This is a genomic window from Halomonas sp., assembly GCF_052095695.1.
In the GTDB taxonomy this organism is placed as follows: domain Bacteria; phylum Pseudomonadota; class Gammaproteobacteria; order Pseudomonadales; family Halomonadaceae; genus Vreelandella.
This window is the reverse complement of sequence record NZ_JBQDLQ010000003.1, coordinates 1-56,856: the sequence shown is the minus strand read 5'-3', so window position 1 is coordinate 56,856 and position 56,856 is coordinate 1. Positions and strand designations below refer to the sequence as shown.

51 protein-coding genes and 4 pseudogenes are annotated in these 56,856 nt (G+C 53.7%); 38 read left to right on the top strand and 17 right to left on the bottom strand.

Annotated features, from left to right (window positions below):
* The first annotated feature begins 164 nt into the window (after positions 1–164).
* Positions 165–1,097, top strand: coding sequence for a LysR family transcriptional regulator (locus tag ACTH5D_RS01250; protein WP_441667843.1), 933 nt, complete (start codon positions 165–167; stop codon positions 1,095–1,097).
* Between the two features lie 62 nt (positions 1,098–1,159).
* On the opposite strand, the gene ACTH5D_RS01245 is transcribed toward ACTH5D_RS01250, so the two are convergent.
* The 3 genes from ACTH5D_RS01245 to ACTH5D_RS01235 form a co-directional block, all read right to left on the bottom strand.
* Positions 1,160–2,629: a tripartite tricarboxylate transporter permease gene (locus ACTH5D_RS01245; RefSeq protein ID WP_441667842.1), complete on the bottom strand. Its 1,470-nt coding sequence runs from the start codon at positions 2,627–2,629 to the stop codon at positions 1,160–1,162.
* Positions 2,630–2,639: 10 nt separating this feature from the next.
* Complete coding sequence (locus ACTH5D_RS01240) at positions 2,640–3,128, bottom strand: tripartite tricarboxylate transporter TctB family protein (RefSeq protein WP_441667841.1); 489 nt, start codon at positions 3,126–3,128, stop codon at positions 2,640–2,642.
* A gap of 103 nt (positions 3,129–3,231) precedes the next feature.
* Entirely contained in the window at positions 3,232–4,227 is a 996-nt protein-coding gene (locus ACTH5D_RS01235) for a tripartite tricarboxylate transporter substrate binding protein (protein WP_441667840.1), read from the bottom strand.
* Positions 4,228–4,598: 371 nt separating this feature from the next.
* Between ACTH5D_RS01235 and ACTH5D_RS01230 the strand changes: the two genes are divergently transcribed.
* The 13 genes from ACTH5D_RS01230 (at position 4,599) to ACTH5D_RS01170 (ending at position 21,022) form a co-directional block, all read left to right on the top strand.
* Positions 4,599–5,171, top strand: a complete 573-nt coding sequence (locus tag ACTH5D_RS01230; protein ID WP_441667839.1) for a carboxymuconolactone decarboxylase family protein — start codon at positions 4,599–4,601, stop codon at positions 5,169–5,171.
* A gap of 50 nt (positions 5,172–5,221) precedes the next feature.
* Positions 5,222–6,025, top strand: coding sequence for an SDR family NAD(P)-dependent oxidoreductase (locus ACTH5D_RS01225; protein WP_441667838.1), 804 nt, complete (start codon positions 5,222–5,224; stop codon positions 6,023–6,025).
* Positions 6,026–6,251: 226 nt separating this feature from the next.
* Entirely contained in the window at positions 6,252–7,496 is a 1,245-nt protein-coding gene (locus ACTH5D_RS01220) for a CaiB/BaiF CoA transferase family protein (RefSeq protein WP_441667837.1), read from the top strand.
* Positions 7,493–8,857, top strand: a complete 1,365-nt coding sequence (locus ACTH5D_RS01215; RefSeq protein ID WP_441667836.1) for an MmgE/PrpD family protein — start codon at positions 7,493–7,495, stop codon at positions 8,855–8,857. The genes ACTH5D_RS01220 and ACTH5D_RS01215 overlap by 4 nt, the downstream gene beginning before the upstream one ends.
* A gap of 106 nt (positions 8,858–8,963) precedes the next feature.
* The gene (locus ACTH5D_RS01210; RefSeq protein WP_441667835.1) at positions 8,964–9,959 is read left to right on the top strand and encodes a Bug family tripartite tricarboxylate transporter substrate binding protein; all 996 of its coding nucleotides are present in this window, start codon (positions 8,964–8,966) and stop codon (positions 9,957–9,959) included.
* A 131-nt stretch (positions 9,960–10,090) separates the two neighbouring features.
* The gene (locus tag ACTH5D_RS01205; protein ID WP_441667834.1) at positions 10,091–11,080 is read left to right on the top strand and encodes a tripartite tricarboxylate transporter substrate binding protein; all 990 of its coding nucleotides are present in this window, start codon (positions 10,091–10,093) and stop codon (positions 11,078–11,080) included.
* A gap of 222 nt (positions 11,081–11,302) precedes the next feature.
* Complete coding sequence (locus ACTH5D_RS01200; protein ID WP_441667833.1) at positions 11,303–12,100, top strand: enoyl-CoA hydratase/isomerase family protein; 798 nt, start codon at positions 11,303–11,305, stop codon at positions 12,098–12,100.
* Positions 12,097–14,211, top strand: a complete 2,115-nt coding sequence (locus ACTH5D_RS01195) for an acetate--CoA ligase family protein (RefSeq protein ID WP_441667832.1) — start codon at positions 12,097–12,099, stop codon at positions 14,209–14,211. The genes ACTH5D_RS01200 and ACTH5D_RS01195 overlap by 4 nt, the downstream gene beginning before the upstream one ends.
* Complete coding sequence (locus tag ACTH5D_RS01190; RefSeq protein WP_441667831.1) at positions 14,204–16,288, top strand: 3-hydroxyacyl-CoA dehydrogenase NAD-binding domain-containing protein; 2,085 nt, start codon at positions 14,204–14,206, stop codon at positions 16,286–16,288. Before ACTH5D_RS01195 ends, ACTH5D_RS01190 begins: the two co-directional genes overlap by 8 nt.
* Complete coding sequence (pcaF, locus tag ACTH5D_RS01185) at positions 16,285–17,490, top strand: 3-oxoadipyl-CoA thiolase (RefSeq protein WP_441667830.1); 1,206 nt, start codon at positions 16,285–16,287, stop codon at positions 17,488–17,490. Before ACTH5D_RS01190 ends, pcaF begins: the two co-directional genes overlap by 4 nt.
* A 286-nt stretch (positions 17,491–17,776) precedes the next feature.
* Positions 17,777–18,271, top strand: a complete 495-nt coding sequence (locus tag ACTH5D_RS01180) for a tripartite tricarboxylate transporter TctB family protein (RefSeq protein WP_441667857.1) — start codon at positions 17,777–17,779, stop codon at positions 18,269–18,271.
* A 9-nt stretch (positions 18,272–18,280) separates the two neighbouring features.
* A complete protein-coding gene (locus ACTH5D_RS01175) occupies positions 18,281–19,774 on the top strand; it encodes a tripartite tricarboxylate transporter permease (RefSeq protein WP_441667829.1) in 1,494 nt (497 codons plus the stop codon).
* Between the two features lie 78 nt (positions 19,775–19,852).
* Entirely contained in the window at positions 19,853–21,022 is a 1,170-nt protein-coding gene (locus ACTH5D_RS01170; RefSeq protein ID WP_441667828.1) for an MFS transporter, read from the top strand.
* A gap of 7 nt (positions 21,023–21,029) precedes the next feature.
* Here the strand turns inward: ACTH5D_RS01170 and ACTH5D_RS01165 are convergent, their stop codons facing one another.
* The 8 genes from ACTH5D_RS01165 to ACTH5D_RS01130 all read right to left on the bottom strand — a co-directional run bounded on the left by ACTH5D_RS01165 (position 21,030) and on the right by ACTH5D_RS01130 (position 27,897).
* Positions 21,030–21,929 (bottom strand): LysR substrate-binding domain-containing protein, encoded by a 900-nt coding sequence (locus ACTH5D_RS01165; RefSeq protein WP_441667827.1) that lies wholly within the window; start codon positions 21,927–21,929, stop codon positions 21,030–21,032.
* Positions 21,930–22,057: 128 nt separating this feature from the next.
* Complete coding sequence (locus ACTH5D_RS01160) at positions 22,058–23,341, bottom strand: MSMEG_0569 family flavin-dependent oxidoreductase (protein WP_441667826.1); 1,284 nt, start codon at positions 23,339–23,341, stop codon at positions 22,058–22,060.
* Between the two features lie 41 nt (positions 23,342–23,382).
* Complete coding sequence (locus ACTH5D_RS01155) at positions 23,383–23,667, bottom strand: MSMEG_0570 family nitrogen starvation response protein (RefSeq protein WP_441667825.1); 285 nt, start codon at positions 23,665–23,667, stop codon at positions 23,383–23,385.
* Between the two features lie 2 nt (positions 23,668–23,669).
* Entirely contained in the window at positions 23,670–24,689 is a 1,020-nt protein-coding gene (locus ACTH5D_RS01150) for a sll0787 family AIR synthase-like protein (RefSeq protein ID WP_441667824.1), read from the bottom strand.
* Complete coding sequence (locus ACTH5D_RS01145; RefSeq protein WP_441667823.1) at positions 24,686–25,291, bottom strand: MSMEG_0567/Sll0786 family nitrogen starvation N-acetyltransferase; 606 nt, start codon at positions 25,289–25,291, stop codon at positions 24,686–24,688. The genes ACTH5D_RS01150 and ACTH5D_RS01145 overlap by 4 nt, the downstream gene beginning before the upstream one ends.
* A gap of 29 nt (positions 25,292–25,320) precedes the next feature.
* Positions 25,321–26,415, bottom strand: coding sequence for an MSMEG_0568 family radical SAM protein (locus ACTH5D_RS01140; RefSeq protein WP_441667822.1), 1,095 nt, complete (start codon positions 26,413–26,415; stop codon positions 25,321–25,323).
* Positions 26,408–27,400 (bottom strand): Nit6803 family nitrilase, encoded by a 993-nt coding sequence (locus tag ACTH5D_RS01135; RefSeq protein ID WP_441667821.1) that lies wholly within the window; start codon positions 27,398–27,400, stop codon positions 26,408–26,410. Before ACTH5D_RS01135 ends, ACTH5D_RS01140 begins: the two co-directional genes overlap by 8 nt.
* A 14-nt stretch (positions 27,401–27,414) precedes the next feature.
* A complete protein-coding gene (locus ACTH5D_RS01130; protein ID WP_022521498.1) occupies positions 27,415–27,897 on the bottom strand; it encodes an MSMEG_0572/Sll0783 family nitrogen starvation response protein in 483 nt (160 codons plus the stop codon).
* Positions 27,898–28,252: 355 nt separating this feature from the next.
* On the opposite strand from ACTH5D_RS01130, the gene ACTH5D_RS01125 reads away from it, so the two are divergent.
* A complete protein-coding gene (locus ACTH5D_RS01125; protein WP_441667820.1) occupies positions 28,253–29,650 on the top strand; it encodes an aminotransferase-like domain-containing protein in 1,398 nt (465 codons plus the stop codon).
* 62 nt (positions 29,651–29,712) lie between these two features.
* Here ACTH5D_RS01125 and ACTH5D_RS01120 read toward each other — a convergent pair whose 3' ends face one another.
* On the bottom strand, positions 29,713–30,651 hold the full coding sequence (locus ACTH5D_RS01120) for a carbon-nitrogen hydrolase family protein (protein WP_441667819.1): 939 nt from the start codon (positions 30,649–30,651) through the stop codon (positions 29,713–29,715).
* 72 nt (positions 30,652–30,723) lie between these two features.
* Here ACTH5D_RS01120 and ACTH5D_RS01115 point away from each other — a divergent pair, with 72 nt between their 5' ends.
* The 3 genes from ACTH5D_RS01115 (at position 30,724) to ACTH5D_RS01105 (ending at position 32,247) form a co-directional block, all read left to right on the top strand.
* Positions 30,724–31,131: a LysR family transcriptional regulator gene (locus ACTH5D_RS01115; protein ID WP_441667818.1), complete on the top strand. Its 408-nt coding sequence runs from the start codon at positions 30,724–30,726 to the stop codon at positions 31,129–31,131.
* Between the two features lie 59 nt (positions 31,132–31,190).
* Positions 31,191–31,475, top strand: coding sequence for a hypothetical protein (locus ACTH5D_RS01110; protein WP_441667817.1), 285 nt, complete (start codon positions 31,191–31,193; stop codon positions 31,473–31,475).
* 127 nt (positions 31,476–31,602) lie between these two features.
* A complete protein-coding gene (locus ACTH5D_RS01105; protein ID WP_441667816.1) occupies positions 31,603–32,247 on the top strand; it encodes a hypothetical protein in 645 nt (214 codons plus the stop codon).
* Here ACTH5D_RS01105 and ACTH5D_RS01100 read toward each other — a convergent pair.
* Positions 32,244–32,471: a hypothetical protein gene (locus ACTH5D_RS01100; protein ID WP_441667859.1), complete on the bottom strand. Its 228-nt coding sequence runs from the start codon at positions 32,469–32,471 to the stop codon at positions 32,244–32,246. The two genes, ACTH5D_RS01105 and ACTH5D_RS01100, sit on opposite strands and share 4 nt — an antisense overlap.
* On the opposite strand from ACTH5D_RS01100, the pseudogene ACTH5D_RS01095 reads away from it, so the two are divergent.
* A pseudogene (locus ACTH5D_RS01095) lies at positions 32,401–32,949 on the top strand (GTP cyclohydrolase, FolE2/MptA family); the annotation flags it as partial. The gene ACTH5D_RS01100 and the pseudogene ACTH5D_RS01095 overlap by 71 nt on opposite strands.
* A 27-nt stretch (positions 32,950–32,976) precedes the next feature.
* On the opposite strand, the gene ACTH5D_RS01090 reads toward ACTH5D_RS01095, so the two are convergent.
* Complete coding sequence (locus tag ACTH5D_RS01090) at positions 32,977–33,864, bottom strand: LysR substrate-binding domain-containing protein (RefSeq protein ID WP_441667815.1); 888 nt, start codon at positions 33,862–33,864, stop codon at positions 32,977–32,979.
* A 176-nt stretch (positions 33,865–34,040) separates the two neighbouring features.
* On the opposite strand from ACTH5D_RS01090, the gene ACTH5D_RS01085 reads away from it, so the two are divergent.
* The 8 genes and pseudogenes from ACTH5D_RS01085 to ACTH5D_RS01050 form a co-directional block, all read left to right on the top strand.
* Positions 34,041–34,841 carry a citryl-CoA lyase gene (locus ACTH5D_RS01085; protein ID WP_441667814.1) on the top strand — a complete coding sequence of 267 codons (801 nt, stop codon included), beginning with the start codon at positions 34,041–34,043 and terminating at the stop codon, positions 34,839–34,841.
* Between the two features lie 29 nt (positions 34,842–34,870).
* Positions 34,871–36,013: a CaiB/BaiF CoA transferase family protein gene (locus ACTH5D_RS01080; protein ID WP_441667813.1), complete on the top strand. Its 1,143-nt coding sequence runs from the start codon at positions 34,871–34,873 to the stop codon at positions 36,011–36,013.
* 92 nt (positions 36,014–36,105) lie between these two features.
* Positions 36,106–37,047, top strand: a complete 942-nt coding sequence (locus tag ACTH5D_RS01075; RefSeq protein WP_441667812.1) for a dioxygenase family protein — start codon at positions 36,106–36,108, stop codon at positions 37,045–37,047.
* Positions 37,048–37,127: 80 nt separating this feature from the next.
* The gene (locus ACTH5D_RS01070) at positions 37,128–38,237 is read left to right on the top strand and encodes a C4-dicarboxylate TRAP transporter substrate-binding protein (RefSeq protein WP_441667811.1); all 1,110 of its coding nucleotides are present in this window, start codon (positions 37,128–37,130) and stop codon (positions 38,235–38,237) included.
* A 97-nt stretch (positions 38,238–38,334) separates the two neighbouring features.
* A complete protein-coding gene (locus tag ACTH5D_RS01065; RefSeq protein WP_441667810.1) occupies positions 38,335–38,916 on the top strand; it encodes a TRAP transporter small permease subunit in 582 nt (193 codons plus the stop codon).
* Entirely contained in the window at positions 38,913–40,241 is a 1,329-nt protein-coding gene (locus tag ACTH5D_RS01060) for a TRAP transporter large permease (RefSeq protein WP_441667809.1), read from the top strand. Before ACTH5D_RS01065 ends, ACTH5D_RS01060 begins: the two co-directional genes overlap by 4 nt.
* Before the next feature lie 18 nt (positions 40,242–40,259).
* The gene (locus ACTH5D_RS01055) at positions 40,260–40,871 is read left to right on the top strand and encodes a malonic semialdehyde reductase (RefSeq protein ID WP_441667808.1); all 612 of its coding nucleotides are present in this window, start codon (positions 40,260–40,262) and stop codon (positions 40,869–40,871) included.
* 284 nt (positions 40,872–41,155) lie between these two features.
* Positions 41,156–41,293: pseudogene (locus tag ACTH5D_RS01050) on the top strand (PLP-dependent transferase); the annotation flags it as partial.
* A 145-nt stretch (positions 41,294–41,438) separates the two neighbouring features.
* Here the strand turns inward: ACTH5D_RS01050 and ACTH5D_RS01045 are convergent.
* Positions 41,439–41,564, bottom strand: a pseudogene (locus tag ACTH5D_RS01045) (arginase family protein); the annotation flags it as partial.
* On the opposite strand from ACTH5D_RS01045, the gene ACTH5D_RS01040 reads away from it, so the two are divergent.
* The 3 genes from ACTH5D_RS01040 to ACTH5D_RS01030 all read left to right on the top strand — a co-directional run bounded on the left by ACTH5D_RS01040 (position 41,517) and on the right by ACTH5D_RS01030 (position 44,988).
* Positions 41,517–41,801 (top strand): hypothetical protein, encoded by a 285-nt coding sequence (locus ACTH5D_RS01040; protein ID WP_441667807.1) that lies wholly within the window; start codon positions 41,517–41,519, stop codon positions 41,799–41,801. The pseudogene ACTH5D_RS01045 and the gene ACTH5D_RS01040 sit on opposite strands and share 48 nt — an antisense overlap.
* Positions 41,802–41,957: 156 nt before the next feature.
* Positions 41,958–43,529, top strand: coding sequence for a Re/Si-specific NAD(P)(+) transhydrogenase subunit alpha (locus tag ACTH5D_RS01035; RefSeq protein WP_441667806.1), 1,572 nt, complete (start codon positions 41,958–41,960; stop codon positions 43,527–43,529).
* Between the two features lie 16 nt (positions 43,530–43,545).
* Positions 43,546–44,988, top strand: coding sequence for an NAD(P)(+) transhydrogenase (Re/Si-specific) subunit beta (locus ACTH5D_RS01030; protein WP_441667805.1), 1,443 nt, complete (start codon positions 43,546–43,548; stop codon positions 44,986–44,988).
* Between the two features lie 212 nt (positions 44,989–45,200).
* On the opposite strand, the gene ACTH5D_RS01025 is transcribed toward ACTH5D_RS01030, so the two are convergent.
* Positions 45,201–46,697 carry a sensor histidine kinase gene (locus tag ACTH5D_RS01025; RefSeq protein WP_441667804.1) on the bottom strand — a complete coding sequence of 499 codons (1,497 nt, stop codon included), beginning with the start codon at positions 46,695–46,697 and terminating at the stop codon, positions 45,201–45,203.
* A complete protein-coding gene (locus tag ACTH5D_RS01020) occupies positions 46,694–47,416 on the bottom strand; it encodes a winged helix-turn-helix domain-containing protein (RefSeq protein WP_441667803.1) in 723 nt (240 codons plus the stop codon). Before ACTH5D_RS01020 ends, ACTH5D_RS01025 begins: the two co-directional genes overlap by 4 nt.
* Positions 47,417–47,590: 174 nt before the next feature.
* On the opposite strand from ACTH5D_RS01020, the gene ACTH5D_RS01015 reads away from it, so the two are divergent.
* The 8 genes and pseudogenes from ACTH5D_RS01015 (at position 47,591) to katG (ending at position 56,661) form a co-directional block, all read left to right on the top strand.
* Positions 47,591–47,875, top strand: a complete 285-nt coding sequence (locus ACTH5D_RS01015; protein ID WP_441667802.1) for a pentapeptide MXKDX repeat protein — start codon at positions 47,591–47,593, stop codon at positions 47,873–47,875.
* A 66-nt stretch (positions 47,876–47,941) separates the two neighbouring features.
* On the top strand, positions 47,942–48,832 hold the full coding sequence (locus ACTH5D_RS01010; RefSeq protein WP_441667801.1) for a cytochrome b/b6 domain-containing protein: 891 nt from the start codon (positions 47,942–47,944) through the stop codon (positions 48,830–48,832).
* Positions 48,825–49,622 (top strand): molybdopterin-binding protein, encoded by a 798-nt coding sequence (locus ACTH5D_RS01005; protein WP_441667800.1) that lies wholly within the window; start codon positions 48,825–48,827, stop codon positions 49,620–49,622. The genes ACTH5D_RS01010 and ACTH5D_RS01005 overlap by 8 nt, the downstream gene beginning before the upstream one ends.
* A gap of 157 nt (positions 49,623–49,779) precedes the next feature.
* Entirely contained in the window at positions 49,780–51,534 is a 1,755-nt protein-coding gene (locus ACTH5D_RS01000; RefSeq protein ID WP_441667799.1) for an ABC transporter transmembrane domain-containing protein, read from the top strand.
* Between the two features lie 91 nt (positions 51,535–51,625).
* On the top strand, positions 51,626–52,567 hold the full coding sequence (locus ACTH5D_RS00995) for a cobyrinic acid a,c-diamide synthase (protein ID WP_441667798.1): 942 nt from the start codon (positions 51,626–51,628) through the stop codon (positions 52,565–52,567).
* 118 nt (positions 52,568–52,685) lie between these two features.
* Positions 52,686–53,195 (top strand): annotated as a pseudogene (locus ACTH5D_RS00990) (toxic anion resistance protein); the annotation flags it as partial.
* Positions 53,196–53,272: 77 nt separating this feature from the next.
* A complete protein-coding gene (locus ACTH5D_RS00985) occupies positions 53,273–54,277 on the top strand; it encodes an aldo/keto reductase (protein WP_441667797.1) in 1,005 nt (334 codons plus the stop codon).
* Between the two features lie 230 nt (positions 54,278–54,507).
* The gene (gene katG, locus ACTH5D_RS00980) at positions 54,508–56,661 is read left to right on the top strand and encodes a catalase/peroxidase HPI (RefSeq protein WP_441667796.1); all 2,154 of its coding nucleotides are present in this window, start codon (positions 54,508–54,510) and stop codon (positions 56,659–56,661) included.
* Positions 56,662–56,856: the final 195 nt, after the last annotated feature.

Here is a 56,856-nt window from a genome sequence, read left to right as displayed (position 1 = left end):
AATTTGCAATGTACCGTCGCCTCGCCGCTGTATATCAAAAGGTGTGTTATTTTAGCGTTAGTGATAAGTGTCGCTAGTGGTAGTGGAGCCTTTTGAGGTAAAAAAGCTGACCCAATAACTGCTTTACCCTAGTGTGTCGAGCGAAGCTTGAGCAGGGTGATGTTATGAAAAAAAGGGTAAGAGAGTGGCAGCCAGAGCTACGCACATTGAGGTATTTTGTCTGTGTGGCCGAAGAGAAAAGCATCACCCGGGCCGCAGAGAGGCTGATGGTGGCCCAGCCTGCTCTTAGCCGTCAAATCGCGAAACTGGAACATGACCTAGGCTTATCTGTTTTCGCCAGAACGTCTAGAGGGGTTGAACTAACGGAAGAAGGCGGAATTCTGCTTATCCGTTGTTACGCTATCCTAGAGCAAATCAGCCAAGCCCATCACGATGTCACTGCGCATGTTGAGGAGCCTCGCGGTGTTGTTGTGTTGGGAATACCACCTACGCCAGGTGAGTTTATTGCCCCTCTATTGCTCACCTACGTGAAAGCACAATATCCTGAAATCGAACTGCGATTTATAGAAGGGTTTAGTCGAGAGTTGGAGGGTAAGCTTGCTCGTGGGGAAATTGGCATTGCTGTTATGCATAACCCACCCGAAAAAGAGGAAATCGTATCTAAGCCTTTACTGACGGATCGGCTTTATTTGATTTCGCCGCCTGAAACTCACCTTCGGGAAAGCATACAGCTAAGCGAAGCCGCGTCTTTGCCTTTGGTTATGCCAAGCCGACAGAATTTTCTGCGCACGTTAGTTGACCGCCATGTTAGTGATATGAAAATGCATTTGAATGTTACCCAACAGGTTGATGGTCTTTGGCACCTAAAGTCGTTGGTGCGCCACGGCCATGGTCACTCTATTTTAACCTATGGCGCGGTGATATCTGAAGTACAGCAAGGAACACTGACCGCTGTGCCGATCACGAACCCTGTTGTTAACTGGCCGCTTGCCATCGCTACAAAAGCTGATCAGCAGAAGAAAAGAGCGATACAAGTAGTTGAAGCTGCTATACAAGAGATTACTAGCAACCTTGTGTCAGAAGGTATATGGAAGTAACGCTTAACAAAGAGCCATCTAAGCCGATGGCTTTTTTTTGAATTATTTTTTATACCTTTACTTTATTTTTTGATTCGTTTAAGCAGCGGCGTAAAGAATATTAAAAGAGAAAGAGTGAGTAGTGATAAAGAGATGGGCTTGAATAAAAAGACAGTCCAATCCCCCTGGAAGGCGACTAATGCTCTGCGCAAGTTATTCTCCATCAGCTCGCCAAGCACAAGCGCGAGTATGATGGGTGAGGTAGGGAAATTAGCCTTCCGCATTAGGTAGCCTAAAATACCGAATACCACAGTGATATAAACGGGGAAGAAGGAATTAGATGTTGCATAAGCGCCGATCAAGGCCAGACCAGCCACCGATGCGGCAATGATTTCTTGTCGAATATTAGCAACACGCGTCCATAGTTTTGAACCCAGAAGGCCCATCATTACCATGATGGGGATGCCAACCCAGAGCGATACAAAAATCGTATAGGGTATTTCAGGGTGATTGTTAAAAAGGAGGGGCCCAGGCTGAACACCTTGAATCATCAGTGCCCCTATCAAAACAGCCGTTGTTGCTGAGCCAGGAATACCGAGTGCCAACAGGGGCGCAAGCGACCCAGAGACGGCTGCGTTGTTGGCTGTCTCAGAAGCGGCTATCCCTTCAGGACTGCCATTACCAAACAAAGCGGGGTTTTTTGAGGAGCGCTTGGCTTCTCCATAGGAAAGGAAAGAGGCGATGGAAGCCCCAGCACCGGGTATTACGCCAGTAGCGTAACCAATGAGTGCGCTTTTAAGGATCAGCCACTTCATGCTTATATAAAGTGAAATAGGCACTTCTAAAATCCCTTTCACTATTGAGCTTTGAGGTTTTTTATTGCGTGGACTCTCGACCATAATGAGTGCTTCTGATAAGGCGAAGAGACCTAAGAGCACGGGGACTAATGGTATTCCTTCATAAAAGCTTGGGGAAAAGGTGAATCTTGGTACGCCCGTTTGAGGATCAAGCCCTACAAAGGCAATCATTAAACCAAGTCCCATGGCCACTGCACCTTTAAGGGGATGATCGGAGCTAAGCCCAGCCACTAAGCTTAAGCCGAACACAGAGATAGCAAAGTACTCAGCAGGCCCAAATTTTAACGCAAGGTTCGACAAAGGCACCGCTGTCATCATTAACATTATCGAACTAATAAATATACCGAAGCCGGATGCTATTATTGAGATGTTAAGTGCTTGGCCCGCTTTCCCTTGTTTATTCATGGGATACCCATCCCATGATGTGGCGACAGCTGCGGCTGTGCCTGGTGTGTTAATGATAATGGCTGTGATTGCTCCCCCATACTCAGCCGCAACATAAATAGCGACCAAGAGTACAATTGCAGGAAGCGGATCCATCCCATAAGTAAAAGGGATAAGCAGTGCAACTCCTAACGTAGGGCCAAGTCCGGGTATGGCGCCTATAATATAGCCAATCACGGCACCTGAAAACAAAGCTATCCAAAGCGAAAAGGTGCCATAAGCAGAGATGCCAAGAAGTATATGGTCTAACATAATAGGTGCCTTATTGAAGAGGGATTGAAAGTGCTAAATCAAACAGCAAATATGTCATCAACAAGAAAGCAGAAGCCGTTGCAAGTGGTATCCACCATTTGTGTGTGCCTGCAATAAAGACTAACCCTGCAACAAGCAGCCAAAGCGATATATAGATACCCATTGTAGAGAAGCCAATTGAAGTAAAGGAGATTAAGACGATGGCAAGCAAAGGCTTGGAGAAGTTTGCATTGCTTTTTTCGTCAATTTTTTTTCTTTTCCCTATGATCTTCAAGGATGAAAAAATTAACCCTAAGCAAGATAGTGATAGTGTGAGTGTCGATATTATTAAGGGTAGCCTTCCAGCGCCAATGTCATTAGGTGTATAGGGGGCTGGCATTTCTAAAGATTCATAAATAAAATAAGATGATATCATAAGGAAAAAGAGGTAAAGAAATAGAGAGAAAAGTAGCTTTTCCAGAGATTCTTTTTTAGTAAGTGAAGCCGATTCATTGTTCATTTTATTCGTCTTCTATAAGTTGTAGATATGGCTTGAAGATCAATAAAGAGGCTCTTGTCTCAGTATCTGGATAGAGCCAATATGGTATTTTAATTGAGATTTTTTATTTTATACCTGCTTGTGTAAGCGCTTTGTCTGCAAGTTCTAGTTTTTCAGAAATACTTATTACGTAATCCTTTGGGCCGAGTAGGCTGCTATCTAATCCTGCTTGTGCCTGGTATTTTAAAAAGTCGTCAGTTTGCATAGCTTCAGTGAATATTTCGGCAATGCGTACTTGAACATCTTCTGGGATGCCTGCAGGGCCATAGATGCCTCGAATTTGTTGCCAATTAGTATTGGCCTCAGCATAACCAGCTTCTGCAAAGGTCGGTACTTCTGGTAACAATGCATTTCGCTCATTGGAAAGAACGCCAAGCGCTCTTGCTCTACCAGCCTCGATAAACTGTACTGCTTGTCCAGGGTTGGTCACCACTGCGATGACATGCTCGCCCAGCATTGAAGAAATCGCATCTGTCGAGCTACCGTAGGCTATCCAGTCAAACGTTATATCTGCAGCATCTGCTACCATCTGCATGGCAATGTTTTGGGTAGACCCTGCAGATCCATACCCTCCTATAGTAAGCGAAATATCACCTGAGCTCGCGTCTGCAATTAATTCATCTAGAGAAGTATACGGACTGTCGTCTTTTACGATAAGAGCGTGAGAGTCAGTTTGGCTTTCGAATACCCAAGAAAAATCATCTTGTGAAAATACACCTGATAGATTAGTTAACATCGCTGTTAAATGGGTTAGCGTATTGGTACCCAGTGTGTATCCATCCGGATCAGCGCTTGTTAAAATAGCCATTTGGGCAGCGCCACCACCGCCAGGGCGATTCTCAACGACGATAGGCTGTCCGGCAATAGGTTCTGCAGCTCTTGCGAGCGTTCTTGCAAAAACATCAGCAGCCCCACCGGGGCCTACATGAGCAACAAGTTTAATCGGCTTCGACGGGAAGTCATCATTAGCATGTGTGTCTAAAGCTATTATTGAAGAAACAGAACAGATAGTAACGACGAGCATTGTTTTTTTAAAACTGAATAGTCTGTGGTTTGTCATGAGAATTCTCTCTTGATTATGTTTGAAGAGTTTATCGAGAAAACTTCTTTAATTAGCGATGTGATTACAAGAGCAATGGGGTTGCTTGTACAATGATACTTTAGTATTGAGAAAGGTTTAAGTTGGTGTTTTAAATGCGATATGCTTTTTTTTGATGGCTGATATGATTATATGGTATTTCAATGAGTTGGCCTGTATGGGTATTGTTTATAATAATGAAAATATTAATATTCCATTCGATCTGTGTTTAATTGATTTTTTACCTTGCTGCTGAAGAAAATATTAACCTGAAGAGGATATTAGTTAGCTATTGGTTATTGTCAGTTGATGCATAAATATTGTTGATAACATAAACATAATAGGCGAATACAATGCCATCATCTCACGCTTGGCCGGCTCAAAGGCTACTACCGCCAGATCAAAGTACCTATAACGGCCACCAGCAAGAAATCCACAACCTTATTGCTTCTGGACCGCGAGGGCAGGTCAGAGGGCCATTAGCTGTATGGCTAAATCGTCCTGGGCTGGCGGAGCGAGCTCAGTCATTAGGCGAGTATTGCCGATACGATAGCTCCCTTGAGAAGCGACTCTCTGAATTGGCTATTTTGACGATTGCAAAAGTATGGAAGGCCGAGTTTGAGTGGTTTGCACATGAGCCGCACGCACTGGATGCAGGCGTATCTGAAAGCGTCGTTAATGCGATAAAAGAGGATGACGAGCCAGCCTTTGAAAAAGAGGATGAGGCTGTTGTTTATCGTTTCACGCTGGCAGCCCATCAGGATAGAAGCGTTTCCGATACCTTGTACAAGCAGGCGTTCGATATCTTAGGCAAAGATCGACTGGTCGACCTAGTTGGTCTGCTTGGCTACTACTCGCTGATTTCCCTCACCATTAATATCTTTCAGATATCACCGCCACCGGAAACTCCGCCAAGTTTCAGCTAGTGATCTGGGGCTTAAACGTCAATATAAATTAATAAACATAAGGTTTTATGATGAGCAAAAAACGTCTGGAAGGAAAAGTGGCCATTATCACCGGTGCGGGTTGTGTGGGTAAAGGCTGGGGCAATGGTCGAGCAGCCTGTGTACGCTTTGCTGAAGAAGGTGCCGCTGTTTTTGCCGTCGATATTCGTAAAGATACTATGGTTGAGACGGTTGCCCGAGTGCATGAGGTTGGCGGTACCGTGGAGACATATCTATGTGATGTCACCAGCCAAGACGCTGTGAAAAGCATGCTGGCGGCGTGTATCGAACGTTTTGGGCAAGTGGATATTCTTGTCAATAATGTGGGTGGCTCTGCAAAAGGCGGGCCTGCGGATATGGATGAAGCAACCTGGGATCGGCAAATTGAGTTCAACTTGAAAAGCGTGTATCTGACTAGTCGGGCTGTGCTTCCGCACATGGCAGAGCGCGGCTCAGGCGCTATCGTTAATACGTCTTCAACGTCGGGAATGCGCTGGACAGGTGCCGCTCAATCCGCTTATGCAGCCACTAAAGCGGCGGTTATTCAGTTCTCTAAAGTTGTCGCGGTGGAGTATGCGCCCAAGGGTGTCAGGGTGAATACGGTAGTGCCGGGACAGCTGCATACGCCGATGGTAGAAGAGCGGTTAGCGGGACAGCGTGCTGGCGGGAATGTCGATGCTTTGCTCGCACAAAGGTTGGCACGGATCCCGCTAGGCTTTATGGGGGACGGGCGTGATACCGCCAATGCAGCGCTTTTTCTGGCCTCGGATGAAGCCCGCTTTATTACTGGCACTGAGATTGTGGTCGATGGTGGAATGATCGCGCGCTGTGACTAATCTTTTGGCATTTCCGTAACAGTATTCTTACTTGCACTTCCTGGCGTCATGGCCCTTGGTGATGGCCCAGATCCCTTTGCGAACCATTTGTTAACCATCACCTGACGTTTCATCAGTCCACATGGCGCCCTTATTTCTGCATTGTTAATTCATGACAGATCGGCGAAATATCATTGCTGGTCAACAATGAAGAGTAATAACAATCAATAAGAGCGCTGAGGTCATTATGTCTTCCCCGTTTGAAAACATCCGTGTTGTTGATGCTACTCACGTCTTGGCGGGCCCGTTCGCCACCTACCAGATGGCGGTGTTGGGGGCCGATGTGATTAAGGTTGAGTCGCCCAGCGACCCAGATCAAGCGCGCATGCAAGGATCTGACCGAGCGCTTAATGACCAGGGGTTGGGCACCGCCTTTATGTCTCAAGCCAGCAATAAAAAAGCGGTGGCGATCGATTTTAAACATCCCCAAGGGCGTGAGGCGTTAAAGAAGTTACTCGCCACCGCAGATGTGTTTGTCGAGAACTATCGGCCTGGGGCGTTAGAAAAGCTGGGGCTGGGCTACGAAGATCTGAAACTGCTCAATCCTAAGCTGATTTACTGCTCCATTTCAGCCTTTGGCAGCACCGGCCCTCGCCGGGAGCTCACTGCCTACGATAACGTTATTCAAGCCTACTCGGGCATGATGGCAATGACCGGCGACCGGCATACCGGACCGCTAAAAAGTGGCGCGCCGGTGGTAGATTATGCCACTGGCACCACGGCTGCGTTTGCCATCTCAACGGCCCTGTTCCAGCGTGAGCGTAATGGCGGTAATGGTCAGTTTGTGGATGTATCCATGTCAGATACGGCGCTGATGCTCGCTAGCCCCTATTTAACGGCGTTGTTTTGGAACGATAAAAAACCAGAACCCAAAGGCAATACCTTTCCCTTTGCCACCATTGGCTGCTACCAAGCGTCTGACCAGCCGTTAATGATTGCCGCCTCTAACTTAACCCAGCAAAAACGTTTGTGGACGGCGCTGGGCAGGGAGGACATGATTAAACAGAATAATAATCAACGCCTTGATAGCCACGCTGAGGAAGCCAAGGTAATCGCTGAGATTATTAGCACCATGACCGCCGACTACTGGGAGGCGTTTTTGCAGAAGCGGCGGATTCCTGCCTCACGCATTAGGCGGCTGGAAGAGACTCTGGATGATCCCCATGTGCATTCAAGGGGCGTCTTGCATGCTCAGCCGCTAAGTCCAAACATAGAAAAAACGCTCACTGTTCCGGTGTCAGCATTTCGTATGTCCGGGGGGAGCCGTGGCATTACGTCACCACCGCAAAAAGTAGGCGCGCAAACTGCCGAGGTACTGATGGATCTGGGCTATTCAAAGCAGGATTTAGCGGCACTCATCGCAGATGGCGCCATAAGCGGGCCTTTGGAGAGCAGCGTTGAGGTAGATGGCAACTCAGGAGGTCAGCCTTGAAGACCACTCTACCTAACCCACTTGAGCGCTTGGCCCAGTCTGCTTATCATTGGAACACTCGCCCCCTGGACGCTGAGACTGAGTGGGCCGCTCGTCGGGCACTGCTGGACTGGTTCGCCACGACGCTGCCAGGGTGCAGCCAGGCGCCTGCCACGCTGTTATCAGAAGCTTTTGCCGCAACCCGTGGGGCGGGCGGTGCGGTTTGTTATGTGGATGGGCACCTGGGATCGCCGCGTTATGCCGCTTTGCTAAACGCCACGGCGAGCCACACCGTTGAGTTTGACGACATTTTCAAGGATGGTGGCTACCACCCTGGTAGCTCAACGATTGCGGCGGCCTTGGCCGTTGCGCAAGATATCCAAGCCACCCGTGAGCAGCTTCATCGCGCTATTATTGGCGGATATGAAGTGGGCTGCCGCATTGCCCTCGCCATACAGCCAAGCCACTATCGCTTCTGGCATACCTCCGCTACGGTGGGCACCCTAGGGGCGGCGGTTGCAACCGCGATGTTACTCGGTGCGACTTCAGAACAAATTGGTCACGCTATTGGGTTGGCAAGTAGTTTTGCCGGTGGCCATCAGCAGAGCTTGCAGGGTGAGGGCATGGCCAAGCCGCTGCATGCTGGTCACGCCGCCGATGCAGGATTAATGGCGGGAATGGCCGCGGCAAAGGGGATAACTGCATCACTGGACAGCCTGCATGCCAGCAATGGTTTTGCAGCCGCCACTAGCGACTCAACCGGTAATTGGGACGTAGCGCTTGAGGGGCTTGATGACTGGACGCCGATTACCCGCATGACAGTGAAAAACCACGGCTGTTGTGGGCATATTTTTCCTGCGCTGGATGGCTTAAAAGTGCTGCAAGCCACCGCGCCAATCACAGCGGAGTGCATTGAATCCATTCATATCGAAGGCTACGGCGCGACGTACTCTATGTGCAATCGGCCTACCCCTTCATCTGCACAAGAGGCGCGCTTCAGTATTCAGTACTGTATTGCCGCGTACTTGGTGCTGGGTAAGGTTAGACTGCAAGCGTTTGAACCAACGGTGTTGGAAGATGCACGTATCCACTCGTTAATGCTCAAAGTGAGTGTCGCAGAACGCGCCGATATTACCGCCCGTTACCCCCGCCAACGAATGGCCAATATTAGGGTCACCACCACCGATGGTAATACCTACCAGCACCTACAGGAGACCCGGAAAGGGGATCCAGAGGACCCCATGACCGACGTTGAGCTGCTCGAAAAGTATCAAGAGTTAGTAAGCGGTTCGCTTTCACCCGCTGCGAGTCAGTCACTTCAAGAAGTCGTGATGTCGAGCAACGATCTGCCGGGTTCGGTTGCGTTCTCAATTCAGCGCTGATTGGTTAATAAGAGGCAGACAATAAGTTAACCAACCCCCAATTTATCATTGGTAGTCGGTAACGTTAGGCTGTGCCAGTATCGCAAAAGTGGTTATCACAATTATAATGATTGAGGTATTTAATGTGTTTAATAAAAAAACTGCTTTGCGTAAGTTAATCGCTGGCGTTGCATGCATATCCTTGGCACTTCCATTAACCGCTGTAAACGCGAGTGATGACAGCTGGCCGCAGGGCCCAGTTAGCTTTGTTATGCATACTCAGGCCGGTGGGTCGGCAGATGTGTTTATCAGGACACTCGCCGAGTCATTGGAACCACAAATTGGCCAGCCGATTGTGGTGATCAATTCTCCGGGAGGGGCGGGTGCTACCCAAATGTCGCGTCTTAAGAGTGCAAATCCCGATGGTTTAACGCTGGGTATTAATACGCTATCCCACTTTACGGGGATGCTGACCAATTTAAACGGTGTGTTTGCACTAGATGATTTTTCCTGGATAGCCTCTACCCAAGAGGATGTTCATATTGTTTTTGCAAACCAAACATCAGAAATAGATAGCATTGATACACTGATTAATAAGGCGAAAGAGGGTAGCGGTCAAGTCAGTGTGGGCGGGTTTGGACCTCAAGGATCCACGCAAAATATCGCTATGTCGATGCTTGAGAATGCAACTAATGTAGAATTTGAATGGATTGCCTATAACGGTACCCCTGACATTGTAGCCGCCGTGATGGGCGGGCATGTGGATGTTGGGGTTTCTAATCTTAGTGCGTTAAAAACATTTTTTGATGCCGAAAGAATCCAAGGGCTTGGTGTTGTTGCTGATGAGCGCCTAGCGTCTCTTCCTAACGTTCCGACTTTTTCTGAGCAAGGCGTTGATGTGGATGCTAGCTGGATACAGGTTCGAGGTGTATTTGGACCGGAAGGTATTCCTGTAGCAACACAACATCAAATTGCTGATGCTTTTCATAAAGCGATGCAAACAGAACACTATCAAACCTACGCTAGAAATGCCGGTATTTCTGATTCCTGGATGGGGCCGGAAGAATACACCGAGTTTGCATCTCGAATTAGCGAGGTAGCAAGAGCTGAGTTAGGCCGGTAGGTTTGAAAGATAGTCGTTGCTAGTTTTTACACTACAAATTGTTAGTTAATGACTCTTAATTGGTAAAAAGATAAGCTTTAAATTTTTGTTAATGACGCTATAAAAAATAGCTATAAAAAAGGTGCATGCCCATGTTTGCTAAAAAAAGAAACCGAATGACCAAGGTGCTGGTAAGCGTTGCCGCCATATCAGCGGTAGTCGCTAGCTCAACGGTCACTGCTGATGAAAGCGAATGGCCTCAAGATACTATTCGCATCATTATGCACACTAAAGCGGGTGGTTCTTCCGATGTGTTCATGCGTGCACTTGCTGAATCTTTGGAACCTCAGATCGGCCAATCTGTTGCGATTATAAATTCGCCTGGCGGCGGTGGTGCTAGTCAGATGTCGCGGATACGCTCTGCACAGCCTGATGGCCTGACGCTTGCGGTAAATACCCTTTCACACTTCACGGGAATGCTAACGAATTTGGAAGGTGTATTTTCCATTGATGACTTTAGTTGGATTGCGACTGCACAGGCGGATCCCAACTTGATCTGGACACGTGCTGATTCGCCGCTAGATGATTTAGATGCACTCATTGAAGAAGCCAAGCAGCGTGATGGTAGAGTGACCGTTGGTGGCTTTGGTCCTCAGGGAGCTACGCAACATATCGGGCTTCAGATGCTAGAAAAGGTCGCCAATGTGGAGTTTGAATGGGTGCCTTTTAATGCTACACCCGACATTGTTGCGGCTGTATTAGGTGGCCATGTCGATGTGGGCATGTCCAACTTGAGCGGTGCTCAAGCTTATTTTGATGCTGGTCGTTTAAAAGGCCTTGGCGTACATGGCGAGGAGCGGCTAGACAGCCTTCCCAATGTGGCCACCGTTGAAGAACAGGGTTATGACGTCGATTCTAGTTGGGTGCAGGTGAGAGGTATATTTGGTCCAGCTGATATGCCCATGGAGCTACAACAGCAAATTGCCGATGCCTTTCATGAGGCGATGAAAACAGAACATTACCAAGCGTATGCGCGTAGCGCTGGGGTAACGGACTCATGGATGGGGCCCGAAGAGTTCACGGAGTTTGCCTACCGAATTAGTGACATCGCTCAGGCAGAATTAGATAAAGACAACGATTAAATGTAGTAATAAAAAGTGCGGCGAATATGTCTTCGTCGCACTTTTATACCTTTCTATATCTTGAAATAAGTCTCTTTTTTTATACTTAATAGTTGCCATAACAATTTAATGGGCAGCTCCTTATGTATGGTCAATGGAAAGTAGCGATTGTTATCGACAAACTAATAGCATGGCTATTTCTTTCATCCATTCGCCAACAATAAGGCATTAGAGGACGTTATTATGACGCGAGATTTGTTAGTTACTTATTCTGTTAATAACGGCATTGCGCTGCTAACCCTAAACCGCCCTGATAAGCGCAATGCCATGAGCGATGCCATGCGCGCTGAGTTAGTGGCTCACTTACTTGCTATTCGTACTGATCGTTCGATACGCGGCTTGGTGCTCACTGGAAATGGTAAAGGGTTCTGCGCGGGTGGCGACATTGCCGGTATGAAAACCCGCATGGAAGCCGACCCTGCAACCGTTGGCTTTAACGGTTGGGAACGCCAGCAGGGCGTTCACTACGCGGCGAGCCTATTACTTAACTTACCTATTCCTACAGTGGCGGCAGTGAACGGCGCTGCTGCAGGCCTGGGCGCTGATTTAGCGCTCTCCTGCGATTTTGTGATTGCCTCCGACTATGCCCACTTTACCTGGGCTTATATTGCCCGCGGGCTGATTCCTGACGGCGGTGGTATGTATTTCCTGCCTCGCCGGGTAGGGCTGGCACGCGCCAAAGCGCTGATTTTTAGTGGTCGGCGGGTCAATGCCGATGAGGCGCTGCAGCTAGGCATTGCTGATCAGCGCTGTAGTGCCGATGAATTGCTCACTACTGCTCATGCCATGGCGGATGAAATGAGCCGCGGCTCACGCACCGCGACGGCGCTGACCAAGTCGATTGTTAACAAAAGCTATGAAATGTCTGAAAACCAAGTGTTCGCGGAAGGCAGTAAAGCCCAGGGTATTTGCTACACCTCTGAAGAGCACCGTGCCTCGGTGCAGGCCTTTCTTGATCGTATGAAGGAGGCTCAACAATGAGCCAGATTAACGCCCTCCTGAATCCTAAAAGCGTTGCCGTTATCGGTGCCTCCGCAGACCCGAAAAAAACCTCTGGGTTGCCGGTTTCGTATTTGATTAAGCATGGTTTTAAAGGATCGATTTATCCCGTTAACCCGAAAGCGACTGAGATTCAGGGACTAACCTGTTACCCCAGTGTTGAAGCGCTGCCCGAAGCGCCCGATGTGGGTCTTGTGCTGCTGAATGCAAAGCGCAGTATCGAAGCGGTGCGCTCCCTGGCCAAAATGGGCTGCCAAGCGGCGGTGGTATTGGCTAGTGGCTATGCCGAGGCAGGGGAGGAAGGGCTGGCTCTGCAAGATGAGTTAAAAGCCGCCGCGGGTTCCATGCGCCTTCTTGGCCCCAATACTATCGGATTGGTTAATTTATCGGCGGGCATTCCACTCTCTGCCAGTGGTGCGCTGGAAGTGAGCGAATTGCCGAAGGGTGGTGTCGCGGTGGTTTCCCAAAGTGGCGGCATTCTGGGTGCGCTCCTGTCGCGGGCAGCCGGGCGGGGCATTGGTTTATCGTCGCTGATTGCCACCAGTAATGAGGTGGATTTGGAAGTCAGCGACTTTGTTGACTATTTGGTTGATGATCCGAACACCAAGGTGATTGCGCTCTACCTGGAAAGTATTCGTCACCCGGCACGTTTCCGTGAGGTTGCCCTGCGTGCGCGGGCAGCGGGAAAGCCACTCGTCGTCTTCAAAATCGGCCGTTCCGAAGCGGGTGCCAGCGCGGCCAGCTCCCACACCGGCGCCCTGGCGGGGGAGGATCGGGTTTACGATGCCTTCTTCCGTGAGTTAGGGGTGATTCGTGTGAACACTTTTGACGAGTTTTTGGATGTGCCTGCGGTGTTGGTCGCGGGCCGCCAGCTTGCAGGTCGTCGCGTCGCCGTGCTCACCTCAACGGGTGGCGCTGGCACCTTGATTGCCGATAGCTTGGGCGTCAACGGCTTTGATACGCCCGCGCCGGATCACGATACTGCAGAAAAATTGCGCGCCTTGCAGGGGGATACCCCTACCGCGCTAGATCGCAATCCGATTGATGTTACCTTGGCGGGGCTGCAGCCAGACCTGTTGCGCCAAGCGATTCGAATATTGCTCGAAAGCGATAGCTACGATGCTTTGATCGTGATTATTGGTTCATCAGGGCTGGCAATGCCTGATCTAGTGGTCGGAGCGATCAGCGATAGCTTGGCGACCAACAATAAGCCGCTGCTAGCCTATGTTAGTCCCTACGCCCCCAACACGCTTCAGCGTTTGAATCGCGCGTCGATCCCAGGCTTTAGCTCACCGGAAAGCTGTAGTGCGGTGCTTGAAGCGCTGCACTTTATTGGTCAACCCTTGCAGACATTCGGTGAGTCGTCAAAGGTAGTGCTACCTGATGTCAGTACTTTGCCTAAGGGTTCAATTGACGAAGCCACTGCGAAACAACTGTTCGCCGAGGTAGGCATTAGCGTGCCCCCCAACCGGGTTGTTCACTCCCGTGAAGAGGCGGAGAGAGCGGTCAGTGAGCTAGGCGTTCCGGTGGTGCTCAAGGTAATGGATGCCAGCTTGCTGCATAAAAGCGACATTGGTGGCGTTGCGCTGCATTTGAATGCCGACACTATTGGTCAGCGGTTTGATCAGATGGTGAACGATGTTGAAGCTCACGTAACGCAGCGTCCCGATACCTTCTTGGTGGAAGCCATGGTTGCCGGCGGGCATGAGCTCATCCTCGGTGCTAACCGTGATGCGCTAGGCACGGCGATTTTGCTGGGCGCGGGTGGCGTGACAGCGGAGCTATTTAAGGATACCGCCATTCGCTTATTACCTGAGCAGGGAGGCCTAACCCTGGAACAGGCGCGGGAAATGATGCAACAGCTCACCACTTGGCCGCTGCTCGACGGTTATCGCGGAGTGCCCCACCGTGATACGCAGGCCCTTGCGCAGGCGATTGTTGCCTTCTCTGCCCTGGCCGCGGAGTTAGGGGAACGTCTGACCACCGCTGAAATTAATCCGCTGTTTGTGATGCCGGAAGGTCAAGGTGTCGTCGCTGCTGATGCGGTACTTGTACTGGATAGTAGAGCGGAGGAAGGTGGCACTCATGGCTGATTCACAAGCCACAGGCCGCGTTCACCTTCGCCAGGCAGGGCCGATCGCTATCATCACCCTGGATAACCCTCCGGTAAATAGCAGCAACGACGCCGTGCGCCGAGGTATCTTGGATGCCCTGGCTAAGATTGATACTCAGCAAAGTCACGCCGTAATACTCATAGGCCGAGGCCCAAACCTAATGGCGGGTGCCGACCTGCGTGAGCTGGAGCATGAGCCAACAGAGCCGACGTTGCCGCAAGTTACTGCCGCGCTTACTGCTTTTCCACTACCAGTGATTGCGGTGGTCAGCGGGCATACGCTGGGCGGTGGGTTAGAGCTGGCGCTGGCCTGTGATATCCGAATTGCCACGCCGACCGCGCTGCTGGGCTTGCCCGAAGTCACGGTCGGAGTGATCCCGGGGGCCGGTGGCACCCAGCGACTGCCTCGGGCGGTGGGCCTGCCCAAAGCGCTGGAGATGATTGTCTCGGGCAAGCCCATTACTGCGGTGGATGCCCACAGGGTTGGGTTAATCGATGCGCTACTTCACGCCACCGATGATAACGCGCTAGAAAAAGAGATAGTGGCTTACGCCAACCGCTACCAGAGCGGCAAGCAACCATTAGCAGAACGCGACGTGCCGCCAGTGGACCAGCAGGCGTTGCAGGCTCAGGTCGATAAGCTGCTGGCACGCGCCCGCGGTTTGCCTGCCGCACCCATCGCCGCCGAGGTAGTGATGCAGGCGGGCAAGCTGAGCTTTAGCGCTGCCATTGCCGAAGAGCGCGCTCAGTTTTTGGCTTTACGAGGCAGCGAATCTGCCCAGGCGCTTCGCTACCTGTTTTTTGCTGAGCGTGAAAAACCCTTTGTGCCCAGTCAGCCGGTTGCCCCCGTGCCGATCAAACGGATATCAGTGGTGGGTGCAGGCACTATGGGTAGCGGCATTGCCCTTTGTGCGCTGATGGCTGGATATAGCGTCGATCTATTGGAGCTAAATGACCAAGCGCTGCAAGCAGGCGTGGCACGAATTACCCAGGCGCTTGGTGAAGGTGTTAAACACCAACGGTTAACCCAAACTCAGCGTGATACGTGGCTATCTCACCTGAATCCTACCCAGCATTTACCCGATGTTGCTGGTACCGACTTGGTCATTGAGGCCATAATTGAAGATTTGGCGATCAAGCGCTCGCTGTTTGCGGATCTAGCCAAGTGGGTTAGCGAAAGCACTCTCTTGGCCAGCAATACGTCCTACCTAGATATTGATCAGATTGCCGAAGGCATTACCCATCCTGGTCGTGTACTGGGGCTGCATTTTTTCAGTCCTGCCGACCGCATGCCGCTGCTCGAAGTCGTTCGCTGCCAAACCACCAGTGAGCAAACGTTGAGCACTGCCGTGACGGTTACACGGCGGCTCAAGAAAAAGGCGATTGTGGTCGCCAGTTCATGGGGGTTTGTGGGCAACCGGCTCTATGCAGCCTATCGACGCCAGTGCGAGTTTATGCTGGAAGAAGGCGCTAGCCCGGAGCAAATTGATGCCGCTCTGGAAGCTTACGGCTTCGCCATGGGGCCCTTTAAAGTAGCGGATATGTCGGGGTTGGATATCGCCTGGAAAATGCGCCAGCAAAGCGCCGATACCCGCCATCTGAGGCGCTACGTGGGCATACCGGATCTGATTTGCGAAGCAGGCCGTCTAGGGCGAAAAACCGGCCGTGGCTACTATCGCTATGACGAGGCAATGCGATCGGCCTCGGACCCTGACGTCGCCCAGATAATCGAAGGCTACCGGGAAGAGCAGGCCATAACACCGAAAGCGTTTAGCGAGCAGGAAATCCAACAGCGCGCCGTACTCGCCCTCATCAACGAAGCCCTGCTGCTTCTGGATGAGGGTGTATGCCAGCGGCCAGCGGATATCGATATTGCCCTGGTTAATGGCTATGGCTTTCCACGCTGGCGAGGCGGCCCGCTCTTTATTGCCTGCCAAAGGCGCGCAGAGCAGCTCGATAGCGAGCTCAATAGGTTGGCCGAAGTCAGCGGTAAAGGACACCACCAGGCCAATTTAAAGAACCTCACAAGCCAGGATTCCGAGGAGTTAACATCATGACAGATGCGCTGATTTGCGACGCGGTTCGTACTCCGTTTGGCCGTTTTAACGGTGCGCTATCTTCCATTCGAACCGATGATTTAGGTGCGTTACCTATTCAAGCGTTAATGGAGCGTCATGCTCAGTTGGATTGGGAAGCGCTGGATGAAGTTATTTTCGGCTGCGCCAACCAAGCTGGCGAAGATAACCGCAATGTGGCCCGTATGTCCGCACTGTTAGCCGGGCTGTCAACCAGTGTAGCGGGTGTCACGCTGAACCGACTGTGTGGCTCTGGACTGGATGCCGTCGGTAGCGCGGCCCGTGCCTTGCGCTGTAGAGAGGCGCAGCTATTGATTGCGGGCGGCGTTGAAAGCATGAGCCGCTCGCCGTATGTCATGGCCAAGGCCGACAAGGCTTTTTCACGTGGCCAGCAGTTGGAGGACACAACGATAGGTTGGCGCTTGGTCAATGCTAAAATGAAAGCGCTGCATGGGGTGGATGCCTTACCGCTGACCGCTGAAAATGTTGCCGAAGAAGAGGGCATCTCACGCAACGATCAAGATGCGTTCTCGCTGCGTAGTCAACAGCGCTGGCAAGCCGCCCATGAGCGTGGTTTTTTTGCTAATGAAATCATATCCGTGACGGTTTCACAGCGTCGTCAGCCGGACGTCATTGTGAACAAAGATGAGCATCCGCGCCCTGAAACAACGCTTGAGGCCTTGAATAGCCTGCGTGGCGTCGTAAAAGAAAACGGCACTGTCACCGCGGGCAATGCTTCAGGTATTAATGATGGTGCCTGTGCATTGCTGATGGCTAACCCACAAGCGGCAGAACGTTATGGGTTACGTCCTCGGGCACGCATTGTGGGCATGGCAACCGCAGGGGTTGACCCGAGGGTAATGGGAATGGGGCCCGTACCTGCGGTTGATAAAGTTTTGCGCTTGACGGGGCTCACGCTACAGCAAATGGATGTCATTGAGCTGAACGAAGCATTTGCATCCCAGGCCTTAGCCGTCTGCCGTCGTTTAGGACTCGCGGATGATGATCCAAGGGTTAATCCCAATGGTGGCGCAATTGCCCTTGGTCACCCACTTGGCGCCTCAGGTGCAAGGTTGGTAACAACGGCAATCAACCAACTGGAAAGCCAAGAGGGCCGATATGCATTGTGTACCATGTGTGTAGGGGTTGGGCAGGGAATTGCCCTGATTATTGAGCGCCTATGAGTTAAGTGGCAAAGGTATCTTTGCTTCAATATGCGTTTTTTTTCTCTACCGTTTTGTCGATAATCCTTTAGTCGTGTTTCAGCCTAATGGTAGCGGTGGTCAAGCCTGATAAATAGTCAGTTTCTCTTTTGGCCACCCTGCGCCATTATTAAACGAAACACAGTATTTAAAAATACAGTCCTTAGAAAATAGTGTTTAGTAGCATCGTATTAATAAAAAAGTTTGATGGCGTTTTAAAGGTAACGTCTGTCATTAACTACAACAATATGGAGATATGCCAGTGAGTATGGAGAACGTTGATGCAGAAGCATCTGAAGTGAAAGATAAAACACTAATTATACGGAAGAAGTGGCTGGAGTTGGCGGTTTATTTTGTGCTGTTAGCAGTGACGGCTTTATATGCAAATGATGCGTTTAACCTGCCTGGCTATGGCTCTTCAGGTATTGGTGCTAGTGGTTTTCCCCTGTTGGTAACAATGCTTATTGGTGTTTCGTTAGTGATTTTAATCATCGTTGGTTTTTTAAGTAAGGAAAGTCAAGGTGGTGATCCATTAGTTGAGATTAACCGCCCAATGAAAGTGCTGCTATCGGTCATTGTTATGATAGCTGTCGTATTGGCACTCAAAGGGTTGGGCTTAATTGTAGGGTTTACACTTCTTTCTTTCTGTTTAATGAAGCTGGGAGGGGAGGATCGTTACTCGCTACTACTAACGTTACCACCATTATTGGCGTTAAGTATTTACGCCATTTTCGTACTGGTGCTCGGCGTCTATTTTGATTGAGGTTTGAACATGATTGATAATCTTTTAATAGGGCTGAATGCCTTTGCAGACCCCATGGTGCTTGTTGGCCTTATCGCGGGTGCATTTATTGGTTACGTGATTGGTGCTATTCCCGGTTTAGGACCTAGCCTGGGGGTCGCACTAATGATTCCCTTCACTTATAACATGGATCCAGTTGTCTCTATTGTCATGCTGGTCGCGTTGTTTGCCGCCGCTGAATACGGCGGTGCTATTTCGGGCATTTTACTTAACTCACCAGGCACCGCTGCGGCGGTGGCGACTACCTGGGACGGCTACCCACTCTCCCAGCAGGGTAAAACCGGTATTGCGCTGAATATTTCGATTATATCATCGGGAATTGGCATCTTTGTGAGTACGGTACTGCTGTTTTCAACCGCCGTTCCACTCTCCGAGTATGCATTGAATTTTGGGCCATCGGCTTATTTTGCACTGGCTCTGTTGGGGTTAAGTCTCGTGTCTAGTTTCTCTTCTGGCTCGATGCTGAAAGGTGCCCTGGCGATGGGGATTGGCCTTGCATTAGCTACCGTTGGGCTAGATAGCCAAACTGGGGTGCCACGCTTCAGCTACCATCCGGATTTTTTCGAAGGCCTACCTTTAGTGCCTGTGCTACTCGGCTTGTTTGCCCTTTCTGAAGTGCTCTTCATGATTGAGGGGGGAGCAAGTCCTAAAATTAAGAACCAGCCTATGAGTGGTATTTTAGTAGTACCCTTTAAGGTCTTTTATAAAATGAAATATGTATTTTTACGTAGCTCATTAATTGGTTATTTTGTGGGTGTGATCCCTGGTGCCGGCGCCTCCATTGCTTCCTTTATCTCCTATGCAGTAACAAAGCGTTTTTCGAAGCAGCCAGAGTTATTTGGTAAGGGCAGCTATGAAGGTATTGCAGCCTCTGAAACGGCCAACAATGCGTCTGTTTCAGGTTCCTTAGCACCGTTGCTCGCGCTGGGGATTCCTGGTTCAGCCACGACCGCCATTATGATCGGCGCTTTAATGATCCATGGGGTGCAGCCGGGGCCCTTGCTATTCGCCACCAACCCTGAAATTCCCTATACTGTGTTTGTGTCACTCTGGTTGAGTGTGCCGATCATGGTCTTTATTGGTCTTGCCGGGGCGCGGTACTGGGCGAAGGTGGCAGACATCCCTCGCCCGATCATTGCGGCTATTGTCGCTTCAATTAGCTTGGTTGGTGCTTATGCGTCGACAAGCTCCATGTTCCCTGTCTATGTGGCGCTAACGTTTGGCATTATCGGCTATGTGCTGCGCAAAGCGGATATTCCCTTGGCACCCATCATTTTGGCCCTGGTATTAGGCGATATGTTGGAGACGAATCTGCGTCGCGCACTATCTATTGCCAATGGTGATGTGACGATCTTTATTACTAGCCCACTTAGTGCAACTTTGTTAGCTATCGCTGCACTGTCATTTTTACTTCCGGCGCTCGGTATGTTTCGTAAAAAAATTAAGGGGGCTCGAGCACACTAAAACGTCATCAGCACGTGGCGGCATCGTTAAATATGAGCACCATTGATAGGGAGACCGGCATGCCGCTCAAAAGGTGCCATGAATAAAGCGTTTACCTATATTTGTTTAAGTCTAGGCACCGCCTTTGTCGTGCAGACGATGTTACTCGTGGCGGTGCCGCTCGCGGCCATTGAACTGGGTGCATCCCCCTTTATCCTGGGCTTGATTGTCAGCGCTCCGTACGTATTACCGCTACTTTTAGCATTGCCTTTTGGCTCGTTGGTGGCGCGGTTGGGCAGCCCTCGTACCCTGCAGTTTGGTGCTGTGGCCATGGTGATCGGTACTGGTCTGTTGGCTGTCATGCCAGGCTTTGAGGGATTAATCGCAGGGCAGTTGGTGATTGGCTTGGCGCAGCTGTTGATGATCATTTCAGCCCAAACGGCGATCACTTATCTGGGGCAGGGCACGGTACTAGAAAAGTACTTTGGCTGGTATACCACCTATTTATCGATTGGACAGATGGTGGGGCCTTTGCTAGCGGGGTGGATAATTGATTATCGAGGTGGCCCTGGTGCGGCATTCTATGGCGCTTTTATGGCCTCTTTTATGGCGCTGGTGTCATTCTTGATGGCTAATCAGCGTACATCAGGTGGTGATCAACAGAGCGTTAGTTTTCTCATCAGTGTTGGACAGCAGTGGCAGCTACTGAAAACCTCTCTGGGGGTAAAGCTATCGTTGATTATCTCCCTGGCTGCCATGTTGGCATTGGGTGCTCACGGCAGCTACTTTCCTGTCTATCTTGAAAGCTTGGCGCTTTCGGGAACCACAATCGGGCTATTGGTCAGCCTACGTGCACTTGCCTCCATGGCGGTTAGGCCGTTCACCAGTGCCATCGTACGATTGCTTCACGGTCGATACGCGACGATGTCACTCACCTTGCTGTTTATGGCGCTGGGGTTAATGCTGGTGGGGGTGACGGGTAATGTCTACTGGCTATGCTTGTTTTCAATCCTGGTAGGGCTAGGCGTAGGACTATCTCAGCCGCTTTCCATGGTGGTCATCGCAGAATCAGTACCGGAACGTCAGCGCGCCCATGCCTTGGCGGTAAGGTTGATGGCTAACCGGGCAATGCAGTTTGCCGCGCCCCTGTTATTGGGGATTATCACGCAGCTGGGTGGCTTTACGCTGGCTTATTTTGCCTGCGGTATGCTGCTACTGTTGCATTGGTTACTTTTTCAACGACTGAGAAAGCAGTACGCTATTCAGTAAGCGACCGTTAATTGGGTTGCCCCAAGGGGTGGCCGATCAGCGCCTTCATCCACTCAAGAAATTTAATCAGTGCATCGGACGGACGGGCATCTTTCGGCCATGTCAGGTAATACGCTTCGCCGGTGCGGCACACGGTGTCTGACAACGCCACAAAGCTGCCTTCCTGAAGTTGGCGCTCTACAAACACTTTAATTGCGATGGCGGAGCCAATATTCATGGAGGCCGCTTCATAGGATAGCGCGGAGTTGTCAAACTTCATGCCCGCTTCAGCATCTATGCCCCCTAATCCGCTTTCAGCCAGCCATGTCTTCCAGTCGCCAGGGCGCGCCATGGAGTGCAGCAGGCGCACTTTGGCGACATCGTTTTTAGTCAATTCTTCTGTTTCCCACAAAGCGGCGGAGACAATCGGAATCAGCTCTATATCCACTAGTTTCTCAGCATGTAGGCCGGGCCAATCGCCATGCCCGGAGCGGATAGCAGCATCGACGCTTTGGCTCTGGAACTCAACGGGCTTTAATGATGATGATAGCTTGACCTCAAGCAGCGGATTTTTATTATGAAAATCCGCCAGTCTGGGAATCAACCAGCGCTGTGAAAAAGTGGTGTAGGACTGAATCGAAAGCACACCACGCTGGTTTCGACGCGATACTTTGCGCGAGGCATTTTCAAGCTCGCGAAAGGCATTTTTAACTCCCGCGTAAAGTTCCGCCCCCTCCTGAGTGAGCTCAATACCGCGATGCAGGCGGTTGAATAGAGCTACCCCGAGGTAATCCTCTAATACTTTCACTTGACGGCTAACCGCCACCTGGGATACATGCAGTTCATCTGCTGCCCGCGTTAGGCTGCGAAGACGGGCGGCTACCTCAAACGCTCTGAGCGGATTGAGGGGGAGTAGTGGATGGCTCATAGGGTTACCGACGGTGCCGCTGACAGCTGACGTGTGAGTGAGTGTTGCTGCATAACAATACAGTAACACTCTGATAGCAACCCTTTGATAGTAACCCAATGACTAATGTGAATCGAGTGAGGCTGGCCTTAAGCTGGTGCTTGCTCCGCTACCTGCGGCAAAACCGCATCATTTTGTTGCTGATAAGCTTTGATGTGTTCAACCAAGTGTTCAGCGTCAGCCGCCACCCCCGAGAACCTCCCCGAACCCCAGGTATGCAGCCATGGTAAGCCAATAAAGTAGAGGCCAGGCTGCTGGGTTACGCCACGCTGGTGTACGGGATGGCCCTGGCCATTAAATACCGGGGCATCCAGCCAGTGGAAGTCAGGGCGAAAGCCGATACACCAGATAACGGCGCTAATCCCTGCGTCGGCCAGATTGAGCTCGGTACGCCCTTGATCAGGCTCCCAGCACGGCGTGTACTCGGGCGCGGGTGGGGCCTCGATACCCTGGGAGTCGATATAGGCATCAATTCGCTTATTGATATTGCAATAAACACTGTCGGCATGATCGAGGTTGGCTTGCAAATTATCGCGAAAGCGGAAGCTACCCTTGTCGAATTCTTCTAACACGCCGAACAGTTCCATGCCTTCAAGTGCGAACTTACGCAGGTCAATCTCCCGGCCTCCGTCACGACCTGTGACGTAGTGGTTGGTGTTATCTCTGACTCCCTCACGTAAGGGGTGTTGATCGACTGACATCTCGTAGTACCCCATCTCATCAAGCCATTCGACGACATCCTTGCCGCGATATTGACGCGCTACTCGCGGCGCATCACCGGTGGCGAGGAAAACCTTGCGTCCCATCAGGTGCAGGTCTTCGGCAATCTGTGCACCTGACTGGCCAGAACCTACCACCAAGACGGCGCCTTCTGGCAATTGCTCAGAGCTGCGATATTCCGCCGAATGTAACTGAAACAGAGACGCCGGTAGTCGCTCTGCCATGCGTGGAATGATAGGCAGGTGATAGCCACCTGAGGCCACCACGGCTTGATCTGCGCTAAACTCACCCGCGGAAGTCTTCACTTCGTATTTCCCGTTGCTATTAAGGGTGACACGGTTAACGGCAACGCCTTCGAGTGTTGGCGGCTGAACTTTGTCTGCAAAGCGGTCAAGGTAGGCGACCACTTCGTCACGCTTCATAAAACCTTTGGGGTCATCCCCGTCATAGGGGTGGTCGGGTAGCTGGCATTGCCAGTTCGGCGTCACCAAGGTGAAGGAGTCCCAGCGGGCAGTTTGCCAGCTATGCATCAAGCGATGCTTCTCAATGACGAGGTGCTCGATCGCCTGGGCTTGAAGATAGTGGCTGACCGAAAGTCCGGCTTGACCACCGCCGATGATAAGCACTGAGTAGTGTTGACGTAGATCTTTCATAGCACTCTCTCTTTGCAACGATTAATAAAATATTTGGTGAGTTAGTCGATACGGATAATTTCGACCACGTCCTGTGGGCTGTTGCGAAACTGTTGGGCTTTGGCCTTGATGACCGACGACTGATCCATTGCGCTGGAGCAGAAGAAACCGAATTTTTGTTCGACGCGCTGACTGGCTGCCTCTAAGGCGGCGTTGGCTCGCTCCACAAAGGCATCGACACTGAGGCGTTCGCCGGCCCGGAAGTACTCCTTCAAGACGGTCGAAGGTGAGTAGCATTGATCTTCGCTGCCGTCTGGCCAGCGAACATGAAAATGAATGGCTGGCATGTTCAAAGCTCCTGTTGCGGGATGGATGCTGTGGGGTGGCCGAGTCCGGTTAACAGTGTTGTTGAAAGGTCATGGAACAGTTGGCGATCATCGTGGTTTTCTACCCAGAGCTGCTGCGTAGCAGTGACCTCGCCGATCTGCACGGCGGTGATACCGCGCCCATGAAAGCGCTCCAGCAGCAGAGGGAGGTTTTCATGGCTAGTGGTGAGCAGGTAACCAAAGCTTGGGAAGGTACACAGCCAGTCTGACCAAGCGACGCCTGCGGGTTTAGGAATGCTCTCAAGGTCGATCCTCATACCCACGCCAGAACTCTCCATTAGCATTAGCGTGGTGCCGAGCAGTCCGGCTTGGCTGATATCTTTGGCCGCGATTGCTAGGCTTTTTTCTGCAATTTCGGGGAGCAGCTCAATGTCACCACGTAAACGTTCTGCGGGCGCCGTAGTGGCTGCGTTCCAGTTGAGGTAAGGCTTTTGATAATCACCACGCAGGTCAATGGCAGCTACCAGTCGCTGCCCTGGCCGCGCGGCAAAGCTGCTCAACAGGCGTTGGGCGTGGCCCAGGATACCGACCGCTAATTGTGGCTGATTGGAGCGCAGGTTGGTGTGGCCACCGACGATGGGAATGCGGAAGGTGTCGGCGGCCTCGCGCATGCCTTTGGCGATCAGTGCGGCGCTATCCGGGTCATGGCTCCATAGGGCATTGACGATGGCTTGAGGGCGTCCCCCCATCGCGGCGATATCACTGACGTTCACCATCACCGAACACCAGCCAGCAAACCAGGGATCCTCGGCAACGAAGGCGGTGAGCAGCCCTTCCATCGCCAGCAGCGTATAGCCATCATTGCCGGGGATGGCGGCAGTGTCGTCACCGTTGGGATGCCAGCCATCGGGGAGTGCTGTCAGGTTGGGAGCGATCTGCGCAATATCGGCTTTATGGGCAAGACCACTATAGTCGTGCACTTTCTGAAGTAGTGCTGTTAAGTCATCTAGTTCTTGTGAGTCGAGTGGCTGTTTTAAGCTCATGATGCTTGTCTCAGTGTGGGGGCTGAAAGGATCTTAAGCAGTCCGGGAGCCAGCTCTGCGAGTGGCTGGCGTTGGCGCCCAGGCACAACAAAGCCGCTAAGAGGGGAGTGGCAAGGTGGGTAGTGGGCAAGGTCGGCCTCCATCACCACATGAGGTCGATCACGGATTGACTCCTCGCCGACGCTTCGCCAGTGCAACTGTTGAAAAAGAGCCTCATTCTGGGCCTGCACCCGGGCCAAAAAGCGTTGGCAGCCCAAGGCATGGGCGCTGGAAACGGCCAGCCGAATCAGTGTGGAGCCCAGGTGACCTTGGGCTCGGAAAGCGGGATCCACCGCGAGTCGGGAGCCATGCCAAAGGCCGGGTTCTGATTCGTGAATGCGCACCGTTCCCACGATTTGTTCATACCAACCCCCGGTGCATCCTAACGCGACAAGAAGATGGGCGGATTCATCGATTGCATCCCGGTCGTCCTGATCGAATATCGCCTGTTCATCGCAAAAAACGCGTCGTCGCAACGCCAGCGCTTCACGGGTTTCCCAAGGCAGGCTTACCCACTTGATCCGGTAGTCGGAATAAGCCGAATAGGCGTCGGATGGTGACATCACCGGGCACTCCTCTGTTAAGCGTGCTGTTAGCGCTCGTACTCAGACAGGGTTGAACAGGCGCCGCAACGCCCGCAGCCCGCCTTGATATCGCTAGACAGCAGCGCCGCGAGTTTTAACCGCCTGCCCAGCGGGGCCAGAATCGACTCCATAAAGTCGGCGCTGGGGGGCTTATGATCTTCTAATGGCGTGCCGCTAATCGGCACGAAGGGAACCACGAAGGGGTAAACGCCGATGTCGATCAGGCGTTGGCAGGTTTCCAGAATGGCTTCTTGGGTATCGCCTAACCCGGCCAGAATGTAAGTGCTGACTTGTCCATGACCAAAGACGTCAACAGCATCGCGAAATGCCTGCATATACGCTTCGATGCCAACCTCGGCCTTGCCCGGCATCAGCGTTTTTCTCAGTGAGGGCGTCACCACTTCCAGGTGCATCCCCAGGCTGTCGATGCCTGCCTTCTTCATGCGTGTGTACCAAATAGGGTCTTTTGGCGGTTCACACTGCCCCTGGAGAGGCAGATCCACGGCCGCTTTGATTGCTTGGGCGCTGTCGCAGAGGACGCTGGCCCCTCGGTCAGGCGTAGCTGGCGTGCCGGTGGTCATGACCATGTGTTTGATGCCATCGAGCTCGACGGCGGCCTTAGCCACCTCGGCCAACTGGGCCGGAGACTTATGGGCAATGGTGCGTCCAGCCTGCAGCGACTGGCCGATTGAGCAGAACTTGCAGGCTTTGCGCCTGCTTTCATAGCGAATGCAGGTTTGCAGCACCGTGGTGGCTAACACATCACGACTGTGCAAAGTGGCGATATGCGTGTAGGGGATGCCGTCATCCGTTTGCAGATCATAAAAGCGCGGCGTGTTTGCAAAGGTGATATCGGCCATGGGAATGGTGTTCTCGGTCAGCTGATCGCCTTCTTCGCAGGAGGCTACGCTGAACGGTGAGCGCCATGCCGACTGGGTATAAACTGGCACCATTACGGTGACACCATCGATGGTGATCGCTTGGTGGTCAGAGGGGCCCGCGCCGCCACGCCGACTAACATGCTCCTGTGAGGCATCCTGGAGACGCACCCCTCGGGTTTGAAGCTCGGTGAACAAACGCGAGCGGTCAGCTAGATTACTCATCTTCATCTCCTCGGGTGTTTTCACCCTGGGCGGATGTCGCCAGCGGCTGGCAGCAGTGGGCGGGCGTATCGTTAATGACCAAACTCAGCAGTTCAGGGCGCGCGTAGTGGCCCACCGAATCCATCATCCGCTTGCGCTTGGTAATCAAGGCGAAATCCAGGTCGGCAATCACGATGCCTTCGCCTTTGCGCAGCGGCTCGGCCAAATGTTTACCTTCTGGCGAGATAATGGCGGTGTTACAGCCATCACGTAGAGCACGCTGTAGTGAAGTGTCGGGAGTGATCGATTCGATTTGGTGGTCCGTTAGCCAGCCGGTAGCGTTAACCACGAAACAGCCCGCCTCAAGGGCATGGTGTCGGATCGTTACCTCAATTTGATCGGCAAAGACTGGGCCGACCAGCGAACCAGGAAACTGGCTGCAGTGGATCTGCTCGTGCTGGGTCATCAGGGCATAACGAGCCAGTGGGTTGTAGTGCTCCCAGCAGGCCAGGGCGCCGACACGACCCACGGCGCTATCCACCACCTTCAGACCCGAGGCATCGCCTTGGCCCCAAATCATGCGCTCATGGTAGGTCGGCGTGAGTTTGCGGCGTTTCAGTAACAGGCGGCCATCGGCATCGAAGATCAATTGAGTGTTGTAGAGTGTGCCGTGATCTCGCTCGTTAACGCCGAGTACGACGACCATGTGGTTGGTGCGAGCGCGCTCTGCCACAGCATCGGTGATCGGGCCCGGCACCACTACGGCCTGTTCATACAGCCGTAAGTGTTCGGCACCACAGGCCACTGCTGGATAGACAAATGAGAAATACGGATAGTAGGGAACAAAGGTTTCGGGAAACACGATCAGCTCAGCTCCATTGCTAGCCGCCTCGTCGATTGCGTCCAGTACCTTGGCCAGCGTGCCGTCAACACTCTCAAGATCAGGAGAAAGCTGAGCGGCAGCGGCCCGCACTATGGTGGTTTCTGTCATGTTGGCTTGTGCCATGACCGCTGCTCCCTTTAAACCGTCCAGGTATCGATGATCAGTGCATCATCACGCACGTGAAGCAGCTTAAGATCGAGCACATCGAGTGGATTGATCGCGCGGATGCCCTCAATTAGTGAGGGTTCGCCATGGCCATAGAGTGCTTGAAGGGCAAAGCGGCAGGCGTAGACCTTGCCGCCTTCGGCCATAAACTTGGTCAACTGATTGTTGAAGTTCATGTGGCCGGGAAATGCTTCATCGCCCAAGGTCGGGAAGCCACGCTGGACACCCAAAGTGACGCCAGGGCCATACAGTAAGATGGAGGTTTCAAAGCCTTTACGCAGCAAGCGCGTTGCTTGCAGCATATTCACGAAGCCGATCGACCCCTCAAAGGCAACGGTATGAAAAGTTACCAGGGCTTTTTCGCCTGGTTTCGCCTTTACGTCTTCAAAAACTTTCTCTTCGTAGTCGACCAGAAAATCGCCTTTCTTGTTGAGTGGTTGCGTCACTGTAGGCATGTCTAAGCTCCGTTTATTGCTGTGGAAGAGTTGTGAACCGCCGTGCTAGCACCAGCGGTACAATCATTACGGAGCAATCGATGTGCCAATTGATCTACCAGTAAATGCAATCATTGATCAATCATATAAGTCGCTCTAGGTCGAAAACCGGATATATTTTTTTATTCTGAAAAAGTAAAAAACGCTTATATGTCAATAAAAATCATATTTTCACTGTTTTTGTGCACTTAAAATATGATTTGCACCATAAAGTTGAAATGCGATTAATTTCTAATCAATACACTCTGTCGCTCATCAGTGATAAATTTCTGGGCGATAACAGGCGTGATAGTGACTATTCAATGACGGGGAATCTATGCATACATCTGAGCTTGAACTCTGGCGCAAACGTTTAGCCAAGGAGGGCAGCCAGCCAGCCTATCGCCTAGTCGCTGAATTGATTGCTGAAGATATCGGTAGTGGCCGATTACAGCCCCGTGAGCGGTTGCCGCCGTTGAGAGAGCTGGCGAGGGCTTTAGGTATCAACTATACGACAGCAGCACGTGCTTATAGTGAAGCGAAGCAGCGAGGCTTGATAGACTCTCACCCAGGTTCGGGTACTTTTGTTAAAGGCAAGGCTGTGTCAGTCAAGCCAAGTAATGGCTATGAGATGACCATGAACTTGATGATCGAGCCCGCGATCCCGACCTTGATTGAACGAGTACGTGATAGTGCTATCTCGGTGCTGGCCCAGCGTGATATTTACTCGCTACTGCGTTATCAAACCTTTGGGGGTAGCCATCATGATCGGGTGGCAGCTCTGCAATGGCTGGATCGGCGGTTGGAAAACGCATCCTTGGAGCAGGTGTTGATATGCCCAGGTATCCATAGTGCCCTAGTGGGTCTGTTAATGCAGTTGGCATCGCCGGGCCAACTCATCTGCGTTGAGAGTCTGGTTTACCCTGGCTTAAAGGCGATTGCTGCTCAGCTTGGGTTGACGCTGCACTCGTTGGAGCGGGACTCAGACGGACCCCTGGTGCGACCTTTTGAGGAGATATGCAAACAGGGGCAGGTCGCTGTTTTGTATATTAATCCCACCATCCAGAATCCTACGACGACCACTATTTCGTTAGGGCGCCGTGAAGCCTTGGCCGATGTCGCCTTACGCTACAGCATCCCGATCATTGAGGATGATGCTTACACCATGCTCAGCGAGGAGAAGATTGTTCCAATTGCCGATTTGGCACCGGAGCTAACGTATTATGTAACCGGCACCGCCAAATGTTTTGGCCCGGGCTTGCGGTCGGCATTTCTTCACGCCCCTACCAAGCGTCAAGCGCAGCGAGCGGCAGGTGCTCTGCGTGCTACGTCAGTGATGTCCAGCCCACTGACGGATGCGCTAGTCAGCGAATGGATTACCGACGGGACGGCGGATGCCATGCTTAAAGCGATCCGCAACGAGGCCATTGCGCGACTTGCACTGGCTGAGAAAATTCTTGGCCGACAGCGCATCGACTCGGCCAAGGGCGCTTTCCATCTATGGCTGAAACTGCCTAAACACTCAAATTGGAACCCATCGGAGCTGGCTGTGCAATTACGCTCCCATGGGGTGAGTGCGGTTGCCAGCGCGGCTTTTAGCACCGACAACCATCCGCCTGAAGCCTTGCGCTTGTGCTTCGGAGGTCAACTTACCCGAGATGGATGGGAAGAGAGGCTGCATTACGTGGCGGATATCATCGACCAGCCAGCTTATCTTTCATCTCTGACAATGTAACCTGGCTCAACGGGGCTCGTGACGGTTGGGTCTTGGTTAGCCAGACAAAGAGCAAAGGTAGTTTACTGCCCATTATCTTCCTTGATAAAACGGACACACTGCTTTGGCCGCTCATCGACGGTTAGCTCGAAGACGTCAGGACGAGAATAGTGGCCGACCACATCAAAGTCGTAGCGTGCCTGGACGAGCTGGGCGGTATCTACCTTCGCTGTTAGCAAGCCTGACTGTTCGCGCATCGGCCCTGCAAGCACGTCTCCTAAGGGGCCTACGATCAGGCTGCCGCCGCGAATCAGAGGGCGATGGCTGTCCCAGTCGGGTACTTCAATGCCAAGCTCGGCGGGGGAGAGTTGGATCTGGCAGGCGCTGACGACGAGACAACGCCCTTCGTGGGCGATATGACGCATGGATGCCTGCCACACATCGCGTTCATCCACCGTGGGCGCGCACCAGATTTCAACGCCTTTGGCGTACATGGCAGTGCGCAGTAACGGCATATGGTTTTCCCAGCAGATAGCGGCACCTGCAGTCCCCGCCTGGGTATTCACTGTGGTTAGGGTGGAGCCGTCGCCCTGGCCCCAAATTAACCGTTCAGTGCCTGTTGGCATCAGCTTGCGGTGCTTGCCGATAAGACCCTGTTCAGGGTCGAAGAACAGCGCCGAACAGTAAAGCGAGCTACCGTCACGCTCAATGACGCCTACCACGAGAGTTGCCCCGATGCGTGCCGAGAGCTCAGCAAGGGCTTCTGTCTCAGTGCCGGGAACATCAATAGCGTTGGCAAAGTAAGCTGCGAACGCGTCACGGCCCTCGGGCAGTCGGTAGCCAAGCCGAGTGCCGAATATCTCCCCTTTGGGGTATCCGCCGAGAACGGCTTCAGGCAACACCACCAAGGTGGCGCCAGCTTCAATAATCGAGGCTTCATAGGAGAGGATAAGGTCGAGTGTAGCGGCTTTGCCGGAAAGGAGTGAGCCGATCTGAAGTGCGGCAACGGTGGTTTGCGCCATGCTGGGTACCTTTGGAAAAAAACGCTTGAAAAGTTAATAACAACGAAATGCTAATAAGCTGTAGCAATATTAATGAAGATGGATTTTTTTCTATTTGATATGAATAAAATTGATATCGCGAAAACTGATCTGAACTTGCTCAAGGTGTTTGAAGCTCTCTATGGAGAGGGCAGCGCCAGCCTTGCAGCTACGCGGCTGGCGTTGACACAGTCCGCGGTGAGTACAGCACTGAAGCGCTTGAGAGACGTTGACGGTGATCCGTTGTTCCAGCGCACCGGACGCGGGCTGGCGCCGACGTTGCTTGCTCAACAATTGAAGCCTGTTGTTTCAGAGGTGCTGCACAAAATTCGCCAAAGCCTTGCCATGGTGTCACCCTCAGGGCGAAGTTTGGATTTGGCGATCAGCTCAGGAGGATGCAAGAAGTGGGTTGAGCCGATGTCTACTCGGCGAGGCGAGCTACGCCTGTGTGGTGGATCCTGAACGCTGGGTGACAGCAGTGCTAGAATATCGAAGGCTTCGTTTCCGCAGAGCATATCCTGGTGTCATCTGGCGGCTTTGTAGGTATTGTCGATGAAGCATTGGCAGAATGGGAACTGTCGCGCCGTGTCGTGGCTGCCACAACGCACTTTGCAGCTCTGCCGTACTTACTGAAAGGGACGTCAGCCATCGCAACCATACCATCGCACGCCGCTGCTATCGCCGCGCTCACTGGTTTGCAAGTGTTACCTTGCCCGCTGGCATTGCGCACTTTTCCTATTGAAATGGGGTGGCGAACAGCTGATGGAAATGATGCGGTAATACAGGCAATACGGCCGTTGGTCTGATCTGCTTTTTTAGAGGCTTTCTGAGCCTGTACAGATGAGGAGTATATAGGGATATTTATCAAGTTAGTTTGAAGGCTAAAAATTTTCCGCTTGAACAGGGCGTTTCATTTAAAAGGTGTCTATTAATATGCTGATATATATTGTCTTTTTGTTGATCTTTGTGGGCGTGACCGCTGCTCTGTATCAGGTGTATGAAATTCATTACAACATCAACTTCGGCAATGACACCAAGCTGTCAACTGCCGATAAAAGCCGCTTAAAAGTGCTTTCAGACCAAGCTAAACACGCCCAACAGAACCACGCATGGGCAGATTTTAACCAATCGGTAACCAATACCCTAGGGCCTGAGTTCAATCGGAATATCGCGCTGGTCGCGTTTGCTGAAGAGGAAGCGGGCAGCTATGCAATCCCTTTGCTGCGGCGTAAAAAAAGATTGAGCTTTAACGGCGTTCGTGAAGGTGCAGAGAGCAACCGCATAAAAGTGCGTCACTTGCCGTTTTGGAAAACAACGCTGCCGCGTACCAATATACGCGCAGCGTTGATTACACTGGTTATTTTGAACTGTTTCCTGGTTCAGCTACTGGCTGCCATGAGTGTTTATACGCTGGGTTATCCAGTCTCGACGCCTTGGCTGGCTTGGCTAAACGACCCCATGGCAGTCATGCTGCTGATTTATGCCTTTATCTTTGCGTCACTGCTTATTACTAAGTTTGATAGATATATGCACGACCTCTATCAACTCGGCAAGCTGTTTAAGAAAAAAGCTGTTTAGCCGTCAGTGCAGCGCGTAATCTCATTGGCCAACTGCTCCAGCAGCGCATCGTAGAGGTCAGCATCCGGCGTCAGACCCACGCCCAAGGGGTCAATGACACCGATATAAGCCGACGTATCCTCGAAAACATTATTGACCATCTGCGGATTGAACTGGGGTTCACTAAACACACCATTGCGATGCCAATTAACGTCTGCCGGAGTCCAAGCTGAACTGGGGCTCACGGTGGGGTATTCATCTACCTGCCCCTGCTCGGCGGCGCTGGCGCGGCAGTCTATCCAGCAAGCCTTTGAAGAGGATTCTTTGGAAATCCCGCTAACCCAATCGGCGGTGTCGGCATGGCTGGGCAGCGAAGAGGGCATATTAGCCACGCCCCACAGCCAGCGCAGTTTTGTCGAGTGCTCGCTGCGTTTAGCCGAGGGCGACAACGATGAACTCTCCATTGCAGATTGGTTGGAGAGTTCGGTTGATAGTATCGAAACGGCGCTAGGCACTGCACTGCAAACTGCGGTGAAGCGCATTGACAAGCAGGCGTTTGCCCTCGCCAACGGGCAAAACCTGATGTTCTGCGAGGACGCAGCAAGACGGGTAGATAAAGCCCTGCGGCAAGCGCCGGGGATAGCCGGTTTTCAGCTCAGGGTGGTGCACGCAGAGAGCCTCCACGCCCACAATGCGGTGGCGCGAAGTGAGTGGTATGGGTGAGCTAAGTAAAGTAGCCCTAAACTAACTTTACGCGTTTCCTTGCCTAACAATATTGCGAATTGTCTCAGCCATAAAGCGGCTAGCAGCGGGTCGCTCAGAGTTCGGCGGCCATAACAAGCCGGGGGTACGCACTGGCGTTGGGCTTTCGAGCGGAATTGCCTTAACGCCTGGTTCGTTTGCTAAGGCATTTTCTGACACGATGCTGCACAGATCCGTGCGTCTGACGAGCTCAATCATAGGTGAGATAGCGTTAAGCTCGGCAACAATTTGGGGCCGAGCTCCAGCCGCTTCGAAACACTCGTCCAGCATTTGACGCGTTGAGAAATGCGGCGACAATAACGTCATACGTTGGCCATTGAGCTCGACCATGCGCAGCCTCTTACGCTTTGCAAGCGGGTGATTGCTAGCCACAATAAGTTTGAGCTCCTCATTATAAAGCGGTTCAAAGCGTAAACCACGGGGTATTGCCGGACGATAGGAAATACCCATGTCTAAATCACCACTCATTAAACGCTCACTGATTTGATCTCCAGCGAGCTCTTCCACAACCACTTTTAAATTTGGCAGCCGTTGTAAAAATATTGAGAGGCACAGCGGGATAAGTTGGACGTTAAAGCTATGGGTAGCCGCAATATGCAGTTCCCCGTATAAATCATCCGGTGTTGCCTTCATTGCCCCAATGGCTTGATCAACCTGCCTAAGAATAGGTACTACGTGATCAAGCAGGCTCCGTCCAGCTTCGGTGAGTATCACCTTTTTGCCTACTCGTTCAAATAACCGCTGGTCTAACTCCTCTTCTAATTGGCGAATTTGATGCGATAGCGTCGATTGGGTGACGTGTACGCGTTGGGCGGCGCGGGTGAAGTTAAGCGTTTCAACAATGGCGACAAAGTAGCGCATGTGACGCAGTTCCATGGCATAACCTCCCTGCAAAATAACCATTACAATCGATGTCATCGATTGTTTTCATGTGAATTAATCATTTCTATTCATTATTTATCGCTTCTATATTTATTTGCAGCAAGTAATTTTCCCCATGAGTGTGACCGTCACCCTGGCGTTGTCCTCTCTCCTGACTAGTGGAGCGGCATATGAAAATAGGGCGCGAAACAATACCAAAAACAGCCATCAGCACGTCGGATGCCGACGCTATCGTGGTGAGAGGCAAGGATCTTTGCCAGGATCTGATTGGGCAAACCTCCTTCTCCGACTACTTTTTGCTGCTACTTACCGGTCAACCTGCCAATGAGACCCGCCGCAGGGTGTTGGACGCCACTCTGGTAGCCATTGCTGAGCACGGTTTAGTGCCTAGCGTGCAGGCAGCGCGTATGACCTACGCTGCTGCCCCTGAAGCCCTGCAAGGTGCAGTGGCGGCAGGCATCTTAGGGTGTGGCTCGGTCATCCTCGGAGCGTCTCAAAACGCCGGGGTGTTATTTGATGATATTGCCCGCCAGGCCGATGAAGGCAAGTCCGTCAAGCAGGCCGCTTTTGATGTAGTTACGGCCATGCGCCATGAGCGCAAGCCGATACCCGGGTACGGCCATCCGCTGCACAAAGCGCGTGACCCGCGCGTCGAAGCGCTGTTCAGGGTTGCACGTGAAGCCGGTGCCGATCTGCGCTTCGTGGAAATTGCCGATGCGGTTGAAGCCGTCATTCCCGAGATTATCGGTAAAGACCTGAAACTCAATGTGTCTGCCGCCATCCCCGCGGTATTGCTTGGTGCTGGGTTCCCGTTAAATGCGCTGAGGGGCATACCCATTCTGGCGCGTACGGCCAGCCTGATCGCACACATGCTTGAAGAGTCCGAACAGCCTTGCGGCTTTGCTCTCTCTTACCAAGCCACGCAGCACTTGGAATACACCGGCGACTTTCCGTCCGGTTATAAGCGTTAAGTTAGCGACAGCGATCAGAGGCAACGACAATGATAAAGGTTTTGGAAGGTATTACGGTGATCGAGCAGGGCACCTTCATCACAGGCCCGGCCGCCGGCATGATGCTGGCCGACCTGGGCGCAAACGTGATTAAGGTGGAACTGCCGGGCAAAGGCGATCCGTTCCGCGCCTTCAAGGGCGGACTTTATAGCCCGCATTATCAAACCTATAACCGCAACAAACGCAGCATTGCGCTGAATACCAAAGAAGCCAGTGATCGAGCGATCTTCCATGACTTGATCCGCGATGCTGACGTATACATTCAAAACTTCCGCCCTGGTACGGCGGAGCGCTTGGGGGCGGGCGAGGAAGAACTGCGTGCTATCAACCCCCAACTGATTTATTGCGCTATAAGCGGCTTTGGCAACGACGGTCCTTACGCTAATCGTCCCAGTTATGACACGGTCGCTCAAGCCGCAAGCGGTTTTCTTAAGCTATTGATCAATCCGGAAAACCCGCGTGTGGTAGGCCCAGCCATGGCCGACGCTCTGTCAGGTTTTTATGCTGCCTACGGCATTTTAGGCGCGCTTTACGAGCGTAGCCATACAGGTAAAGGGCGTCGTGTGGATGTGTCGATGATGGAAGCCATGTGCCACTTCAATCTGGACGCCTTCACGCATTATCTCTCGGAAGGCGAAATCATGGGCCCCTACAGTCGGCCGCAAGTATCTCAGTCATACGTGATGGAGTGCGCTGACGGGCACTGGATGGCGCTACATATGTCGTCCCCAGAAAAGTTCTGGCAGGGACTGGCGAATGCTATCGACTATCCGGAACTACTTCAGGATGCACGGTTCTCGACCCGTGAAGGCCGCATCGATAATCAGGAAGCCATGATTGGCGTGCTGCGTAAGGTGTTCGTCCGAGAGCCTCGCACGCACTGGCTAGCGCGACTTGAGGCTGAAGACGTGCCGCATGCGCCCATGTACGACGCCAGCGAGGTACTGGAAGACCCACAGGCCAAGCATTTGCAGCTACGGATCAGCACTCAGCATCCGCAAGTCGGCAAGTGGGAAACGGTGCGTTCACCTGTGTCTTTCGATGGCGTTAAGCCACTAGAGGTTAGCGCACCACCGATATTGAACGAGCATCATGATGAGATCATTGAGGAGTTGAAGCAGCGCCAGCGCTGAATGACCCCAATTGTACGATGCAAGACATCATTAATAACAAGTAATAACGGTGGCGTGTCCGGTGGGCACAACACTCCCTAGGAGCGTGAATCATGTTTGAGTTGCCCCGAAAGGAAGATATCGTCAATCACGGCATCCCCTCAACGCCGGACGACATTACCGATATTGTGATTAAGGCGTTCAGCCATACTCGGGATGATCGCTTGAGGGAAATACTCACCAGTCTGGTCAAGCATCTGCATGCCTTTGGTCGGGAAGTAAAACTGAGCGAGGGAGAGTTTACCGCGGCGATCAATGCCGTGACGCAGTTAGGTCATCTAACCAAGGATCGCCATAACGAGACCATGGTGATGTCGGATGCCCTGGGCTTCTCCACGCTAGTCATGATCATGAACCAGGATCGCACCGACGAGCAAATTTCGCCGGCCCTGTTGGGCCCATTTTATACACGCAAAGATCCAGAATATCCGCCGGGAGCCAACATTGCTCGTGACAAACCCCATGACGGTGATATTCCGCTATTCGTCTCCGGGCAGGTCAAGAGCCGCGACGGCCAGCCGTTGGCTAATGCGCTGGTGGAAGTGTGGCAGGCGTCACCTGAAGGACTATACGAAAATCAGGATGACCGCCAGCCGCATATGAACTTACGCGGCAAGTTTCGTACCGATGAAAACGGCCGCTACCGATTCCGTACGCTGCGGCCTGCCAGCTACCCCATCCCGACCCATGGTTTGGTCGGTGACATGCTGCGAGCACAGGGGCGCCACCCGTTCCGTGCTGCGCATATCCATTTCTGCATTTCCGCACCGGGCCACCAGACGCTAGTTACCCAGATTTTTCCTCGAGATGACTTGTTCATCGAATCCGACTGCGTATTTGGGGTAACCAGTGCCGACTTGGCCATGGAATTCCCGCTGCATAACGATGGTAATGCGCCTGACCCTGACGTCACCGGGGAGTACAGCACCGTCGCTATCGATTTTGATCTCTCGCCAGGGGAGTCACGCTTGCCTGAATCACCTATTGGTTCCTGAAGCAACGCCATGTGGGGTCGACAACATGGGCACAAAACCAAAAGGGTTTACAACAATAACGCCAATTTACGAGCCATCACATGAAAATAAACAATGGTATTGCCAAGCCTCGCCCAATAGTGACATTAACCGCGCTAGCCTTAGCCGTGACTGTCTCTCCTTCCCCCGCGAATGCCCAGGAAATGATAAACCTGACGGTCGGCTCAAGCCATCCCACGACAATACCCTGGGTTGGCATGATCCCTGATGTGTTCATCACCACCGTCAATGAGATTCTTGCCGAAGAAAATGAGTACGAAATCAACTGGACAGAAGCCTATGCCGGCCAGCTTTACGGCGCCAACGCGACTCTCACATCTGTCCGGGATGGTATTGCCGATATTGGCTGGGTGTTCAGCTACCTTGAACCATCGCGCATGCCGCTGGCGCAAATGAGTGCCTACACGCCCTTCACCATTAGTGACCCTGAACTGATGCTCGGCGTCTGGAACGATATGATCCGCAATGTTCCAGAGTTCAAGGCTGAATGGGAGGAGCATGACCTGGTATTCCTGGGCGCAACGGCCTCTGATAGTTACGACATTTACTCGGATTTCCCAGTGGATACGCTTGAGGATCTGGACGGTGCGCGGCTTTCTGCGCCGGGCGTGCTGGGGGTATGGCTGGATCCAGTGGGCGCCGTTCCGGTCGATGGCACTCTTGCTAGCTATTACACCGATATCCAGACCGGGGTATCCCAGGGTGTTGTCGGCCTGGCGACCGGTAACCTGCCAGCGCGTATCTACGAGGTCGCGCCCTACATTACCCAAGTCAACATGGGGGTGGTCTTCTCAGGCGGGTTAGCCATCAACCAATGGCGTTGGGATGGTCTGCCGGAGCCCGTGCAGGAGGCCTTGATGACGGCCGGTGAAACCTACTCCAAAGCCCATGGCAAGGATCTCGCTGAACGCTATGAAACGTCAATTGAGCGCATGATCGAGCTAGGCGAGAGCCAGAATCCGCCGGTTCAGGTCAGCCAACTGTCTGAAGAAGACCGACAGGCCTGGATCGATGGCATGCCGGATCTCGCCCGCCAGTGGGTGGAGCGCAATGAAGAGCGCGGTTACCCAGCACAGGCACTGTTGAGTAACTACATGAATGCCATGCGCGAGCGCGGTCACGAGCCGGAGCGTGCCTGGGATCAGGAGTGATCTGATCGCCTGACTGACCGATATCCAGCTTTTGATTCCCCTCAACGTTACGATTCTGTCCGCCAACTGGCGGACAGGACTCCAGGAGTAGCGGGCAATGTCTTTTTCTTTTAAGACCCTGATTCTGGGGCGCAGGTTGGGCAATGCACAGCACAACAGCCTGTTTGGCTATCTGGTTGATGGCCTGAATGCAATCGGTTCCCTGCTCATATTTATCATTATGGCGATGATCGTCATCGACGTACTGTCGCGCAACCTGTTCAACCAGCCGATTGCCGGGGTAGCGGAGCTAGTAGCGGCGTCTATCGTCATGATCGTCTTTCTGCAGTTGCCGGGCACGTTGCGACACAACCGTATGGCCCAGGCAGATATCTTTATTGTCGGCTTTACCGATAAGCACCCTAGGATGGGTAACTTATTGATGTGTATGTTCTTTATGGCGGGATCGTATATGCTTTATATCGTTTATACCGGTACGCTGCCAACCTTTATACGTGCCTGGGAGCGTCAGCAGTTTATGGGGGTGGAAGGGGTGTTTACCTTCCCCGTGTGGCCTATCCGTTTCATCGTTATCAGTTGTGCGGCTATCACTGTGGTGCAATATCTGCTGCTGGCGATTCAGTCCTTGTGGCTGGCTTGGCATGGTCAGGTATGCCTGACTGAGGAGGCCGAACAATGACAGGTCTTGAAATCGGTACTATCGCCGTCGTGCCTATGCTAGTGCTGATCTATCTAGGCATGCACATCAGCATCGCCTTGATGCTGGTCTCGATGATCTCCATAGCCATGCTGCGCAATTCGGAACTAGCCACTCGTATGGTCGCTGCTGCCGCGAACGATTCGCTGAGCAGCTATCTCTATGGGGTGGTGCCGCTGTTTGTACTGATGGGGTTATTGGTGGTGGTCTCTGGCGTGGGGCGCGATACCTTCGATGTGTTTCAGTGGCTGCTACGCAAAATACGCGGTGGGCTGGGCATTGCCACCGTAGGGGCCAACGGCATTTTTGCCTCTATCACAGGCATTAGCGTGGCGTCAGCGGCGGTATTCACCAAAGTGGCCGTGCCTGAAATGCGGCGCCATGGGTACACAGCCAAGTTTTCAGTGGGCGTGGTGGCGAGCAGTTCGGTTCTGGGTATGCTAATACCGCCGTCTCTGCTGATGATTGTCTATGGCGTATTGGCGGAACAGTCAGTCGGGCGCATGTTTATCGCTGGGATTATCCCAGGAATTATTTTGGCCTTATCTTTCTGTGGCGTCATTATGCTGCTTGCTTGGCTGAGTCCCGGCTTTATGATGCAAAGCCAAACCGATACGGGCGAGGCACTTGAAGATCCGATTGAGGAAACACCACTGACACTGGTATCTAAGCTCACCCCTATTCTGCTGCTGATGTTGCTGGTGCTGGGAGGGCTTTACAGCGGCTTTTTCACACCAACTGAAGCAGGCGGAGTGGGCGCCTTCGGGGCGCTGCTGTTGGCGCTCGCTAAACAACGGCTGACGCCTGGGAAGTTCTACGAAGTCTTGGGAGAAACCGGATATGTGGCGGTCTCCATTCTATTTTTGATCCTGGCCGCTTCACTCTATAGCCGCATGCTGGCATTGACGGGCTTACCGATGTCGATTGCCCAGGCAGTTACGACGATGGATCTGACCATCTATCATTTCCTGGCTCTGTATCTGTTCATCATTATCTTGATGGGCTGCATCATCGATTCAGTCTCCATCATGCTGATTGTGTTGCCCATTGTGCTTCCTATCGCTCAGCATTTTGGTATGGATCTGATTTGGTTCGGCGTGATTACCGTTGTAGCAGTTGAAATCGGGCTGATTACTCCGCCCTTTGGTATATCGGTTTACACGGTCAAAGCGGCGCTGAATGACAAAACGGTGCCCGTCAAAGAAATCTTCAAGGGGGTAGTGCCGTTTTTCATCACCATGGTGGTGGTGCTGATTATCTTAAGTGCATTTCCAGTGTTATCTACTTACTTGGCCTATCGCTATTAACGTTAAAGAGGGTAATTCATGAGCCTAATACTACCACCGGGGGCTTTGCCCGACGATGCACTGGGTCAACTGTTTAGTGAGGCACGCACTTATGCCTATTGGCAGGATAAACCGGTTGAAGATGAAACACTGCGCAATCTGTATGAGCTGATGAAATTTGCCCCTACCAGCGTTAACTGCAGTCCGCTACGTATTAAGTTTTTGCGCACTGACGATGCTAAGGAAAAGCTCGATCCTGCCTTGAGCGAAGGCAATCGACATAAGGTCCATGCCGCACCGGTAACCGCTATCCTCGCGTATGATCGCAGCTTTCATCGTCACTTGCCGGAGCTGTTCCCACATGCTAATGCGAAGTCGTGGTTTGTGGGTAACGAGCCATACCGAGAAGAAACAGCTTTTCGTAACAGCAGCCTGCAAGGTGGCTATTTTATCCTCGCCGCACGGGCTCTGGGTTTGGATGCCGGGCCGTTGTCGGGATTTGATAACGACATGGTGGACGGGCTCTTCTTTGCCGAAGGCGACCCTGATTACCGCAGCAATTTTTTGTGCAACCTGGGTTATGGTGACGGCAGCAAGCTCTACTCTCGCAGCCCTAGACTGGCATTTGAGCAAGTATGCGAGCTTTTATAAATGAGTACGTTAGCTTCCTGATTTCAATCAGTAAATGCAGCACCTGCGGTTGTTAGCGTTAATGTGCTTGTAGGCTCTTAAAATTAGTGGGCGTTCAGCACTTGGTTGATCTGCTATTTTGGATGTGGCTGCACTGCGAAAGGTGGCCTTTACGAGCTTAGCGCAGCGGAGAACGAACGATTATTGGCCTTCCCGTCAGCGCTTGTTTAGGATCAATAGCGGATCTCAACAAAAAAATAGCGAGCCGCCCTCATGAAGCCAGAAACTATTGTCCTCCACCATGGCTATTCGCCCACACCTTGCCACGCCAGGGTGTCTAGGTGTGTTTTGCTGACAAGGACGATATCGACGGCATCGAAGCGCTGATCGATGAGCGTACCAAAGCGGTTTTCTGCGAAAGCATTGGTAACCCCTCGGGTGGAGGGGGAGAGCTTGGCATCCCAGGATATGGCGGTGGAGCTCATGCGCAGTTGGGATATCGGCGCGGTGCGTGAACAAGCTGGTCGCTAGCATTGTCGAGGCGAGTAAGCAAAATCTGACACTAATGGCGCCTTTTACGCTCAACCATCAAGCGCCCTTATACGCCGCCAGGGCATACAAAAATTCCCGCCCTAACGTCGCGGCGGCAAGGGAGGTAATGTCGCCGTGGTCATAGGCGGGGTTTACCTCCACCACATCCATACCGACCATATCGCTGCGGCGCAGGTGGTGGCGCTAACGGAAGCGATCATGACGCTCCCGCGGCAAATGGCTGAACGGTTTGTCGATATGCTGCCGGTACGCTTAGTAGAACCACCGCAGGAATTGCCAGCGTTAAAAATGACTCTGATCCAGCATGGGCTCTATGCCAGCGATCCGGTCATTGCCTGGCTTTGTCAGCAGCTTATGACATTTGCGCAGGCCTTCAGCCACCGGCCTTCTGCGGCTTAATAAAAGAAATATTAGCTTTTAATGTTGACCTAACCCGGTTCAATACGGTTGAAAGAAAACAAGCCGTCAGTAATGATGCTATGCCTTGAGCGGAATATGCGTTGCATTACGTTCATTTAAGGGGCGCTGTAGACAATTAATAAAAGGAGAACGCCAGTGAAAATAGGCGCACCGAAGGAGAGTGCCCGGGGGGAAGCGCGTGTAGCGCTAACCCCTGAGAGCGCAAAGCAGATCCAGAAACTAGGCCACGAGTGCCTAGTTGAAACCGGCGCAGGTTTGGCGGCGGGCTTTAGTGACGATACTTATCGCGATGCTGGCGTGACCGTAGTAGACGGGCCTGAGGCGCTCTGGCGCGATGCTGATGTGGTCATTAAAGTCCGTGAGCCCTCCGATGAAGAAGCCGGTCGGTTGCGTGAAGGCCAAACACTGATCGCGTTCTTCTGGCCGGCTCAAAATGAAGCACTGCTTGAAAAATGTAAGGCCCAGGGCGCAACCGTTGTCGCGATGGATATGGTGCCGCGCATCTCACGGGCGCAGAAGATGGACGCGCTTTCGTCCATGGCCAATATTGCGGGCTATCGCGCAGTTATTGAGGCGGGCAACAACTTTGGTCGCTTCTTTACCGGCCAAGTGACCGCCGCGGGCAAGGTGCCACCGGCGAAGGTGCTCGTGATTGGCGCAGGCGTGGCGGGGTTAGCCGCGATCGGCACGGCCACCAGCCTGGGTGCCGTCGTGCGCGCCTTTGACGTGCGCCCTGAGGTATCTGAGCAGATCGAATCCATGGGCGCGGAGTTCGTGTTCCTTGATTTTGAGAATAGCCAGGACGGTTCTGAAAGCGGTGGTTACGCGTCACCTTCAAGCCCTGAGTTCCGCGAAAAGCAGCTTGAGTGCTTCCGTGAGCAGGCGCTCGATGTCGATATCGTCATCACTACCGCACTGATCCCCGGCAAACCCGCGCCCAAGCTTTGGCTGGAAGATATGGTCGCGGCCATGAAGCCGGGCTCGGTGGTTATTGACCTGGCCGCCGAGAAGGGCGGCAACTGCGATCTCACTAAGCCAGACGAGCGCGTAGTAAGCGATAACGGCGTGATCGTGATCGGCTACACCGATTTCCCCTCGCGCATGGCAACGCAATCATCCTTGCTGTACGCCACCAATATTCGCCATATGTTGACGGATCTAACGCCGGAGAAAGAAGGCGTGATTAATCACAATATGGACGACGATGTGATTCGTGGCGCCACGGTGACGCATCAGGGCGAAATAACCTTCCCACCGCCGCCGCCCAAAGTAAAAGCGATTGGCGCGGCTAAGCCAAAGAAGAAAGAGAAAGAGCCTACGCCTGAAGAGAAAAAAGCCGCCGAGATAGCTGGCTTTAAAGCGCAAACCACGCGCCAAGTGGGGTTATTGGCCATCGGTGGTGCGCTGATGCTTCTGCTTGGTCAAGTCGCGCCTGTTTCCTTTATGCAGCACTTTATTGTCTTTGTATTAGCCTGCTTTATCGGTTTCCAGGTGATTTGGAAAGTAAGCCACTCGCTGCACACGCCGTTGATGGCGGTGACCAATGCGATATCGGGCATCATTATTTTGGGGGCGATTCTGCAGATTGGTTCCGGCAGCGCAGTGGTTAGCGTACTGGCGGCAATTTCCGTGCTTATCGCGTCAATTAACATCGTGGGTGGCTTCCTGGTGACACGCCGGATGCTGGCCATGTTCCAAAAGTCCTAAGCGGCGGAGAAACGATATGTTGGGTCAAGGTTTCGTATCTGCCGCGGCAATCGCGGCAAGCGTACTATTTATTCTGTCGCTAGGCGGCTTGAGTAACCAAGAAAAAGCCAAGCGCGCCGTGTGGTACGGCATTGTCGGCATGGCAGTGGCGGTGTTTTTTACCGCCTTTGGGCCGGGCATTGGCGGATACTGGTGGCTAATTCCCATGATGCTGATCGGCGCAGGTGTTGGCGCTTATGTCGCGGGCAAGGTCGAGATGACCGAAATGCCCCAGCTCGTGGCGGCACTGCATAGTTTTGTGGGCTTGGCTGCGGTACTCGTGGCGTGGAGCGCCGATTTAGAACGCCGTCGAGTGATGGCCGCGCGAGCTGTCGATGCATCGCTGGATCAGTTCTCCGCGTTTGCGGCGCTGGTCGCCACCAAAGCCCCTGACGAGCTGATGTTTCTCCAGGTTGAGGTAGTGCTGGGCATCTTTATCGGTGCGGTGACCTTTACCGGCTCGGTGATTGCGTTTGGTAAGCTGGCGGGCAAAATCGATGGCAAACCCCGTCAACTGCCCGGAGGGCATTTGCTCAATGCGGGCGCGGCGGTGCTGTCGCTGCTGTTAGCCATTCTTTACCTTAACGGTGCCGGCTTCTGGACGCTGATACTGTTAGCAGCGCTGGCGTTCTTTATCGGCTATCACCTGATCATGGGGATTGGCGGGGCGGATATGCCGGTGGTGGTGTCGATGCTCAACAGCTACTCCGGCTGGGCGGCTGCAGCCATCGGTTTTACGCTCTCCAACGACCTGCTGATTGTAACCGGTGCGCTGGTCGGCTCATCAGGGGCGATTCTCTCCTACATCATGTGTAAAGCGATGAACCGCAAGTTCATCAATGTGATCTTAGGTGGCTTTGGCGGTAGCCAAGGGCCCGCGGCGGAGGTTGAAGGCGAGCAGGTGGCTATTGATGCAGGCGGCGTGGCGAGTGCACTGAATGATGCTGATAGCGTCATTATTGTGCCGGGTTACGGCATGGCCGTGGCCCAGGCGCAAAGTGCGGTGAGTGATTTGGTGCGCAAACTGCGCGCTGCAGGCAAAACCGTGCGCTTCGGTATTCACCCGGTGGCTGGGCGCTTGCCAGGGCATATGAACGTGCTGCTGGCTGAAGCCAAGGTGCCCTATGATATCGTGCTGGAAATGGACGAAATCAACGACGATTTCCCGACCACCGATGTGGTGATCGTGATTGGCTCCAACGATATCGTTAACCCTGCGGCCGAAGAAGACCCGAATAGCCCCATTGCCGGTATGCCGGTGCTTAAAGTGTGGGAGGCGAAGCAGGTATTTGTCAGCAAGCGCGGCCAGGGTACTGGTTATTCCGGCATTGAAAATCCGCTGTTTTTCAAAGACAACACGCGGATGTTCTATGGCGATGCGCGCGATAGTCTCAATACGCTGCTGCCGTTGATTGATTAGGACTTAGCTACCCATGCAATGTAGCTAGACGCTAGGTTACTAAGAGCCATTAAGTACCGAGCCCGCGAGCAATCGCGGGCTTTTTAGTTGTACGCCTGACTGGCTCAGTCCTGCGCGACTGCCCATGGGTCGATGTCGATCAGTTCGGCGTCCATGTCGCGTTCCTCCAGTGTATTGACCGCATAGCGGGCGAGACGGGTGCCACCAACTCGTCAGCCCGGGCGGATCGCCCTCTCATCGAGTATCGCTCTCGGCAGAGTGAACCAGATACAGGTGCCTTTTCCCGGTCTGCTCTCGATGACGAGTTGGGACTCGTGGCGCTTCAGCACTTCGGAGACGATGGCGAGTCCCAGTCCGGTACCTTCACCCCGCTCACGTCCAATCGTGGTGCGATAGAAGCGCTGCGAGATGAGGGGGATTTCTTTTTTGGGGATGCCGACACCGGTATCTCTGACCCCGATCTTGAGCCGAGCATCGTCGAACTCGAGAATCCGGATCGAGACCGTGCCGCCGGTGTTGGTGGCGGTGATGGCGTTGTCGACCATATTGGTCAGCGCGTGATCGATCAGTTCGATGTCGGCGGAGACCTCGGCTATCGCTACCTGGTTTTCCACACGAAGCTTGATGCCCTTCTCTAGCGCGCGAGGGTGAAATTTACCTAGAATGTCGTTGGCCAGTTCGGCGAAGGAGAACGCGCTTGGGCATAGCGGTCGGCCCGCGATATTGGCGTGAGACATCTGCGAGAGCTGGTCGGCCAACTGGGCCATTCGCTCCACGTTGGCGCGAATGGCGTCTAGACCGCTGCGTGTTTCATCGTCGAGAGACCTGCGATCCAACTGCTTGGCATAGCCCAACAGGGAGGTCATCGGTGTGCGGAATTCGTGAGACAGGTTGGCGATGAGTTCCCGCCGCTGGCGGTCGGTATCGTGCAGCGCCTCGACCTGGGCTTCGATGGTGGCCGCCATGTCGTTGAAGGCACGCCCGACCCGGCCGATTTCGTCGTCGATCGACTCGGGACTGCGCTGCCGGTAATCGCCCTCGGCAAAGCGTTGGACGGTGCGGGTCAGCCGTGAAAAGCGTCGCGTCAGAAGAGCGAAGAGGGCGAGGCCCACGGCCAGCGTCAATGCCAACGCCACGCAGCCTGCGATGAGCAGCGTGCGCAAGATGCTGCTCGTCTGCCAGATGTTGGCCATCGAGACATCTGTATTGGCCTCCAGTTGCACCAGCAGATAGCCCGATTGCTGCTGCGGGCCGTAGGTGATTGGGGCAACTGAAAAAACGCCCTCGTCGCCCCGGCAGGGCATGTCCGCGTAGACCGGCAGCATGGGCATATCGGAAAGCAGTTCATCTATAGCATCCCGGTCGATTCGGCGGTCGAGGCCGCAGCGGTCGTGGGCGTAAGCGCCAACCACCGTGCCGTCGGTGTCGAGCACGTACAGCGAGAGCGCCGGATTGATGGTCATGACCCGCTCTACGGCCTCTAGAGTCGAAGGGCTATAAACGCCGTCGTCGAGCTGCAGCACGGGAGCCAGGTGATGGGCCATGTCGATCTGATTGCGCTGCAGCCATTCGCGTCCCAACTGGCCGAACTGATCGACCGCCACCAGTGTGGTCGTGGTGGAGAGTGCGATCATGCTCACCAGATAGACGAACACGATGCGCGCGAACAGGCTGCGGTAAGTTCTTCGCAACGTTTTGCCAAGGCTCATGGGGCGTTCTCGTCGGATACTGATGCTGGAGCGTCGTCGTCGGTGAACCGATAACCGGTGCCCCACACGGTGAGAATGTACTCGGGCTGCGTCGGGTCTGGCTCTATCTTGCTGCGCAACCTATTGATGTGCGTATTGACGGTGTGATCAAAGCCATCGAATTCCGGGCCCCATACGGCATCGAGCAACTCGCTGCGGGAAAATCCCTTACCAGGGTGGCGGGCAAAGAACACCAGTAGGGCGAACTCCCGGGTCGTGAGTTGCATTATGTTTCCGTCGAATTTGACGCTGTGGCCGTCGATGTCGATCTCCAGCGCTTTTATCTTCATAAGCGTCGACGACGTACGCCCCTCCATTGCCTTTCGACGACGCAGAAGCGCTTGGATTCTCGCCAATAAAATATCGGTATCGAATGGCTTAGTGATGTAGTCGTCGGCACCGATTTCCAGACCGATGACCACGTCCCGCGTGCCGGCGAGCGCCGTCAGCATGATGATTGGAATAGTAGCGTCGTGAGCGCGAATGTCTCGACACACTGCGAGTCCGTCAATGCCCGGTAGCATCAGATCAAGAACGACGAGTGAGGCATTCCGCCATCGATTCAAGGCTTCTTCCCCGGTCGAAACCCAGGTCGGCTGATGGCCGGCCTGGGCGAGAATGCTCGTTAATAGCCGACCAATATCGGGATCGTCCTCGACGCAAAGTATCGGGCACGACATAGCGGTTTTCCTCTAAGTGAGCCGTGAATCCTAGCCCAATGTACTTCGTTAATCATCACGGAAACGTTATCACCGAACGTTATGATTCCGTGATGATTGAGCTGACATTCCTGTTTATCTTTGGCAAACCGTGTCGGACTGGACACGGATACCTAGATAAATCAGGAGAGAATCATGATCCGCACAACATCCAAATATCTACTCGCCCTGAGTGCTGTACTGCTGAGCGGCGGCCTCGCCTTCACCACGCTAGCCAGCGCCCAGACCGACAATATGTCCCAGGACTCGATGAGTCAGGACGGCATGAGCCATGACGATGGCATGAGCCACGACGATGGCATGAGCCACGACGACGGCATGAGCCACGACGACGGCATGAGCCACGACGACGGCATGAGCCACGACGATAGCATGAGCCATGACGAAATGAGCAGCGACTCCATGGAGCATGCCAACTAAAGGTTGCGATTCGGCAAATCAGGCGCTGCCTGGTTTGCCGGACGCCTTCGTTTCGAGGTCAATATCATGTCTGAGTCTGTCAAAGCTTCGAACGCTAGTGACTCGACCGGTGATGTGTCCGGTGCGCCGGCCACACGAGTGATCAAACGGCATACACTGGCGACTCGTCTGTGGCATTGGACGAATCTCGTCTGCCTGATCGTGTTGCTGATGAGCGGTTTGCAGATATTCAATGCACACCCCGCGCTCTATTGGGGGGAGCAATCCGATTTCGCTAACCCTTTTATCGCGATCCATGCGCGCACCGCCGAGGACGGCGAGGACGGCGAGCCCATGGGCGTGGTTCGTATCGCTGGACAGGTGTTCGATACCACCGGCGTACTGGGGCTTTCCGATGACAACGGCCAGCTACGCGAACGGGCCTTCCCCCGCTGGGCGACGCTGCCGGGAGACAAGTGGCTGTCGATGGGGCGTAACTGGCATTTTCTGGCTGCGTGGATCTTCGTGCCGCTGCTCGTCGCGTATCAGCTCTATATCCTGCTGGTGCCCCAACGACGACGGGCGCTGTTTCCAACGTGGGTGCAGTTGAAGAACATCCCGAGGACTGTCTTTGATCATGCGCGGCTGCGTTTTCATCACGAAGCTGACTACAACGGTATCCAGAAGCTGACCTACCTGCTGGTGTTGTTCGGGTTGCTGCCAGTAATGATTTTGTCGGGGCTGACCATGGCACCCAGTGTCAACGCTGCCTGGCCGTGGCTCACCGAACTTTTCGGCGGACGACAGAGTGCTCGCACCTTTCATTTTCTCTGTGCAACGGCCCTCATTGGCTTTTTCGTCGTGCACATCGCGCTGGTGCTGGTATCCGGTGTTTTCAACAACCTGCGCTCGATGGTAAGCGGTCGCTACCGCATCCAGGCAGAAGCGCATGACGGAGCGGAGCCGAGACATGACTGACTCGAACAGACACTCGACATCACCAACGCCCGACCGCGCTCGACGGCGACTGCTGGGTGGCCTGTGCGCGCTGGGGGCTGGCACTTTCCTTGCCGGTTGTGACCGACTGTCGGGAAGCGCGCCCGTGCGCGCGGCGCTGAGCAATGTCGAGCAACTCTCTTACAAGGCCCAACGTCTGATCGCCTCGCGCCAGGCACTCGCAAAGGAGTTCGACAAGAGTCATATCGCGCCGGTGTTTCGTCCCAATGGCACCACTGACCCGCAGGAGGATTACTATCGTGCCTGGGTTGAGAATGGTTTCGCCGACTGGCGTCTGACCATCGACGGGCTGGTCGAAGAGCCGATGACGCTGTCGTTGTCGGCGCTTCGGGAGATGGCCTCGCGAACCCAGATCACTCGTCACGATTGCGTCGAGGGTTGGAGCTGTATCGGGCAGTGGACTGGCGTTCCTCTGGCGGATCTGCTTGATCGGGTGCGTCCGGCAGATACCGCGCGCTTCGTGGTTTTTCACTGTGCAGATCACACCTACGGAGGGGCGGATCTGTACTACGAGAGCCTCGACATGATCGAGGCGTATCATCCGCAGACGCTGCTTGCCTACGATCTCAACGGCGAACCGCTACCGGTGGCTAACGGGGCGCCTATTCGTCTGCGCGCCGAGCGTCAGTTGGGTTACAAGCATGCCAAGTACGTGATGCGTGTCGAACTGGTGGAAAGCTTCAAGCAGCTCCACGGCGGCAAGGGAGGATATTGGGAGGATAGGGGCTACGACTGGTGGGCGGGCATCTAGGCGATGACCATCGAGCGCGTGAAAATTAGTCATGAGGCAACCCTTCGCGCGGGTGCCGTCGCCACGGGGCCACAAGCCTTCGGTACTCGATTATGTGCAGGGCACTGCTGCGCCTGCTATGGTCGAGTATCTTCTTGTGTGTTGAGCAATCGCTACTATGAGCCAACGCCCCAACCCCCGGGTGCTGATCCGCCTACTGGGTCTACTGCGCCCCTACCGACTCCGTTTAGCCCTGGCGGGCTTAGCATTGCTGTTGGCCTCTGGAAGCGTGCTGCTGCTGGGTAACGGGCTGCGCTTGGTGATTGACCGCGGCTTTTTGGCGGCGGATGAACAGGCATTAGCCCAATCGCTCGGTTTAATGCTAGCGGTGGTCACGGTGCTGGCGATGGCCTCCGCGCTGCGCTATTACCAGGTTACCTGGATCGGTGAACGCCTGGCCGCTGACCTGCGCCAGCGTGTGTTCGACCACTTATTAACTCTGGAACCCAGCTTTTTTGAAAGCGCCAGCGACGGTCGCGCAGCCGGAGAAATTGCCTCACGGTTGACCGCCGACACCAGCGTACTGCAGAGCCTGTTTGGCTCTTCGGTGTCGCTGGCGCTGCGCAATCTGGTCATGCTGGTAGGCGCGGTGGTGCTGATGCTTATCACCCAGCCGTGGCTCTCGGCGCTGGTGCTGGTGGGTATCCCCGCGACGCTATTGCCGATTGTTTGGTATGGCCGCCGGGTGCGGCGGCTTTCGCGTACCAGCCAGGATCGGGTGGCGGAGCTTGGTCGCTATGCCGAAGAGGCGCTGAGCGGTATTAAAACGATTCAAGCGTTTACCCATGAGACAGTAGATAAAACTCACTACGGCCAGCGCGTCGAGCAGGCTTTTGGCAGCGCCGTCGAGCGTACTCAGCAGCGCGCCTGGCTCACCGGTATTGCCATGCTGGTGGTGTTCACCGCCGTTGGCTTAATGCTTTGGCAGGGTGGCCAAGCCGTCTTGGCCGGTACGATGAGTGCCGGTGAGCTTTCGGCGTTTATTTTCTACGCCGTGCTTGCCGCGGGGGCTATTGCCACGTTGGCCGAAGTGGCGGGAGATGTGCAACGCGCGGCGGGTGCAGCGGAGCGTTTATTGGAACTGCTCGATACCCAGCCCGCTATCCAATCGCCTGCTAACTCGTACGACCTGGCTAAGCCATTGCGTGGTGAGATTAGGCTGGAGGGTGTCAGCTTCACCTACCCTGGCCGCGAAGCACCGGCGCTTGAAAGCTTTGATTTGCATATTCAGCCTGGGGAGCGAGTGGCGGTGGTGGGGCCTTCGGGGGCGGGTAAAAGCACGCTGCTTGGCCTACTGCTGCGCTTTTATGATCCCAGCCAAGGGCGTATCAGCCTCGATGGCAGTGATATCCGCAGCTTAGACCTCGCTGTTTTGCGCGGTGCGATGGGATTGGTGGCCCAAGAGCCGGTGCTGTTTAGCGGCTCAGTAGCCGAAAATCTGCGCTACGGAAACCCCGAGGCTGATATCGATAGACTGCGCATTGCCGCCCAGGATGCCAGCGCCCTGGACTTTATCGACGCGCTTCCCCAAGGCTTTGATACACCGCTTGGCCCCGGCGGCGTGCAGCTTTCCGGTGGCCAGCGTCAGCGTCTCGCCATCGCCCGGGCGCTGCTGAAAAATCCCGCGGTGTTATTGCTAGATGAAGCCACCAGCGCCCTGGATGCCGAGAGCGAGCGCCTAGTGCAGCAGGCGCTGGACAGGCTGATGGTGGGCCGTACCAGCATCGTGATTGCCCACCGGCTGGCGACCGTCATCGCCGCTGATCGCTTGCTGGTGCTTGATGGTGGGCGGCTGATTGCCGCGGGCACGCACGACGAACTAATCACCACCAGCCCGCTCTATCGTCATTTAGCTGCGTTGCAGTTTGGCTAGTGCTTATCGTTGCTTATCGTCTCTGCCCTGTTGCTCTACACTCGTCGTTTGTGTTCCATTTGCGTTCTATGAACGAAGGATAATCGCATTGATGTTGGGATTCCTGCAGGGATTTTCCTATGGCCTCTTTATGACCTGCCTGCCCTGGCTGCTGGTCGGCCTTTTCAATCCTGCTCTGGCGCTGCCGGTGGCGGCCCAAGGTCGGCTACAGGTGATCCTACGCTATTGCCTGGTGGTTCCTTTCATCAGCTCGCTGCTATGGCTGACCTCCCTTTGGGGCGGTTTCAGCCCCAACCTGTTTGGCTGGTTGGCGGGCATCATCGCTATCCCTGTGGCGCTGCCCGTCGAGCGAACGCTGCGCGGCTGGCTGGCCCGCCGTCGCGAGCGTCGCCGGGAGAAGTTGCGATCAGCCGAGACGCGTCAGCGTCGTGCCCAAGAGGAGCGTAACGCCTATGAGGCTGGCGTATCGGTGCTCGATCCTGAGCGGCCACCCGAGGGAGCTGACGATCTTGTCTTGGCCTTGTGCCGGGCCAAACAGAGCCTGCTGGACGTTAAACGCCCCGACTTGGCGGTTCTCGCGGATCGCCTCTACAGCCGCTACCGCCATGTGATGGACGTGCTAGGCGGTCGCTTTTACACTGGCGAGTTGGCTTTTGAGCGCTCGCGCGGGCTGGTCACTCAGGTCTGTTTCGGTGCGGTGGATACGCTGACCACGATGGCCTCCCAGGCACGCGGGGTGGTTAGTGTGGATGGCCATTACGTGCGCGGTCGGCTGGAGCGCGAGGGCAAGCGACTAAGCGATGAGGAGCGAACTGCTCTGGTGCGACGCCTGGACCTGTTGGTGGAGACCGAGCACCAGCTAAGTAAGCTCTCCGCCCGCATCGAATCGGCGCTGACCGTGCTCGACGATACCGCCGTTTCCATGGCGCGCATTGAGACGGCGCGCCCTCAGGCGTCTGTCACCACCGAAAAAGCGCTGGAGGATCTGCGCCGCTTCGTCGAGGGCGCGGACCGTTATGCCCGCAAGGATTAACCCGGTGGCCAATGGTCGCATGCGGTATTCACACGGTTTTATTGACAGCTCAGGAGATGCCCATGACGCAGCAATCCGATGATCAACCTCGCCTCTCCCTGCCGCCGGTTGAAGAGATCGCCAGCGCATCGTCGATCTGCAGCAACAGTTGGCCGTGAGCCAGCAGGGTGTGCTGGCGCTAGAAGTGATCATCCGTAACAACCGGGAGTTGATGCGCGGCGTGGATAGGGCCATCAATGTCACTGTCTCGGCCCTCACCGTGGCGGTAACCGTGGCCATGGCGATGGCTAACCAGCGGCTGGTGCTGGATCGTATCGAATCGCTCAACTCCACCACATCGCAAATGATTGGTGGGACTGCCAAGGCGCTGCGCCAGCAAGGCGTCGACATCCAGAAGCGGGCCTCTTCGGCGATGCTTGATATGCAAGTGCTTGAGGAGGCGTTTAGTGAGGTGATGGGCGCGATTAATGATCTCTCGACCTATCGAAAGGAAGCCCTACCGCGGCTGGATGAACAGATCGACCGCCTGGCAACTTTGGCTAAGCAAGGCAACGTGTCCATCGAGCGACTCCGCGAGGGTAACGAGGCGCAACCGCAGGATGGCAGCTTTGATAAGCCGGTGAGATAAGCCAGTCCCTTGCCTTGGCGTATGCCTAACAATTAACAAAACTTTATAGATGAGCGTGTCTATTGACGAGGGAACCTATGTCGAGTTTTTTCCAACGTCTTAATGCTGTTAATGCCCCTTCGATTGGGCTTGGCTGCATGAATCTTTCCCATGGTTACGGCAGCATCGTGCCTGAAAGTGCCGCCCTGCGAGCGCTTGATGAAGCCTTTGATATGGGCTATCGCCACTTCGATACCGCTACTCTGTACGGTGGCACGGCCAATGAGCGTTTGGTCGGTCGCGCCCTGGAGGGCAAGCGGCATCAGCTCTTTCTAGCCAGTAAATGCGGGATGGCGATGGACCCTGAGTCAGGCAAGCGAGTGATTGACGGCCGCCCGGCAACATTGCGCAAACAGTGCGAAGCGAGCCTTGCGCGGCTGCGTACCGACCATTTAGATCTCTACTACCTGCATCGCTTGGATCGCCAAGTCCCCGTTGAAGAGAGCGTAGGGGCGCTAGGGCGCTTGATGGAAGAGGGCAAAATTGGTGGCGTGGGATTGTCTGAAGTTTCCGCCACAACGTTGCGCCGCGCCGTGGCTGAATACCCAATTGCCGCAGTGCAGTCGGAATACTCGCTGTGGACGCGCAATCCTGAAATCGCTCTGATTGATGCGTGCCGTGAAGCAGGCACGGCCATGGTCGCGTTTAGTCCTCTGGGGCGGGGCTTTTTAGCCGGAGCCATTAACGACCCTGCACGCCTTGAAGAGGGCGATATGCGTCGTAATATGCCGCGCTTTAGTGCCGAGAACTATCCGCACAATGTCGCGCTGTTTGAACGCCTTGCGACGTTGGCGAGAGCATTAAGTGTCACGCCAGGGCAGCTGGCGCTTGCGTGGTTGCAGGCAAAAGGCAGCGACATTATCCCTATTCCGGGCACGCGTACGCCTGCCCACATGCGCGAAAACTTAGCAGCACAAACGCTGCGCCTTGATGACATCACCCTGACACAGCTGGATGCCATGATGACGCCAGACCAAGTGGCAGGTGCCCGCTACGGCGACGCGCAGCAAGCCGATATCGACACCGAAGAATTCACAGCGTAGCGGCAGCTAGCGGAAGTTGATGACGTAAAATAGCTAAAAGCTATTATCAATTTAATAAAAAGCAAATTGTGACTATGACCGTTCTGCTTTAAAACAGAGCTAGGTGAAAGTGCTGGGTAAGCGCATTACATTTCTTACGCACAATACTAGCGTGAGCAAGCTCACGGTCAGTTGACTTGGTCGTCGGTCAGACGAGCGCCACCAAGGCACAAGCAATAAGGGAGAAAGCTATGAGTGGTAAATGTCCTGTCATGCATGGTGGTAACACCTCCACGGGCACGTCGAATAAAGACTGGTGGCCTGAAGGGATTAATCTGGATATTTTGCATCAGCATGACCGCAAAACGAATCCGATGGATACTGATTTTGACTATCGGGAAGAGGTCAGAAAACTCGATTTTGACGCACTGAAGCAAGATGTTCATGCGCTAATGACCGACAGCCAGTCTTGGTGGCCAGCCGATTGGGGCCACTACGGCGGCCTGATGATTCGTATGGCATGGCATTCTGCGGGCACCTATCGCCTTGCCGACGGCCGTGGTGGCGGTGGTACCGGCAGCCAACGTTTTGCACCGCTCAACTCCTGGCCGGACAACGTCAGCCTTGATAAAGCGCGCCGTCTACTATGGCCAATCAAGAAAAAGTACGGCAACAAAATTAGCTGGGCCGACCTGATGATTCTGGCCGGCACGGTGGCTTATGAATCCATGGGCCTGCCTTCCTACGGCTTTTCGTTTGGCCGTGAAGACGTCTGGCATCCGGAAAAAGATATTTACTGGGGTAATGAGAAAGAGTGGCTGGCGCCTTCCGATGAGCGTTACGGCGACGTTGAAAAGCCTGAAACCATGGAAAACCCCCTAGCCGCGGTGCAAATGGGGCTTATCTATGTAAACCCCGAAGGCGTTAACGGCGTGCCCGATCCGCTTAAAACGGCTCAGCAGGTGCGTGAAACCTTCGCTCGTATGGCTATGAACGATGAAGAAACCGCCGCGCTCACCGCCGGTGGTCACACCGTGGGTAAATGCCACGGCAATGGTGATGCGGGGGCGCTCAGTGCCGTGCCCGAAGGATCATCTGTTGAGAACCAGGGGTTTGGCTGGGGTAATCCAGCCATGGGCGGCAAGGCAAGCAATGCTGTGAGCTCTGGTATTGAAGGTGCCTGGACGACCAACCCTACGCAGTTCGACATGGGCTATTTCGATCTGCTGTTTGGCTATGAGTGGGAACTGAAGAAAAGCCCGGCAGGCGCCCACCAGTGGGAGCCCGTGAATATCAAAGAAGAAGATAAGCCAGTTGATGCCAGCGACCCCTCTGTTCGTCGCAACCCGATCATGACCGATGCAGACATGGCGATGAAGATGGATTCGACTTATCGGGCGCTTTGTGAAAAATTCATGGCGGACCCGGAGTACTTTAAAAAGACCTTCGCCAAAGCGTGGTTCAAGCTGACCCACCGTGACCTAGGCCCGAAAGCGCGTTATATCGGCCCGGAAGTGCCCGCCCAAGACCTGATCTGGCAAGATCCGATTCCGGCGGGCAGCATTGACTACAGCGAAGAAGTGGTTAAGCAAAAAATCGCTGAGAGTGGCCTGAGCATCAGCGAGATGGTTAGCACCGCGTGGGACAGCGCGCGAACCTATCGCGGCTCTGATATGCGTGGCGGTGCCAACGGTGCACGCATTCGCTTAGCGCCCCAGAAAGGCTGGGAAGGCAACGAGCCTGCGCGTCTCGCCAAAGTGCTGGCAGTATACGAGCAGGTTTCGGCCGACACCGGCGCCAGCCTTGCCGACGTGACTGTTCTAGCTGGCAGTGTGGCGATCGAAAAAGCCGCTAAAGCAGCAGGTTATGACGTTCGTGTGCCTTTCCTGAAAGGGCGTGGCGATGCCTCAGCCGAGATGACCGACGGTGAATCGTTTGAGCCGCTAGAACCGCTGGCAGACGGGTTCCGCAACTGGCAGAAGAAAGACTATGCAGTGAAGCCCGATGAGCTGCTGCTGGACCGCGCCCAGTTGATGGGGCTCACAGGCCCAGAAGTGACCGTGCTGATCGGTGGAATGCGCGTACTGGGCACCAACTACGGCGGTACCCAGCAAGGTGTATTTACCCACCGTGAAGGCCAGTTGACCAATGACTTCTTCGTCAACTTGACGGACATGGACAATACCTGGAAGCCAGTAGGTAAAAATGCCTACGAGATCCGCGACCGTCAAACGGACGCTCTCAAATGGACTGCTTCACACATTGACCTAGTGTTTGGCGCTAACTCGGTTCTGCGTTCCTACGCAGAAGTGTATGCCCAGGACGATAACGGCGAGAAGTTCGTGAGAGATTTTGTCGCAGCCTGGACGAAAGTGATGAACGCGGATCGGTTTGATATCGCTTAATCACGACGAGGTTTAATGCTAGTAGGTAAAGCCCGCATACAGCATGCGGGCTTTTTTGTGACCCTGAAGCCAGTGGCTACTTTTCGCGCGTACCATCTGTTCGACGCTGCTAAATGATGTTTTGTTAGGGTTAAAATGCTTTTGTAAGCAATCTCTTAAAAATTTGTAAGATATTGCTTACGTGAGTGTAGGACA

What these genes read in the sequence shown, in the direction of transcription:
- ACTH5D_RS01165 (WP_441667827.1), bottom strand. Translation starts at nt 21,929, where the DNA reads ATGAGCCATCCACTACTCCCCCTCAATCCGCTCAGAGCGTTTGAGGTA.
- ACTH5D_RS01195 (WP_441667832.1), top strand. Translation starts at nt 12,097, where the DNA reads ATGAGCCAGATTAACGCCCTCCTGAATCCTAAAAGCGTTGCCGTTATC.
- ACTH5D_RS01015 (WP_441667802.1), top strand. Translation starts at nt 47,591, where the DNA reads ATGATCCGCACAACATCCAAATATCTACTCGCCCTGAGTGCTGTACTG.
- ACTH5D_RS01030 (WP_441667805.1), top strand. Translation starts at nt 43,546, where the DNA reads ATGTTGGGTCAAGGTTTCGTATCTGCCGCGGCAATCGCGGCAAGCGTA.
- ACTH5D_RS01135 (WP_441667821.1), bottom strand. Translation starts at nt 27,400, where the DNA reads ATGGCACAAGCCAACATGACAGAAACCACCATAGTGCGGGCCGCTGCC.
- ACTH5D_RS01010 (WP_441667801.1), top strand. Translation starts at nt 47,942, where the DNA reads ATGTCTGAGTCTGTCAAAGCTTCGAACGCTAGTGACTCGACCGGTGAT.
- ACTH5D_RS01115 (WP_441667818.1), top strand. Translation starts at nt 30,724, where the DNA reads ATGAAGATGGATTTTTTTCTATTTGATATGAATAAAATTGATATCGCG.
- ACTH5D_RS01055 (WP_441667808.1), top strand. Translation starts at nt 40,260, where the DNA reads ATGAGCCTAATACTACCACCGGGGGCTTTGCCCGACGATGCACTGGGT.
- ACTH5D_RS01070 (WP_441667811.1), top strand. Translation starts at nt 37,128, where the DNA reads ATGAAAATAAACAATGGTATTGCCAAGCCTCGCCCAATAGTGACATTA.
- ACTH5D_RS01235 (WP_441667840.1), bottom strand. Translation starts at nt 4,227, where the DNA reads ATGACAAACCACAGACTATTCAGTTTTAAAAAAACAATGCTCGTCGTT.
- ACTH5D_RS01090 (WP_441667815.1), bottom strand. Translation starts at nt 33,864, where the DNA reads ATGGAACTGCGTCACATGCGCTACTTTGTCGCCATTGTTGAAACGCTT.
- ACTH5D_RS01005 (WP_441667800.1), top strand. Translation starts at nt 48,825, where the DNA reads ATGACTGACTCGAACAGACACTCGACATCACCAACGCCCGACCGCGCT.
- ACTH5D_RS01000 (WP_441667799.1), top strand. Translation starts at nt 49,780, where the DNA reads ATGAGCCAACGCCCCAACCCCCGGGTGCTGATCCGCCTACTGGGTCTA.
- ACTH5D_RS01125 (WP_441667820.1), top strand. Translation starts at nt 28,253, where the DNA reads ATGCATACATCTGAGCTTGAACTCTGGCGCAAACGTTTAGCCAAGGAG.
- ACTH5D_RS01225 (WP_441667838.1), top strand. Translation starts at nt 5,222, where the DNA reads ATGAGCAAAAAACGTCTGGAAGGAAAAGTGGCCATTATCACCGGTGCG.
- ACTH5D_RS01160 (WP_441667826.1), bottom strand. Translation starts at nt 23,341, where the DNA reads ATGAAAGATCTACGTCAACACTACTCAGTGCTTATCATCGGCGGTGGT.
- ACTH5D_RS01250 (WP_441667843.1), top strand. Translation starts at nt 165, where the DNA reads ATGAAAAAAAGGGTAAGAGAGTGGCAGCCAGAGCTACGCACATTGAGG.
- ACTH5D_RS01205 (WP_441667834.1), top strand. Translation starts at nt 10,091, where the DNA reads ATGTTTGCTAAAAAAAGAAACCGAATGACCAAGGTGCTGGTAAGCGTT.
- ACTH5D_RS00985 (WP_441667797.1), top strand. Translation starts at nt 53,273, where the DNA reads ATGTCGAGTTTTTTCCAACGTCTTAATGCTGTTAATGCCCCTTCGATT.
- ACTH5D_RS01150 (WP_441667824.1), bottom strand. Translation starts at nt 24,689, where the DNA reads ATGAGCTTAAAACAGCCACTCGACTCACAAGAACTAGATGACTTAACA.
- ACTH5D_RS01230 (WP_441667839.1), top strand. Translation starts at nt 4,599, where the DNA reads ATGCCATCATCTCACGCTTGGCCGGCTCAAAGGCTACTACCGCCAGAT.
- ACTH5D_RS01155 (WP_441667825.1), bottom strand. Translation starts at nt 23,667, where the DNA reads ATGCCAGCCATTCATTTTCATGTTCGCTGGCCAGACGGCAGCGAAGAT.
- ACTH5D_RS01200 (WP_441667833.1), top strand. Translation starts at nt 11,303, where the DNA reads ATGACGCGAGATTTGTTAGTTACTTATTCTGTTAATAACGGCATTGCG.
- ACTH5D_RS01025 (WP_441667804.1), bottom strand. Translation starts at nt 46,697, where the DNA reads ATGAGCCTTGGCAAAACGTTGCGAAGAACTTACCGCAGCCTGTTCGCG.
- ACTH5D_RS01210 (WP_441667835.1), top strand. Translation starts at nt 8,964, where the DNA reads ATGATTGAGGTATTTAATGTGTTTAATAAAAAAACTGCTTTGCGTAAG.
- ACTH5D_RS01060 (WP_441667809.1), top strand. Translation starts at nt 38,913, where the DNA reads ATGACAGGTCTTGAAATCGGTACTATCGCCGTCGTGCCTATGCTAGTG.
- ACTH5D_RS01065 (WP_441667810.1), top strand. Translation starts at nt 38,335, where the DNA reads ATGTCTTTTTCTTTTAAGACCCTGATTCTGGGGCGCAGGTTGGGCAAT.
- ACTH5D_RS00995 (WP_441667798.1), top strand. Translation starts at nt 51,626, where the DNA reads ATGTTGGGATTCCTGCAGGGATTTTCCTATGGCCTCTTTATGACCTGC.
- ACTH5D_RS01020 (WP_441667803.1), bottom strand. Translation starts at nt 47,416, where the DNA reads ATGTCGTGCCCGATACTTTGCGTCGAGGACGATCCCGATATTGGTCGG.
- ACTH5D_RS01085 (WP_441667814.1), top strand. Translation starts at nt 34,041, where the DNA reads ATGAAAATAGGGCGCGAAACAATACCAAAAACAGCCATCAGCACGTCG.
- ACTH5D_RS01170 (WP_441667828.1), top strand. Translation starts at nt 19,853, where the DNA reads ATGAATAAAGCGTTTACCTATATTTGTTTAAGTCTAGGCACCGCCTTT.
- ACTH5D_RS01145 (WP_441667823.1), bottom strand. Translation starts at nt 25,291, where the DNA reads ATGTCACCATCCGACGCCTATTCGGCTTATTCCGACTACCGGATCAAG.
- ACTH5D_RS01240 (WP_441667841.1), bottom strand. Translation starts at nt 3,128, where the DNA reads ATGAACAATGAATCGGCTTCACTTACTAAAAAAGAATCTCTGGAAAAG.
- ACTH5D_RS01220 (WP_441667837.1), top strand. Translation starts at nt 6,252, where the DNA reads ATGTCTTCCCCGTTTGAAAACATCCGTGTTGTTGATGCTACTCACGTC.
- ACTH5D_RS01120 (WP_441667819.1), bottom strand. Translation starts at nt 30,651, where the DNA reads ATGGCGCAAACCACCGTTGCCGCACTTCAGATCGGCTCACTCCTTTCC.
- ACTH5D_RS01140 (WP_441667822.1), bottom strand. Translation starts at nt 26,415, where the DNA reads ATGAGTAATCTAGCTGACCGCTCGCGTTTGTTCACCGAGCTTCAAACC.
- ACTH5D_RS01180 (WP_441667857.1), top strand. Translation starts at nt 17,777, where the DNA reads ATGGAGAACGTTGATGCAGAAGCATCTGAAGTGAAAGATAAAACACTA.
- ACTH5D_RS01075 (WP_441667812.1), top strand. Translation starts at nt 36,106, where the DNA reads ATGTTTGAGTTGCCCCGAAAGGAAGATATCGTCAATCACGGCATCCCC.
- ACTH5D_RS01245 (WP_441667842.1), bottom strand. Translation starts at nt 2,629, where the DNA reads ATGTTAGACCATATACTTCTTGGCATCTCTGCTTATGGCACCTTTTCG.
- katG (WP_441667796.1), top strand. Translation starts at nt 54,508, where the DNA reads ATGAGTGGTAAATGTCCTGTCATGCATGGTGGTAACACCTCCACGGGC.
- ACTH5D_RS01130 (WP_022521498.1), bottom strand. Translation starts at nt 27,897, where the DNA reads ATGCCTACAGTGACGCAACCACTCAACAAGAAAGGCGATTTTCTGGTC.
- ACTH5D_RS01080 (WP_441667813.1), top strand. Translation starts at nt 34,871, where the DNA reads ATGATAAAGGTTTTGGAAGGTATTACGGTGATCGAGCAGGGCACCTTC.
- pcaF (WP_441667830.1), top strand. Translation starts at nt 16,285, where the DNA reads ATGACAGATGCGCTGATTTGCGACGCGGTTCGTACTCCGTTTGGCCGT.
- ACTH5D_RS01190 (WP_441667831.1), top strand. Translation starts at nt 14,204, where the DNA reads ATGGCTGATTCACAAGCCACAGGCCGCGTTCACCTTCGCCAGGCAGGG.
- ACTH5D_RS01175 (WP_441667829.1), top strand. Translation starts at nt 18,281, where the DNA reads ATGATTGATAATCTTTTAATAGGGCTGAATGCCTTTGCAGACCCCATG.
- ACTH5D_RS01105 (WP_441667816.1), top strand. Translation starts at nt 31,603, where the DNA reads ATGCTGATATATATTGTCTTTTTGTTGATCTTTGTGGGCGTGACCGCT.